This window comes from Nocardioides marinus (assembly GCF_013408145.1).
GTDB lineage: Bacteria > Actinomycetota > Actinomycetes > Propionibacteriales > Nocardioidaceae > Nocardioides > Nocardioides marinus.
The window spans coordinates 2,973,470-3,027,753 of the sequence record NZ_JACBZI010000001.1 but is presented as its reverse complement, the minus strand read 5'-3'; the positions used below and the strand labels follow the sequence as shown (position 1 = coordinate 3,027,753).

Here is a 54,284-nt window from a genome sequence, read left to right as displayed (position 1 = left end):
TTGACGTTGGCGCCCTTGATCGCGCCGTCCTGCGGGAGGTAGTTGCCGACGCCGGGAGCGACCATGCGGTACTTGCCGGGGTAGAGACCCTTGAAGCTGGCCTCGCCGCGCGTGGCCTTCACGGTCCAGAACTGGCCCGAGGCCTTGCTGATCGCGGTCACGAACACCGTCTCCTTGACCCGCTGGCCACCGGCGCGCAGGTCGACGAGGAGCTTGCCGGCCTTCTTGCGCAGCACGATGCCGACGTTGCGCTTCTGCGACGAGCGCAGGCCCTGGACGAAGGTGCTCTTGTCGACCCAGGTCTTCTTGCGGTCGTAGGTGAACACGGAGTAGCTGCCGTCGGGGAGCCCGCCGATGGCGAACTGGCCCTTGTCGTTGGCCTTGGTCGAGAACGACTGCTCGTTGGCGTTGGCGGCCACGACCTTGGCGCCGCCCAGCGGCCGACCGCCGGCTCGGATGGTGCCGGTGATCGCGGCTCCGCGCTTCATCCGGACGTTCTTCTGCACCTTCTTGCCGGCCTGCACCTTCACCCGGACGTCGGTGGGGGCGTACTTGTCGACGTTGTAGGCGGGCCGCTCGTCGGTGAACTGCAGGTAGTAGGTGCCGGGGGCCAGACGCAGGGAGTAGATCGTGCCGTTGACCTTGCGCGAGCCGAGGAAGTTCCAGTTCTTGTCGAACCAGCGCACCTTCAGCTTCACGTTGCCCGGCACCAGGACCTCGCCGACCACACGACCCTTCTCCGCCGCGTGCGCGCTCGGGGCGAGCACCGTCGAGGTGCCGACGCTGCTCAGCAGCCCGACGAGCAGGGCGAGCAGCAGGCCGACGGCGGTGCGACGGGCGGTGGAGGTGGTCCCCATGACGACTCCGGTGGACGGGCGGCGTCCTGGCTGACGACCGCGGTACGTCAAGCCTAGGTCCGCCTCCTTCAGGGAGCCTCAAGAAAGGCTCAAGGCTTCCCCAGTTCTGCCGGGAGCTCGTCGACGTGGAGCACCTGCAGGCTCGTCACGGCCCGGGTGAGGCAGACGTAGAGGCGCCGCAGGCCGGTGAGGCGGTCGTGCTCGCCCGCCACGACGGCGGCCGGCTCCAGCAGCAGCACGTGGTCGAACTCCAGGCCCTTGGCCAGGCCCGCCGGCACCACCTCGACGCGGGTGTCCCACTCCTCCTCCGCGTCGTCGGAGGCTCCGCCGAGCACCCGGTGCTCGACGTCTCCCAGGGCACGGGACACCGCGCCGACGAGGGCGTCGGGTACGACGACGCCGACCGAGCCCTCGCGCGCCAGCAGCCCCGTGAGCCGGTCGGCCGCCGCGGCGACCGGGTCTGGCACCCGGTCGACGCGCAGCTCGCCGCGCGTGCGCCGGACCGAGGTCGGGGGCTGGAGCGTGGGGGCGACGTGGGGCAGCAACCGGGCGGCGTACTCGATGACCTCGGAGGGGACCCGGAATCCGCGGGTGAGCTGCTCGACGTGGGCGTCGGGCTTGCCCAGGTGGGCCAGCGCGTCGGCCCAGGAGCGGGCGCCCCACGGGGTGGTGGCCTGGGCGAGGTCGCCGAGGACCGTGACCGAGCCGGTGCTGGAGCGGCGGGCCAGGGCGCGCAGCATCAGCGGGGAGAGGTCCTGGGCCTCGTCGGCGACCAGGTGCCCCACCGAGCCCGTGCGCTCGAGCAGGTCGCGCAGCTCGTCGAGCAGCACCGTGTCGGCCAGCGTCCACCGCGCCGTGCCGGCGCTGCGCGACGGGCTCGCCCACCGCAGCCGCCGCTGCTCGTCGGGGTCGAGGAGCCCCTCGGCGGCAGTCGCGAGCACGGCGGGGTCCGAGAGCAGCCGGTGCAGCAGCCTCGCGGGGTCGACCGTGGGCCACAGCGCCCTCACGCACGCCTTGACCGGGGCGCTGCGCGCCACGGCGTCCTGCACCCGGTCGTCGGGGGACTCGCCGCCCGCCTCCATGCGCAGCAGCACCCGGTGCGCCAGGGCCTGGGTCAGCATCGAGCCGGCGGCGGCGTACCGGACGCCCCGGGTGCGCAGCCCCTCGAGCACCTCCTCGACCTCGTGGGCGGGCACCCGCCAGCGCCGCGAGCCGCGGGGCACGACCAGGGCGTCGGTGGGGGTGCCCACGCCGGCCCAGACGGCACGGCGCAGCACCTCGGCCATCCGGGCGCCGCCCTTGAGGGTCGCCACGTCGTCGGGCTCCTCGGCGCGGACCCGGTGTCCCTCGGGCAGCGGCGCGGTGACCAGCTCCTCGATGGTCGCCTGGGTGGCCTCGACCTCGCCGAGGGCGGGCAGCACGTCGCGGATGTAGCGCAGGAACGAGTCGTTCGGCCCGACCACGAGCACGCCCTGGCGGGAGAGCTGCTCGCGGTGCGCGTAGAGCAGGTACGCCGCCCGGTGCAGGCCCACGGCGGTCTTGCCGGTGCCCGGGGCGCCCTGGACGCAGATGCTGCGCGCGAGGTCCGCGCGGACGATGACGTCCTGCTCGGGCTGGATCGTGGCCACGATGTCGCGCATCGGCCCCACGCGGGGCCGCTCGATCTCGGCCTCGAGGATCGCGCTGTGCTCGGTGCCCCCGCCACCGGTCAGCGGCTCGTCCTCGAAGCCGGTCAGCTCGCCGCGCGCGAAGCCGTAGCGACGGCGCAGGTCCACGCCCAGGGGCTCGGCGCTGCTGGCGCGGTAGAACGGCGTGCTCACCGGCGCGCGCCAGTCGACGACCAGCGCGTCTCCGTCGGGCCCGGTCACGTGGCGGCGGCCGACGTGGAAGGACTCGCCGCCGTGGTCGCTGCCGTCGCCGTAGTCCAGGCGCCCGAAGAACAGCGGGACCGTGGGGTCGTCGGCCAGCTGCTTCATCCGCAGCGCGAAGGTGGACTGGAGGAACTCCCGGCTCACCCAGTCCGCCGCGGCGCCGGCGTCCATCGACGCGGTGCGCTCGCGCATCCGGGCCAGCTGGCGCCGGGACTCGGCCAGGTGCTGCTGCTCGCGGAGCAGCTCGGGATCGGGCGGGTGGGCGGTCTCGGGCATGCGTGAGCACCTCGGGCAGTAGCGGGCCCGGGGTGGAAGCGGCCCCGGGCGAACCGCCCAGACTAGGACGCGGTCGCCTCGTCCTCCACCGGATTCCCGGCCGGCCGAGCCGCCCGGGGCCCCGGGCCCTGGGCACTCATCGCCCAGCGGATCGTGCCGGTCGCGGCGCCGCCGAGCGCGCGGACCACGGTGCGCTCGGCGACCGGCAGCAGCGGCAGCCGCAGCGGGAGCCGGCTCCACGCGGGCATCAGCCCGACGGCCGCGGCCACGAGGACGGCGTACGCGGGGCGGGCGAGCAGGGGGATCGGCGGTCGCAGCACGACGTAGCGCACGGCCTCGCGCGCCTCGGGGGTGCCGCGCAGCTCGGGACGGTAGGAGGCCAGCGCCTCCTCCAGCCCGGCCTCGGTCGTCGGCGGGTCGAGGACCCCGAGACGGCGCCCGATCTCGGCGATCTGGGCGACGTACTCGTCGCGCCCCGCCTGGTCGAGAGGCCGTGCGCCGTAGGTCTGGTGGGCCAGCAGGAACGAGTGCGCCTCGGCCACGTGCACCCACCGCAGCAGGTGCGGGTCGGAGGCGGCGTACGGAGTGCCGTCGGGCATCGTGCCCGTGACCCGCTCGTGGATCCGGCGTACGGCGGAGCAGGCCGCCTCCGCGTCCTCGGCGTGCCCGAAGGTCGTCACCGCCAAGAAGGTGCTGGTGCGTGCGAGGCGACCGAGCATGTCCCCGCGGAACCCGCTGTGCTCGGAGACCGCCCGCATCGCCGCCGGGTGCAGGGTCTGCAGCAGCAGGGCGCGGATGCCGCCCACGAACATGGCGGCGTCGCCGTGCACCCGCGCGATCGCGCTGTCGGGCGCGAACCACCGCGGCCCCGGGCGCCCGTGGATGCGCTCGCGCTGCCGCGGCCCCTCCGGGCCGGCCACCCGCGCGAACACCGCCGCGCCCAGCCGCTCCCGCGTGGTGTCGATCAGGCTCACGTCCCGAGACTAGGTCCCACCCTCAAGGCCGAACCGTCGCTCGCGCCCGGCCGAGGGGTCGATCAGGCCTCGAAGCCGCGCACCCACAGGCAGTGCTCGGAGCCGCCGAGCGTGGTGAGGACGTCCTGGGGGAGCGGGCCGTCGACGTCGGTGACGACGTAGCCCTGCTCGCCGGTGGTGGCGAGGTACTGCCCGGTGACGTTGACACCGGAGTCGGCGACCAGCTGGTTGACCTCGGCGAGGACGCCGGGGACGTTGTGGTGGAGGTAGCCGACCCGGGTGCCGGACTGCAGCTGCGGCGCGATGACGGCCGGCAGGTTCACCGACAGTTCGGTGCGGCCCTCGTGGGCGAAGCCGGCGAGCTTGTTGGCCACGAAGTGGCCGATCTCCTCCTGCGCCTCCTGGGTGGAGCCGCCGACGTGCGGGGTGAGGATGACGTTGTCGAGGCCGCGCAGCGGCGACTCGAACTCGTCGCCCTGCGCCTTCGGCTCGACCGGGAACACGTCGAGCGCGGCGCCGGCGATGTGGCCCGACAAGATGTGCTCGCGCAGCGACTCGGTGTCGACCACCATGCCGCGGGCGGCGTTGATGAACAACGAGCGCGGCTTCATCTTCGCGAACTGCTCGGCGCCGAAGAGGCCGGCGTTGCCCGGGCGCCCGTCGACGTGCAGCGACACGACGTCGGCGCGCTCGAGCAGCTCGTCGAGGGTCTTCATCCGCTGCGCGTTGCCGTGGGCGAGGCGGTCGGCGGTGTCGAAGAAGATCACCCGCAGGCCCATCGCCTCGGCGAGGTTGGACAGCTGGGTGCCGATGTTGCCGTAGCCCACGATGCCCAGCGTGCGGCCGCGGATCTCGTGGCTGCCCTTGGCCGACTTGTCCCAGACCCCGGCGTGCATCTTCTCGGTCTTCTCGGCCAGCCGGCGCGCGAGCATGATGATCTCGCCGATCACCAGCTCCACGACGCTGCGGGTGTTGGAGAACGGCGCGTTGAAGACGGCGATGCCGCGCGCGGCCGCGGCCGCCAGGTCGACCTGGTTGGTGCCGATGCAGAAGCAGCCGACGGCCAGCAGGTCCGGCGCCTCCTCCAGCACGCGCTCGGTGACGTTGGTGTTGGAGCGGATGCCCAGCAGGCTCACGCCGGGCAGCTTCTCCAGGAGCTCGGCCTCGGACAGGGAGCCGGGGAGCAGCTCGACCTCGAAGCCGCGGTCGGTGAGGACCTCGACGGCCAGCGGGTGGATGTTCTCGAGCAGCAGCGCCTTCACTCGTCCCAGGGTAGGGGCGTGGCCCGGCCCGACCGAACCGACGTCGTACGCCGGACAGCTGGTGTGGCTCAGCGCACGAGGTCGCGCGGGCGGCCCGGGACGTCATGCGCCACGCGGCAGCGGACGTCCCGTCCGTATGACGTCCCCGGGTTCAGGCCTCCAGGGTGGAGACGTCCTCGGCATCCACGATCCGGTAGGCGTAGCCCTGCTCGGCCAGGAAGCGTTGGCGGTTCTGGGCGAAGTCGGCGTCGACGGTGTCGCGGGAGACGATCGTGTAGAAGCGGGCGACCTTGCCGTCGTGCCCGGGGCGCAGCAGGCGGCCCAGGCGCTGGGCCTCCTCCTGGCGCGACCCGAAGGAGCCGGAGACCTGGATGGCGACCTCGGCGTCGGGCAGGTCGATGGAGAAGTTCGCGACCTTGGAGACCACGAGGGTGCGGACCTCCCCGGTGCGGAACGCCTCGAAGAGCCGCTGGCGCTCCTTCACGGTCGTCTCGCCCTTGATCACCGGGGCGTCGAGGGCATCGGCGAGCTCGTCGAGCTGGTCGATGTACTGCCCGATCACCAGGGTCGGCTGCCCCGCGTGCCGGGCCATCAGCGACTTCACGACGTCGACCTTGCGGTGCGTGCAGGACGCCAGGCGGTAGCGCTCCTCGGGCTCGGCGGTCGCGTAGGCCAGCCGCTCGCCCTCGGGCAGGGTCACCCGCACCTCGACGCAGTCGGCCGGGGCGATCCATCCCTGGGACTCGATGTCTTTCCAGGGGGCGTCGTACCTCTTGGGGCCGATCAGGGAGAACACGTCGCCCTCGCGGCCGTCTTCGCGCACCAGGGTCGCGGTGAGACCGATCCGGCGGCGCGCCTGCAGGTCGGCGGTCATCCGGAAGATCGGCGCCGGCAGCAGGTGCACCTCGTCGTAGACGATGAGGCCCCAGTCGCGGGCGTCGAGCAGCTCCAGGTGCGGGTAGACGCCCTTCCGCTTCATCGTCAGGACCTGGTACGTCGCGATGGTGACCGGCCGGATCTCCTTGACGGCCCCGGAGTACTCCCCGATCTCCTCCTCGGTCAGCGACGTCCGGCGCACCAGCTCGTCCTTCCACTGCCGGGCGCTGACGGTGTTGGTGACGAGGATCAGCGTGGTGGCCCGGGCGTGGGCCATCGCAGCCGCCCCGACCAGCGTCTTGCCGGCGCCGCAGGGCAGCACCACGACGCCCGACCCGCCGTGCCAGAACGAGTCGGCGGCGTCGCGCTGGTAGTCGCGCAGCTCCCACCCGGACTCGTCGAGGTCGATCGGGTGCGCCTCGCCGTCGACGTACCCGGCGTAGTCCTCGGCGGGCCAGCCGAGCTTCAGCAGCGCCTGCTTGAGGTTGCCGCGCTCGGAGGGGTGCACGGCGACGGTGTCGTCGTCGATGCGGGCGCCGAGCATCCCGGCGATCTTCTTGGCCCGCAGCACCTCCTCGAGGACCGGTCGGTCGCTGGAGGCCAGCGTCAGCCCGTGGGTGGGGTGCTTCTCCAGGCGCAGCCGCCCGTAGCGCGCCATCGTCTCCGCGACGTCGACGAGCAGGGAGTGGGGCACGGCGTAGCGGCTGTACTCCAGCAGCGTGTCCACCACCTGCTCCGCGTCGTGCCCGGCCGCGCGGGCGTTCCACAGCCCCAGCGGGGTCAGTCGGTAGGTGTGGACGTGCTCGGGGGAGCGCTCGAGCTCGGCGAACGGCGCAATCGCCTTGCGGCAGTCGGCAGCGCGGTCGTGGTCGATCTCGAGCAGGAGCGTCTTGTCCGACTGGACGATGAGGGGGCCGTCGGTCACCGGACAAGCGTACGGAGTGGGTGGGTGCCGGGCAGATTCACCACCCGGGTGGTGAAACTGCCCACTGGTCTCATGAAACTGGCGCTTGTCGACCGGAACTTCGGTCGCCAAGCGCCTGTTTCACCACCCGGGTGGTGAAACAGGTCTGGCTCACCCCACCGCCCGCACGCTCGTGATCCGGTGCACCGCGAACACCCTCGTGTCGTCGGCCCGGTGGTCGTGGGCGGTGAGCCGCCCGCCCTCGAGGCCGATCGGGTCGACGACGCGGTCGGAGCGGGAGCCGTGATTGTCGACGTACCCGATCACCACCGACGCCTGCTGCTCGATCGCCTCCCGCAGCGCCGCCAGCGAGCCCGAGGGGGTCAGGGAGGGGGCGTCGGCGGGACGGGTGGAGGCCACCCGGTCCCCGGCGCGTACGGCGGTGACGACCGCCGCGACCCCGGCCGTCTCCCGGGCCGACCGGGCCGCGGTCGGCCGCCGGTCGCGCGGGACCCGGGCCCGCAGCTGGTCGGGTCGGGCGACGCGGACCGTGCCGTCGGGCGCCTCGACCACCGGGGCTGCCCCGAGGTCGCGCAGCCGTGGCAGGAGCACGTCGAGGGGGGTGTCGGAGATCAGCACGGTGGGGGCGATGCGCCGCAGCCCCAGCGACCGGGCCTGCGGGTGGTGCAGGATCGCGGCGAGCGCGGACTCGTCGTCGGCGCGCAGGAACGCCTCCGCGTGACCGACGCGCACCGCACCGAAGGTCCGCGCGGTGTCGTCGACGAGGTAGGTCAGCGGCTGCGGCACGGGCGTGCGCGAGACCTCGTCGAGGAAGTCGTGGACCTCGACCGCCGTCCACCCCAGGTCGAGCGCGCGACGCACCGAGCCGGGGGTGAACCGGTAGACCGTCGCGCCGCCGCGCGACTCGACCTCGGCCAGCACCTGCAGCCGCCGCGCCAGCGAGGACTCCAGCGGCCCGGGTGCCACCGCGGTGAGGTCGGCCTGGACCAGCACGTGGTCGACGGGCGCGGGCAGCAGCGGCTCGAGCAGCGCGGCGGCGTCGTCGCCCGCCACCAGCGCCCGGGAGTACGACGCCAGCCCGCCGAGCCCGGTGACCCCGAGCGCCGCGGCCTCCTCGACCGCCCACAGCACCTGGTCGCCCCGCGTGCGTGGCCGGCGGGGCCGCAGCCAGCCCACGCGCGCGACCACGCCCGGGACACCCGTGCCGGTGGCCAGCACCTCGCCCGCGGGCAGCCCGCCGACCACCTCGAGCACGAGCCGGCGGGTCTCCACCTGGTGGATGCCGGTGAGCTCGGGGACCAGGGCGTTCCAGGTCTTGCCGGCCGGGTCGCGGCGGCCCACCAGGCCGGGGAGGCGGGGCGAGTCGAGCCAGGCCCGGGCCAGCACCTGCCAGCGCTCGGCGGCGGGCCGGGTCGCCCAGCGGTCCAGCTCGTCGGTGGGCAGCCAGGCCGGGTCGCCGTCCGGGCCGGCGCCGGTGGCGAGCAGCCCGGCGGCGTACGCGGTCTCGATGAGCAGTGCCGTCGCGGCCTCGTCCACCTGCAGCAGCGCGGAGGCGGCCTTGAGGTCGCGCACGCCCAGCCCACCGCTGCGCAGCACCCCGGGCGGTCGGGTGCCCCAGTGGTCCAGCAGCAGCTCCACCCGGCGTACCGCCTCGAACGCCGCGCCCGCCGCCACCTTGTCGACCAGCGCCGCGTCCCGCGGCGAGGTCGGGACCTCGGGAGCCACGTCGACGGGCTGGGTGGTGGTGCGGCCACCGCGCAGGACGAGCCCCACCTCGCCGGGCAGCACCACCGACCCGCCGCCGCGCGGCACCAGCAGCCGCCGGGCCAGCAGCTCCTCGGGCGGGGTACGGGCCTCCTCGGGCAGCACGGTGTGTCGCGAGGCGCCGGTCGTGGCCTCGCCACCGTGCTCCAGCACGTGCTCGAGGAGGGTGCGGGCCTCGGGGGAGACCTCCGAGAGCCGCTGCGCCACCTCGTCGGGCGGGGTCGGCTCGGCCGAGCGGGTCCGCAGCCCGCTGACGCCCGCGTCGGGCCCGCCGACGAGCAGGTCGGCGATGCCCGAGAGCGCCCGCAGCCCGGTCGGCGACTCCCACACCAGCGCCAGGTCGCGCAGCCGCGTCAGCGCGGCGTCGGTGCCGGCGGGTTCGGCGTGCACCAGCGTGGACAGCTCCCGTGGAGTGGTTTGGCCCGCGACGACCAGGGCATCTAGGACGGAGAGCTCGACCCGCGACAGCTGGTCGAGCGCACGCATGAGCGAAGCACGGGTGGCGGCCCGCGAGGCCAGCTGCCCCGAGTCCTGAGGGGCAGGAGTGGCCAGATCCGGACGCGCGAGCAGCAGGCGCGACAGCTGCTGGTCCGACCACGCACGCAGCTGGTCGGCCAACGAGCGGTATCCCTCCTGCGCCATCCCTCCCACGCTACCGGCCACCGGCCAGCGGCTCGGCGCATGACCGGGGTACGGCTGCAGCACGGTGCCCGCACCGACGTCGGTCGGGTGCGTGAGGTCAACGAGGACGCCTACCTCGCCGAGCCGCCGGTCTTCGTCGTCGCCGACGGGATGGGCGGGCACGAGGGAGGGGACGTCGCCAGCGCGATCGTGGTGGAGGAGTTCGCCGGGCTCGCCGCGCGCGGCTACGACCCGGTGCACGCCGCCGACGCGGTCGTGGAGGTGCTGGAGTCGTGCCGGCGCCGGATCGCGACGTACGCCGAGGAGCAGCGCGCCGCCGGCGTCGGGCCGCTCCAGGCCGGCACCACCGCGGTCGCCGCCGTCCTCGCCCAGCACGAGGGCGCACCGGCCTGGCTGCTGGCCAACCTCGGCGACTCCCGCGCCTACCGGGTCGAGGGCGGGTCGCTGGAGCAGGTGACGGTGGACCACTCGGTCGTCCAGGAGCTCGTCGACACCGGGCTCATCACCGAGGCCGCCGCCGCGGAGCACCCCGAGCGGCACGTGATCACCCGCTCCCTCGGCGGCAACCAGCGCTCCGAGCCCGACCTGTTCGTCCTGCCGCTCGCCGCGGCGCCCCGCCTCGTGCTCTGCAGCGACGGCATCTCGGGGATGCTCGACCACGAGCAGATGCGCGGGGTGCTCGCCGCCGCCGCAGACCCCGGCCGTGCCGCCGAGGCGCTGCTGGCCGCGGCCCTCGATGCCGGCGGGCGTGACAACGCCACGGTCGTCGTGGTCGACGCGCTCACCGACCCCGACCCCGACCCCGACACCGCTGCCGCTGCCGACACCGCTGCCGTGGGGGCCGAGACCCCCATCGACGTCGACCTCGAGCAGCGCCTGGGGGTGCTCCCGTGACCGACCACGCTCCGACGACCCGCTCCTACGTGCCGGGGGAGTGGTACGTCGTGCTGGGCGCCGACCTGGTCCTGGCCCTCCCCCCGGACCGCCGCGACCTCGCCGCGTCGGCCTGGGCGCTCGTCGACGCCGGCGCGGGGGCCGACGAGGTCCTCGACCTGGTGCTGGCCGCGGGGCTCTCCGACCTCGCCGGCCTGGCCCTGGTGAGCACCGAGGAGCGGCGTACCCGTGCCGTGGTGCGGGGTCGCGCGGTCTGCCTGCTCGATGCCGACGGCGAGGAGACGGTGGCCGACGGCCGCAGCGTCACCACGTGGGCGGAGGCCGGCGCCGACGACGTCCGGGCGATCAGCCTCGAGCTGGGCTCCGCGGCCACCGGCGCGACCCTGGAGGTCGGCGACGGGCTGGTTCGCGCCGCACGCATCCTCTGGCCCGCCGAGCCCGCCCTCGCGGCTGGTCCGGTGGCGGCCGCGGCCGGGCACGGGGTCCCCGTGCCGGTGGTCGACTCCTCGCCGCTGCTCCGGCACCTCGCGGCCGCCGAGGACCAGGGCGACGAGTCCCCGGCCGAGACGCCGGCCGAGACCCCTGCCTGGACCCCGGCCGAGACCCCTGCCGAGACCCCTGCCGAGACCCCGGCCGAGACCCCTGCCTGGACCCCCGCCGCCGACGACCACGACGGCCGCACGCAGGACGGTTCGTGGAGCGCCGAGGAGTTCCTGCGGGCGCCCGCGGGCATCCCGGGTCAGCCACCGGCCCCGGACGTGACGGCCGCCCCGGTGGCGGTGCTGCGGATCTCCGACGGCCAGCGCGTCGACGTCGACCGGGTCGTGATCCTCGGCCGGGCCCCCGAGGCGCGCCGGTTCACCGCGACCCAGCATCCCCGGCTGGTCGCCGTCCCCAGTCCGCAGCAGGAGATCTCCTCCACCCACCTCGAGGTCCGCCCCGGGTCCGGGGCCGACCACGGCAGCGCCGTCGTGACCGACCTCGGCTCCACCAACGGCACGCTCCTCACCCAGCCCGGGTTGCCGCAGGAGCCGCTGCGGCCCGGCATCCCGGTCCAGCTCCTCCCCGGTGCGGTGATCGACCTGGGCGACGGCCTCACGATCACGGTGGACCGCCCGTGAGCACCACCGCGCCACCGGTCCCGGGCTCCTCCCCGCCCGCCCGGGCCCCCCGCGGACCCGAGGGCCTGCGTCCCGCCGACCTCGAGCGGCGGCTGCACGCCTACGCACTGGACCGGGTCCTCGGCTGGGGGCTGCCCGTCGGCCTGGCCTGGCTGCTGGTCGCCTCCGATCAGGCTGCCTGGCTCGTCCTCTCGGCGCCCCTCGCCCTGGCCGTCGTCCTCGTCGCCGGCGGGGCCGCCCTCCTCGCGGCCCGGGGTGCCACGCCCGGCATGGCGGCGCTCGGGCTGCGCGTGGAGCCGGTCGACGGCGCGCTGTCGTTCGCCGCCGCCGTACGTCGTCAGGCCGTCCTCGCCCTCGCCGGGCCCCCGACCTTCGGGCTGGGCCTGGCCACCCTGGCCTGGACCGCTGCCGCCGACGGCTCGGGTCGTCGCCGGGGCTGGCACGACGAGGTCGCCGGGACCCAGGTCGTCGACGTCCGGCCCGTCGCTGCGCCCGAGACCGCCCCGGAGCGCCCGCAGCCGATGGTCAACCTCACCGCCATGCGGCTGGTGCCGCCGGAGCCGGCGCCCGCGACCCCGCGCCCCGCCACCGGCACCCCCGACGGCCAGTCGGGCGCTTCCGTCAGGCCGCAGGTACCCCAGGCACCCGAGGCACCCGCGCGTCCCGACGGGCCGGCGCCGGGTCGCCGCCGCGCCGACGTCCCGCCGGCCACCCGAGGCCCCGCCATCCCACCCGCCACCCCACCCGCCACCCCACCGACCGTCCCCCCGGCCACGCCGCCGACCGCGGCACCGCCCCCGCCGGCGGTCGCGACACCGCGCTGGCGTGCCACCGCGGACACCGGCGAGCGGGTCGTGGTGCGCGGAGTCACCCTCCTGGGCCGCGGACCGCAGGCCCGACCGGGGGAGCAGGTCGCCGACCTGGTCGCCCTCGCCTCGCCGGACATGTCGGTCTCCAAGACCCACGCCCAGCTGTCCCTCGGCGAGGACGGCTCGTTGGTCGTGATGGACCGGGGCTCGACCAACGGCTCGGTGCTCATCCGCCAAGGCGTCCCGCGGCACCTCTCGCCCGGCCGTCCCGTCACCCTGCTGGCTGGTGACGTGCTGCGGCTCGGCGACCGGGTCCTGGAGATCGAGCAGGTCGGCTGACCCCCGGAGCCGGCTCCGGGGGAGGGGGCCTGGTGGGCACGAGGCCGGCCGTGGGGACAGGTCAGCAGTCGGTCACGAAGAGGTAACGATGCCTGCTCGCCCTTCCCCTGGGGGTATTGCGTGTTGTCGTCTCTCCCCATCCCCCACGCGCTCGGAAACGGTGCGGGAGGGCTCGGGCTCCCGCACGTCGCGCGAGCCTGTTCTCGGTTAAGGGAGGAAGCAGTTGAGCAGGAAGAAGCTCGCCACCATCGCGAGCTCCTCGCTCGTCGCCGCCGCCCTGGCGATGCCGCTGACCGCGGCCCCGTCGGGTGCAGCACCCCAGGCGACCGGCGAGGGCACTCACGACGCCCCGCGTGTCAGCGACTCGTTGAGCATGCCGTGGCAGGACAAGTACGCCGACCTCCGTCGCCAGGCCGTGGAGCAGCGCCTGCGCAACGGCGGCAAGGGTGGGCCCGTCGAGCGGGTCAGCAAGGACGCCTACGCGCGGGTCACCCAGAAGGGCACGGACAAGATCTTCGTGGTGCTCGCCGAGTTCGGTGACACCGTGCACTCGGCGTACCCCGCCGGGGAGTCCGACGCCCAGCGTGACGACGGCCCGCTGCACAACGAGATCCCGAAGCCCGACCGCAGCGAGGACAACTCCACGCTGTGGGAGAAGGACTACGACCAGTCCTACTTCGAGAACATGTACTTCAACCGGATGAAGTCGTTCTACGAGGAGCAGTCCAGCGGCACCTACTCCATCGACGGCGACGTCACCGAGTGGGTCAAGGTCCCGTTCAACCAGGCGCGCTACGGCCGCGACCTGTGCGGCGACATCAGCTGCAACAACACCTGGTTCCTGATCCGCGACGCGCTGTCGGTCTGGACCCAGGAGAAGCTCGACGCCGGCTGGACGATGACCCAGGTCCGCGAGTACCTCAAGACCTTCGACGTCCAGGACCGCTACGACTTCGACGGCGACGGTGACTTCAACGAGCCCGACGGCTACATCGACCACTTCCAGGTCGTGCACGCCGGTGGCGACCAGGCCGACGGTGACCCGATCTACGGCGGCGACGCCATCTGGAGCCACCGCTGGTACGCCGGTGTCCAGCCCTACGGCACCGGCCCCGAGGGCGGCGCGCCGTTCGGCGGCGTCGACATCGGTGAGGGCGGCACGTCCGACGCCAACGGCTCGGCCGTGGAGCTGCCCGACAACCCGACCGGCGTGTGGGTCGGTGACTACACCATCCAGCCCGAGAACGGCGGCCTGTCGGTCTTCGCCCACGAGTTCGGCCACGACCTGGGTCTGCCCGACCTCTACGACACCTCCGGCAACACCGGCGGTGCGGAGAACTCCACCGGCTTCTGGTCGCTGATGTCGCAGTCGCGCGGCACCGCGAAGAAGGACAAGGGCATCGGCGACCGCCCGATGCCGTTCGGTGCCTGGGAGAAGTTCCAGCTCGGCTGGCTCGACTACGACGTGGCCCGAGCGGGCCGCTCCTCCAAGCACTGGATCCGCCCCGGCCAGTCCACCAAGGGCAAGGAGCACAACGCCCTGATGGTGCTGCTCCCGGACAAGGAGGTCACCACCGAGCTCGGCGACCCGTGCGCCACCTGCGGTGACTCCTACTACTTCTCCGGCTCGGGCAACGAGCTCGACAACACGATGTCCCGCGGGGTCGACGGCGGCGGCGAGCTGACCGCCAAGGCCCGGTGGAGCATCGAGGACGGCTGGGACTACGCCTTCCTCCAGGCCACCACCGACGGCCAGACCTGGGAGAACGTCCCGACCGACCGGTCCTACGAGGGCGCCGACGAGGGTGGGGCCAACCCCGACCAGACCGGTATCTCCGGCAGCAGTGGCGGCTGGGTCGACCTCACCGCCACCGTCCCGGCCGAGGCCGTGGGCATCCGCTTCCGCTACCTCACCGACGCCGCGGTCTCGCTGCCCGGCTTCCAGGTCGACGAGGTCGCCCTGGACGGCACCCCCATCGGCTCCGCCGAGGGCGGCGCGGACGGCTGGAGCCTCGACGGCTTCACCACCACGACCGGCACGATGGTCTCCGAGCACGTCAACGCCTACATCGTCGACAACCGGCAGTACGTCGGTCGCGACCGGCTCCTCAAGCACGTCTACCACTTCGGCAACATCGCCGAGGAGCCCGACCGGGTCGACTTCTACCAGCAGGGTGCGGGCGCGCTCATCAGCTACTGGGACACCTCCTACGACGACAACAACGTCGGGGACCACCCCGGTGGCGGCCTGATCCTGCCCGTCGACGCGCACCCGGAGTTCGTGCACACCCCGGACGGCAACCTCGCCCGGCCCCGCACGTCCTCCTTCGACGCCGCGTTCGGCCTGGACCGCAAGAAGAGCCAGGAGATCGACTGGCTGGGGGACCCCTTCGAGCTGCCGAAGATCCGACCGGTCAGCACCTTCGACGACACCCTCGACTGGTGGTACGCCGGCGACGAGCACGGCACCGACTCCCACCCGGGTCGCTACCAGCAGGGCTGGAGCTCGGTCGACGTCCCGAAGACCGGCACGACCATCACGGTCAAGAAGGTCAAGAAGAACGGCGTCATGGTCATCAAGGTCGGCACCTCCTCCTGAGGTCCGATCCACGCTGAGCCGCCCGCGGCCCAGCACCACGCGGAGCCCCGTCGACCCCCGGGTCGGCGGGGCTCCGTCGTACGTCGGAGGCGGCAGTGCCTCCGCCCGGGTGTGCCCGCTCGGGTGAGACCCCTGGCGCGGAGGCGGCCGAACGCATAGGTTCGCGCGCCATGGACGCTGCTCCCGCCTTCCGCCACGTCGAGACCCTCCAGACCACTGCGTCCCCCGAGCGCATCTGGGCCCTGTGGAGCAACACCGCGACCTGGCCCACCTGGGACCCGCCCGTGGAGAAGGTGGTCCTGGACGGGCCCTTCCGGGTCGGCACCACCGGGCACATGGTGATGGCGGGCGGCTTCGAGATGCCCTTCGAGCTCGAGGTCGTCCACCCCGACGAGCGCTACCTCGACGTGCTGCGGATGGGCGAGCTCGAGATCCGCGTCGACCACGTCGTCGAGGCGACCGACGGCGGGTCGCTGGTCACGGTCACCACCGAGGTCACCGGCCCCGGTGCCGACGGCGTGGGCGCCATGGTCACCGCGGACGCCCCCACCGCCCTGGCGGCGCTGGTCGCCCAGGCCGAGGCCGAGCCGGAGCCGCTCCCGGTCATCCCCTGACCCGACCCACCCGGGGCACCCGCGCTCGGCCGACCACCTCGAGGTGAGACCGGACCGGCGGCGGGAGACGCGCGGGGTGCGGTGACGCGGACGACGGAGCCCACCCCCGGCGGAGGGTGGATGGGCCTGGCCCCCCTGGAGCGACGAAGGAGCGGAAGGGGTGGTTCCCCTCCGCCGGGGGTGGGCTCTGGCGGGAGCGTCTCCGCACCCCACCCACCTGCCGCCGGTCCGTACCGTCAGCGAGTGACCAGCAGCGGCAGCCGGGTGCGGGTGCCGGCCCCGCCCCGCAGCAGCACCGCGCCGTCCTCCTGGGTGCCCTCGCCACGGGTGACGCGGACGGTGATCCGGGCGCTCTCCCCGGGGCCCAGCCGCACGGCGGCCGGGGTGACGCTCACGTCGTGCCGGTCGAAGCCGACGGCGGAGGTGGAGAAGTAGCGGGCCCGCCGTCCGACGTTGGTGACCGTGCGGGTCAGCGTGCCCTCCCCGCGCACCACGAGAGCGGGGGTGTTCAGGCCCAGTCGCTCGCCGTCGAGCCAGTCGCGGTAGTCGGTCGGGTCTACCCCCAGCACCAGCCCGGGGGAGTCGACGGCCTGCACGCGGACGCGTCCGGCGCCGGCGTCCAGCACGCCGGCCGGCAGCGGCTCGGCAGTGGTGACCATGGCGCTGCGGGTGGCCGCGGCGCTCCAGCCGCGCTCGGCGCGCAGCCGTGCGGCGGTGCCGCTCACCCAGGCCGCCGCGGCGGAGGTGCCCCCGAGGAACTGCCAGCCCTGGCCGCCGGGCACCGCCCCGAGGACGCCGTCGCCGGGGGCGACCACGTCCGGCTTGGGGTACGCCGCTGCCGGGCTGCCCGTGCTGGACCACTCCAGCACGCGGGGGACCGCGCGGGTCACGGGGCGGGCCGAGAGGATCACCCGGCCGCGCGGGTGGCTCGCGGCCCACGACATCAGGCGACGACCGTCGTCGGCTCCCAGGTGGACGGTGGGCACCGCGTGCAGGTCGGCGGAGAGGTCGCCGGCGCCGGTGTTGACCAGGACCATGCCGACGCCGTCGGCCTCGGCGACGGTCTGGGACTTGTCGACGCGACCGACACCTCCGCGCTCGCACAGCACGACCCGCTCGGCGACGACGGAGGTGTCCAGGGAGCCGGGCTCGCAGCGGCGGGCGGCGGCCCGGGAGGCACCGCGGGCGGCGGCGTCCGCGGCGCGGACGACCCGGGCACGCACGGGCTCGCCGGGGGAGCTCATCGCGCCGAGGAGCCGGGTGCCGCCGCCGAGGCGGACCTCGCCCCGTCGGACCGTGCCGGTGCCGGCCCCGACGGTCGTGACCCAGGGCGAGGAGTGGGCGGTGCCGCCCACGGCGTCCCCGCCGGCGGCGGCCACGACCACGACGTCGGCCTCGGCGGCGCCGAGCAGGGCCAGCTCGACGGTGTCGAGGGTCGGCGGGCCGGCCACGGACAGGTTGAGGACGTCGACGCCGTCGGCGACGGCGCGGTCGATCGCGGCGACGAGGTCGGCGGTCGAGCAGCCGTCGTCGGCGGGGTCGGGCGCGGTCCAGCAGGCCTTGTAGACCGCCACCTGGGCGTCGGGGGCGATCCCGGCGTACCGGCCGATCTCGTTGCCGCGCACCCGGACGGGGACGTCGGCGTTGCCGGCGGCGATGGAGGCGACCTGGGTGCCGTGGCCGACGTCGTCGACGGGGGCGAGCGTGGCGCGGCTGGCGAGTCGGTCGACGCCGAAGCCGGCGACGAACCAGTGGCCGGCGACGACCTTGTCGGTGCACCAGCCGGGGCCCCACGCGGGCTCGGGCATGCAGGAGGGGGCGCGGTCCCGGGCTCCACGGCTGACGCGCGCGGTGGCCGAGAAGAGCGGGGTGTCGGGGTCCAGCCCGGTGTCGACCAGCCCGACCACGACCCCCTGGCCGCCGCGGCGGGCGCCGCCGGGGCTCAGCCTGGCCGGGTCGTCCGCGAGGTCGCGACCGGCCAGCCGGCGGACCTGCGCCTCCTCGACGAGGGCGACACCCGGCGCGGTGACCAGGTCGCGGGCCTCGGCGGCGGTCAGCCGCAGCGCGAGGCCGTTGAGCGCGGTGGAGTAGCGGTAGACCGGCTGCGTCGCTCCGACGCGGGCCAGCAGCGCCTCCTGCTCGGCGCGGATCCGCCAGCGCGCGATCTCGGTGGCCGGCCCGGGAGGGGCGGCGGCCAGGCCGGGGCCGTCCATCGTCACGAGGTAGAGCTCGGTCGCCCCGGCGGCGCTCGCCTGCGGCGCGGTGAGCGCGACGGGGAGGGCCAACGACGCCACGGCGGTGGCCAGCCCCATGGACGCGGCCGTGAGGGCAGCACGCAGCCGTCGGTGGCGGCTGCGGCTGGTGGACACGGTGGACCTCGTCGTACGTCGGGCGCGGTGGGGTCGGCGGCGTCGCGCGGACGCCGGACTCACCATTGTGACCGATGTGGCGGACGAGGGCAGCCGGACGGGGGAAGGCGGCGGTCCCGGGGCAGCCGGAGCGCCCCTAGGCTCGGCGCGTGAGCCAGCAGCCGCCCCGCCCGACCGGTCCCGTCGTGGGCTTCGACCTCGACATGACGCTGATCGACACCGCCCCCGGCTTCGGCGAGGTCCTGCGGGTCCTGGGCCGCGAGCTGGGGGTCGACTTCCCGGTGGAGCAGATGACCGAGCGGCTGGGTCCTCCGCTGGAGCACCTGCTGGCCGACCACCTGCGGGCCGAGGAGATCGGTCCGGCGGGGGACCGGTTCCGGGCGCTCTACCCCGCGCACGCCATCGTCCCGGTGCCGACGCTGCCGGGGGCGCACGAGGCGGTGGGTGCCGTGCGGCGCCACGGGGGGAGGGTCCTGGTCGTCACCGGCAAGTACGCCCCGAACGCCAGGCTGCACCTGGACCACCTCGGCCTCGAGGTGGACCGGCTGGAGGGTTGGGTCTGGGGCACCGGCAAGGCCGAGGTGCTGCGCGAGGAGGGAGCCGGCGTCTACGTCGGCGACCACGTGCACGACGTCGAGGGCGCCCGTGCGGCCGGGGCGCTGAGCGTCTCGGTGCTGACCGGCGGCTGCGGGCGCGCGGAGCTGCTCGACGCCGGCACCGACGTCGTGCTGACCTCGCTGCACGAGTTCCCCGACTGGCTCGACGACCACCTCGCCGAGCGACCCGCCTCGTGAGGACGCTCGCGGCGGGGCTGGAGAGCGGCTGGGACCGCGTGTGGTCCGACCTCACCTCCCGCCAGGCGCTGCCGGACCCCGCGGTCGTGCTGGGTGCCGGGGCCGTCGCGCTGGCCCTGGTCCTGTGGCCGGGGACCTGGCCGCGGGTGCGGCTGCTCGTCACGGTGGTGCACGAGGCCGGTCACGCGCTGGTGGCGCTGGGGGTGGGGCGCCGGCTGCAGGGCATCCGGCTGCACTCCGACACCAGCGGCGTGACGGTCTCCCGCGGCCGGCCCAGCGGCCCGGGCATGGTGGCGATGCTCGCGGCCGGCTACCTCGCGCCGGCGCTGGTGGGACTGGGGGCGGCCCTGCTGCTCGCCGACGGCCGGGCCCTGCTGCTGCTGTGGTCGCTGTCCGTGCTGCTCCTGCTGGTCCTGCTGTGGATCCGCAACGGCTTCGGCCTGCTGGTGGTCGTGGTCGTGCTCGCCGGGACCGTCGCCGTCACCTGGTACGCCGATGCCCGCGCGCAGTCCGCGCTGGCACTGCTGCTCGCGTGGCTGCTCCTGCTCGCCGCGCCCCGGCCGCTTCTCGAGCTGCTGGTGGCCGGCCGCGCCGGACGCCGCGGCTCCGACCCCGACCAGCTGGCGCGGCTGACGCGGGTCCCGTCGGTGCTGTGGACCCTGGTGCTGCTTGCGGCCAACGTCAGCGGGCTGGTCGTCGGGGTCTCGACGCTGGCGCCCGACCTGCTCTCCGGGTGACCCTCCGCTGACCGTCCGGCGGATCCCGATGGCCCCGCGCTTGCCGGGCTGCATATCCTTGCCCGGCTCCGGCACACGCCGGTGGCTCCCGACCCCGACCGAGGAACGAGTGCAGTGCCGACTGGCAAGGTGAAGTGGTACGACGCCGAGAAGGGCTTCGGCTTCCTGTCCCAGGAGTCCGGGCCCGACGTCTACGTGCGCGCCGAGGCGCTGCCCGAGGGCACGACCGCGCTGAAGCCGGGGACCAAGGTCGAGTTCGGCATCGCCCAGGGCCGCCGCGGCGACCAGGCGCTGCAGGTGCGCATCCTCGACGCCCCCGCCTCGGTGAGCCGCAACCGCGCCGAGGCGAAGCGGAAGTCGCCCGACGCGATGGTCACCATCGTCGAGGACGTCATCCGCCTCCTCGACTCGACCTCCGAGGCCTACCGCCACGGCCGGCACCCCGACAAGGCGGCCGGCAAGCAGACCGCCAAGGTGCTCCGCGCCCTCGCCGACGAGCTCGACTCCTAGTCCGGCGCCCCCGCGCGCTGCAGTCCGACCGCGGGCTGGTCTCGTGGAGCTGCCGCTGGTCGACCGGAGTTCCGTGAGGCAGGGGCCGGTTCCACCACCAGGGTGGTGACACCGGACAGCCCGCTCAGCTGGCGACCGGCACCGGCATCGACCGCCTGCTGGCCAGCACGAACACCGACCACGCGGCGAGCACGGCGAAGGCGACCCCGAGCCCGAGCCGGGGCGGGTCCAGGGGCAGCGCGATGCCCACGAAGCCGCCGATGACCCACGCCAGCTGCAGGGTCGTGTCCGAGCGCGCGAACGCCGAGGCCTGGACCCCGGTCGGCACGTCACGCTGGATGGTGGCGTCGAGGCAGAACTTCGCCAGGGACTGCGACAGCCCGGCCACCAGGCCGAGCAGCACCAGCGGCAGCACGCCGTAGAAGAGCGTCGCGACGAGCGCCAGGGCGGCGTCGGCGAGCAGCGCGAGCACGACCGTCACCGACGGGTTGATCCGGCGCAGCAGCGAGGCCATGGCGACACCGAGCCCGTTGCCGGCACCGGCGGCACCGACGACGAGCGCGATCAGCACCTCGGGGGAGAGCCCCGACTCGGGCGGGTTCTCGCGGAGCAGGAAGGCCATGAACATCAGCAGGAACCCGCTCATCCACCGCGGCCCGCAGTTGGCCCGCAGGGCGAACGCGACGGCCCGCGGGATCCGGGTCCGCGGGCGGCGGCCCGGGCGCCGCAGGGTCTCGCCCATCAGCACGAGCTCGCCCTCACCCACCGACGAGTCGACCTTCTCCGGCAGCCGGATCGCGCAGACGACGGCGACGACGAACAGCAGGAACGCGTAGCGCAGCGACCACTCCGACCCGGCCAGCGAGGCCAGCCCGGCGATCGGTGCGGACACCGACGCCCCCACGATGCCGGCCAGGGAGACGCGCCCGTTGGCCTTGACCAGGGTGAACCCCTCGGGCAGCAGACGCGGCACCGCCGCGGCCCGGGTCACGCCGTAGGCCTTCGAGGAGACCAGCACCCCGAGGGCGGCGGCGAACAGCCACGGCGAGTCGCCCTCCGCGATGGCGCCGGCCAGCGCCCACACCAGGAACGCCCGCAGGGCCATCGTCGCCCCGATCGCCCAGCGGCGACCGTGGGAGAAGCGGTCGAGGAACGGCCCGATCAGCGGCGCGACGATCGCGAACGGCAGCATCGTCAGGCCCAGGAACAGCGCCACCTGGCCGCGCGCCTCGCCCGAGGGCACCTGGAAGAACAGGCTGCCCGCCAGCGAGATCGCGACGGCCGCGTCGCCGGCGGTGTTGAAGAAGTGCAGGTAGATCAGCCGGTTCAGCCCGGAGTCCTCGGCGCCCTGGGCGCCGGCGGCGCGCCGCGCCTGGCTGCCGACGTACGCCGTCGCCCGGCCCGTCGCCCGGGCGAACCCGGCCGCACCGCGCCCGGTCGCCCGCGCACCCGTGCCCAGCCCGCGCCCGACCGCCCTGGCGCGGCTGCCCGAGCCGGCACCCGATCCTGCCCCTGATCCGGCCCCGGGGGTGCCTCCCGGGGCACCTCCCCGGGTGCCCGTGGAGGTGCCACCTCCGCCGCCCGCGGAGGACGCGGCGCCGGGCTGGTCCTCGGACGGCGTCGTCATGCGCCCCATCCTGCCTGGTGACCCCGAGCAGGTCGGGTGAGGGACACGAGGTCCGGGGCCGTGCCGGCGGCGACGGCGACCCGATGCGCGGGGCGACCTGACACGGGCACGGCCGAGGAGGCATGATTGCCCGCCGTGACGACCATCGCCCGTGCCAAGCCCGACCGTGCCACGGTCGCGGCCGTCGACGTCGCACGCGACGCCCTGATCGCCGACGTCGACGACCCGCGTGACGTCGGCGAGCACCTCGGCCACGACGTCGAGGGCGAGCGGGTGGTCACCCACCGCTTCGCCTGCACCCGCAAGGGCTACGTCGGCTGGCACTGGTGCGTGACCCTGGTGCGCGCGCCTCGGCAGAAGCACGTGACCGTCGCCGAGACGGTGCTGCTGCCCGGCGAGGAGGCGATCGTCGCCCCCGAGTGGGTGCCCTACCGCGAGCGCATCCGCCCCGGCGACCTCTCCCCGGGGGACCTGCTGCCGGTCGCCGACGACGACCCTCGCCTGGTGCCCACCTACTCCTTCGGCGACGACCCGCTCGACGCCGACGACAAGGCGCAGATCCGCCAGGTCGCCAAGGACCTCGGCCTCGGCCGCTCGCGCACGCTCTCCCCGGAGGGCCGCGACCTCGCCGCCCAGCGGTGGTACGACGGCGACGGCGGCCCCGGTGCGCCGATCGCCCAGTCGGCGCCCGACCAGTGCACGTCGTGCGGCTTCCTCATGCGCATCGCCGGCCCGCTGGCCGAGACCTTCGGCGTGTGCGCCAACGGCGACGCCAACGACGACGGCCGGATCGTCTCCTTCGACCACGGCTGCGGTGCCCACTCCGAGGTCCGGCTGGCCAAGAAGCACGAGCCGCAGCCGCTCCCGGAGCCGGTGGTCGACGACCTCGACGCCAGCCTCATCGAGACGTTCTGACGCGGACGCGCCAGCGGACGCGTCGATGGTGGTCGAGCGCGCGACCCGCGTGTCGAGACCCGGCGACCTCGGTCGCCGACCTGGACCCACCGCTGGTCGAGCAGCGAGCGCCAGCGAGCGGGCGTCGAGACCCGGCGACCTCGGTCGCCGACCTGGACCCACCGCTGGTCGAGCAGCGAGCGCCAGCGAGCGGGCGTCGAGACCCGGCGACCTCGGTCGCCGGCCTCAGCTGAAGGCGTGCCCGAAGTCGGTCGGCGGGGGACCTGCGTGGGAGGCCGACAGCACCCACACGGCGTACTCCTCGTTCGCGGGGTGCAGCTCGTAGGACCCGAACCGCGCGTCGACCCGCAGCCCGGACGCCTCGGCGTCGGCGACGAACTCCTCGGCGGGGTAGGACCGCGCGTGCGCCGGTGCCCCGACGAGGTGGAAGCCGAGCAGCACCCGCCCGCCGGGGGCCAGGCGCGAGCGCAGCAGCGAGAGCACGCGGCGCTCGGTGCCCTCGGCGAGGAACACCATGACGTTCCCGACGACGACGACCAGGTCGAACTGCGCGGGCCGGTCCCCGAGCAGCGCGTCGTCGAGCCCGAGCACGTCGCTGTGCAGGACGTCGATGCCCGGGTAGGTGGCCCGTGCCTGCTCGACCAGCGCGAGGTCGGGCTCGACGCCGACCACCGTGTGGCCGCGCGCGGACAAAGCGGCGGTGACCCGGCCCATGCCGGCGCCGACGTCCAGCACCCGGGCGCCGCGCGGCAGCAGCGTGTCGGCGAGGCGGGCCTCGCCGTCGACGTCCTGGCCGCTGGCCACGAGCTCGCCGAACTTGCGGCCGAAGCCCTGCGCCGCGGCGGGTCCGGCCTGCTCCCACCGGGTGGGCGGCAGGGTGCTCACACGCCGTCCTCGCGCATCCGGTCGCGGGCGCGCCGGCGCCGCCGGCAGTACTCCACGCCGAACAGGCCGAGGGCGAAGCCGGTCAGGCACATCCATAGCCACCAGGTGCGCCCGTTCTCCTGCAGCGAGCCGTAGAACGGGAGCAGCGCCAAGAAGCCCAGCAGGAACAGCCCCGACCCCACCGAGACGGTGCGCACGCCGTCGACGTCGAGCGGGTCGACGTCGGCCACCAGGAAGGTGCGGTTGCCGATCTCGTGCTGGGTCGGCTGCTCGTCGCGCAGGTCCACGAGCGCGACTGTAGCCGCCCGGGCGGGACCCCCTCGACGCCCGGCGCGGCGGTCTGGTTGGGTGTGCCTCCGTGAGCAGCACCGCGACCCCGAGCGCCACCAGCACCCTCGACCGCTACTTCGAGATCACCGCCCGCGGCTCGACCGTGGGCCGCGAGGTCCGCGGCGGGGTCGTCACCTTCTTGACGATGGCCTACATCATCGTGCTCAACCCGCTGATTCTCGGCTTCGTGCCCGACTCCACCGGCGCCTACCTCGGGGGCGGTCCCGGCGACGGCTCCAACCTGCCGGCCATCGCGGCGGGCACCGCGCTGGTCGCCGGCGTCCTCACGATCCTCATGGGCACGGTGGCCAAGTTCCCCCTGGCGCTGGCCACCGGTCTGGGCCTCAACGCGTTCGTCGCGGTCGCCATCGCCACCCAGGCGACCTGGGCCGACGCGATGGGCCTGGTGGTCCTGGAGGGCCTGGTCATCCTCGTGCTGGTCCTCACCGGGTTCCGTACGGCGGTCTTCCACGCCGTCCCCACCCAGCTGAAGGTGGCGATCTCTGTCGGGATCGGGCTGTTCATCGCCCTGATCGGCTTCGTCGACGCCGGCTTCGTGACCCGCATCCCCGACGCCGCGCAGACGACCGTGCCGGTGCAGCTCGGCGCCGGGGGCACGCTGGCCGGCTGGCCGGTTCTCGTCTTCGCGCTCGGCCTGGTGCTGCTCGTGGCGCTGTGGGTGCGCAAGGTCCGCGGCGCCATCCTGATCGCCATCCTGGTCGCCACCGTCGCGGCCGCGGTGCTGGAGGGCGTGCTCGACCTGGGTGGCCGCTCCGCGGACAACCCGGGCGGCTGGTCGCTGAGCGTCCCGACCGTCGACGGCTTCGTGGACGTCCCCGACCTGGCGACGCTGGGGGAGTTCTCGCTGTTCGGTGCCTTCGAGACGATCGGGATCATCGCCGCCCTGCTGCTGGTCTTCTCGCTGCTGCTGGCCGACTTCTTCGACACGATGGGCACGATGACCGCCATCGGTGCCGAGGCCGGTCTCAACGACGAGGAGGGCGTGCCGCCGCACACCCAGCGCATCCTCGTGGTCGACTCGGTCGCCGCGATCGCCGGTGGCGCCGCCGGGGTCTCCTCCAACACCTCCTACATCGAGTCCGCCTCGGGCGTGGGGGAGGGTGCTCGCACCGGGCTGGCCTCGGTCGTGACCGGGCTGCTCTTCCTGGCCGCGATGTTCTTCACCCCGGTCGTGCGCGCCATCCCCTCGGAGGCCGCCGTCCCGGCCCTGGTGCTGGTGGGCTTCTTGATGATGCAGCAGGTCACCGAGATCGACTGGTCCGACGTCGAGGTGGCGCTGCCGGCGTTCCTCACGATCGTGCTGATGCCGTTCACCTACTCCATCACCGTGGGCATCGGCGCCGGGTTCGTCTCCTACGTCCTCATCAAGGTCGTCCTGGGCAAGGTCCGCACCATCCACCCGCTGCTCGCCGTGGTCGCCGGGCTGTTCGTCGTCTACTTCGCGATCGACCCGATCACCTCCTGGCTCACCTGACGCCCGCGGACTGGTCGACCGGAACTGCCGCTTGGCTCACGGAGTTCCAGCAGGCAAGCGCCGGTTTCACCACCCGGGTGGTGAAACCGCCCGCCGGGAATGGTTGACGCCGACACGTTGTTGACCGGTCGACATCCCTTCCAGCCACTCCCGGAGGCGACGACCTGAGTCCCACGTTCCGCGCCCTGTCCAACGCCAACTACCGGCGCTACGCCGGCGGTGCCCTGGTGTCCAACGTCGGCACCTGGATGCAGCGCGTGGCCCAGGACTGGCTGGTCCTGGTGCTCACCGGCTCGGGTGCGGCGCTCGGCGTCGTGACGGGGCTGCAGTTCCTGCCGTTCCTGCTGCTCTCGCCGGTCGCGGGCGTCATCGCCGACCGCGTGCCCAAGCGCTGGCTGCTGCAGGTCACCAACGTGGCGATGGCGGTCCCGGCGGTGGTGCTCGGGCTGCTGGCGGTGACCGACCAGGTGCAGATCTGGCACGTCTACGTCCTGGCGCTCGTCCTCGGCGTGGCCTCGGCCTTCGACGCGCCGGCGCGCCAGTCCTTCGTCTCCGAGATCGTCGGCCCCGACGACCTCACCAACGCCGTGGGCCTGAACTCCGCCAGCTTCAACACCGCCCGCATCATCGGCCCGGCGCTGGCCGGGCTGCTGATCGCCGCGTTCGGCGCCGGCGTCGTCGGCACCGGATGGGTCATCCTCCTCAACGGCCTCTCGTACGCCGCTCCCGTGCTCACCCTGCGCGCCCTGGACGGGGCGGCCCTGCGCACGCCCGACCGGGTCCCGCGACGGCCCGGCCAGGTGCGCGAGGGCGTGGCCTACGTCCGGGGCCGGCCCGACCTGCTGCTGATCCTGGGCATCGTGTTCTTCGCGGGCACCTTCGGGCTGAACTTCCAGATGACCAGCGCCCTGATGGCCACCGAGGTCTTCGGGCGCGGTCCCACCGAGTACGGCCTGCTCGGCACCTTCCTGGCCGTCGGATCCTTGGCCGGGTCGCTGATGGCCGCCCGCCGACCGCACGTGCGGCACCGGCTGGTCGTGGGGGCGGCGGTGGCCTTCGGCGCGCTCGAGGTCGTGGCCGGGCTGGCACCGTCGTACCTCGTCTTCGCCCTGCTGTGCCCGCTGCTGGGGCTGGCGGCGCTGACGATGATCACCAGCGCCAACGCCCACCTGCAGCTGCACACCGACCCCGTGATGCGGGGGCGGGTGATGGCGCTGTACATGATGATCTTCATCGGCGGGACGCCGCTGGGGGCGCCGTTCATCGGCTGGGTGGGGGAGACGTACGGTGCTCGCTGGACCCTCCTGGTCGGAGGGGCGGCGACGGTGCTCGGCACGGTCCTCTGCGCGGCCCTGTTCCTGGGCCTCCGTCGGGTTTTGACCGCCCTGCGGGCGCCGGGTAGCCTCATTCCTCGTGTCTGGGACGACCAGGCCGTTGCGCGTGCGCGGAAGTAGCTGTCGGAAACAGGCCCGGTAGCAGCCGTCACGCACAGTCCATCGCCTCCCCGAGCCGGGGCGGCACCGTGCTGAGGGCGACACGCCCGACCTCGGGGGCGAGCAACGCGGGTTGAGCAGCACCACCCGGCCACGCACGGCGGAGCAGGTCAGGCCGCCGTCACACCCTGCGGAGCAGAGCGCTGCGCAGTGAGATGAGAAACAGAAGGGGAACCACCAGGTGCCCACCATCAACCAGCTGGTCCGCAAGGGCCGCCAGGACAAGGTGTCGAAGAACAAGACGCCTGCCCTGAAGGGATCGCCGCAGCGCCGAGGCGTCTGCACCCGCGTCTACACCACCACCCCGAAGAAGCCGAACTCCGCCCTGCGCAAGGTCGCCCGTGTGCGCCTGTCCAGCGGCGTCGAGGTCACCGCCTACATCCCGGGCGTGGGTCACAACCTGCAGGAGCACTCGATCGTGCTCGTCCGCGGCGGCCGGGTGAAGGACCTTCCCGGTGTCCGCTACAAGATCATCCGCGGCACGCTCGACACCCAGGGCGTGAAGAACCGCAAGCAGGCTCGCAGCCGCTACGGCGCGAAGAAGGAGAAGAGCTGACATGCCGCGCAAGGGCCCCGCTCCGAAGCGCCCCATCGACGTCGACCCGGTCTACGGGTCGCAGCTGGTCTCCCAGCTCGTCTCCAAGGTGCTGCAGGACGGCAAGAAGCAGGTCGCTCAGCGCATCGTCTACGGCGCCCTGGAGGGCTGCCGCGAGAAGACCGGCACCGACCCGGTCGTGACGCTGAAGCGCGCCATGGACAACGTCAAGCCCGCGATCGAGGTCAAGTCCCGTCGCGTCGGCGGTGCGACCTACCAGGTCCCGATCGAGGTCAAGGGCACGCGCGGCACCACGCTCGCGCTGCGCTGGCTGGTCGGCTACGCCCAGGACCGTCGTGAGAAGACGATGTCCGAGCGCCTGATGAACGAGATCCTCGACGCCTCCAACGGCCTCGGTGCCGCGGTGAAGAAGCGCGAGGACACCCACAAGATGGCCGAGTCCAACAAGGCCTTCGCCCACTACCGCTGGTGACCTCGGGCGGGGTGGCCGCCCACCGGCGCGCCGCCCCGCTCACACCCCGCACCCCCTCGACCTAAGGAACGCGACTAAACGTGGCTGTCGACATCACCACCGACCTCAAGCAGGTCCGCAACATCGGCATCATGGCGCACATCGACGCCGGCAAGACGACCACCACCGAGCGCATCCTGTTCTACACCGGTATCTCCTACAAGATCGGTGAGGTCCACGACGGCGCTGCCACGATGGACTGGATGGAGCAGGAGCAGGAGCGTGGCATCACGATCACCTCTGCTGCGACCACCTGCTGGTGGAAGAAGCACCAGATCAACATCATCGACACCCCCGGTCACGTCGACTTCACCGTCGAGGTCGAGCGCTCGCTGCGCGTCCTCGACGGCGCCGTCGCCGTCTTCGACGGTGTGGCCGGCGTGGAGCCGCAGTCGCAGACCGTGTGGCGTCAGGCCAACAAGTACGCCGTCCCGCGGATGTGCTTCGTCAACAAGCTCGACCGCACCGGCGCGGACTTCTACCGCGTCGTCGACTCGATCGTGAACAAGCTGAACTCGACCCCGCTGGTCCTCCAGCTGCCGATCGGCGCCGAGGGCGACTTCATCGGTGTCGTGGACCTGGTCGAGATGAACGCCAAGGTCTGGCGCGGCGAGACCGCCCAGGGCGAGGACTACGTCGTCGAGGAGATCCCGGCCGACATGGCCGACAAGGTCGAGGAGTACCGCGAGAAGCTGCTCGAGACCCTCTCCGAGGCCGACGACGAGGTCATGGAGAAGTACCTCGAGGGCGAGGAGTTCACCGTCGAGGAGCTCAAGGCCGCGATCCGTCGCGCGACCCTGGCCGACAAGCTGAACCCGATCCTCACCGGCACCGCGTTCAAGAACAAGGGCGTCCAGCCCCTGCTCGACGCGATCGTCGACTACCTCCCCTCCCCGATCGACGTCGAGGGCATCACCGGCCACAAGCCGAACGCCGAGGAGACCCCGGAGAACGAGGTCACCCGCAAGCCCTCGACCGAGGAGCCGCTGGCGGCGCTGGCGTTCAAGATCGCCTCCGACCCGCACCTGGGCAAGCTCACCTTCGTCCGCGTCTACTCCGGCATCATGGAGGCCGGCGGCACCGTGCTGAACTCCAGCAACGGCCGCAAGGAGCGGATCGGCAAGGTCTACCAGATGCACGCCAACAAGCGTGAGGAGATCGCCTCGGTCGGCGCCGGCCAGATCGTCGCCGTCATGGGCCTGAAGGACACCAAGACCGGTCACACGCTCTCGGACTCCTCCAAGCCCGTGGTCCTGGAGTCGATGACCTTCCCGGCCCCGGTGATCGAGGTCGCCATCGAGCCGAAGACCAAGTCGGACCAGGAGAAGCTGGGTGTCGCCATCCAGCGCCTGGCCGAGGAGGACCCGACCTTCGTCGTCAAGACCGACGAGGAGACCGGCCAGACCATCATCGCCGGCATGGGCGAGCTGCACCTGGAGATCCTGGTCGACCGCATGAAGCGGGAGTTCAAGGTCGAGGCGACCGTCGGCAAGCCGCAGGTCGCCTACCGCGAGACCATCCGTCGCGAGGTCAAGGGTCACTCCTACACCCACAAGAAGCAGACCGGTGGCTCGGGTCAGTTCGCGAAGGTCGTCATGTCGATCGGGCCGAACATCGACCCCGAGACCGGTACGGGCGCGGGCTACGAGTTCGTCAACAACGTCACCGGTGGTCGTGTCCCGAAGGAGTACATCCCCTCGGTCGACCAGGGTGCCCAGGACGCGCTGCAGTTCGGCGTCCTCGCCGGATACCCGATGGTGGACGTCAAGGTCTCCCTCGAGGACGGCGCCTACCACGACGTGGACTCCTCGGAGCTCGCGTTCAAGATCGCCGGCAACCAGGCCTTCAAGGAGGCCGCCCGCATGGCCAAGCCCGTGCTGCTGGAGCCGATGTTCGCCGTCGAGGTGACCACCCCGGAGTCCTTCCTGGGTACCGTCATCGGCGACATCAACTCCCGTCGCGGTCAGGTCCGGGCGCAGGAGGAGTCCCACGGCGACCTCGTCGTGTCGGCCCTCGTGCCGCTGTCGGAGATGTTCGGGTACGTCGGTGACCTGCGGTCGAAGACCTCGGGCCAGGCGTCGTACTCGATGGAGTTCGACTCGTACGCCGAGGTTCCTTCGAACATCGCCGACGAGATCGTCAAGAAGGCACGGGGCGAGTAGTCCCAGCCCTCGGCACCACTAGTACCACCCACGAGTCAAGTAACAACCACACCAGGAGGAGCCCCCAGTGGCTAAGGCGAAGTTCGAGCGGAACAAGCCGCACGTCAACATCGGCACCATCGGTCACATCGACCACGGCAAGACCACGCTGACCGCGGCGATCTCGAAGGTGCTGCACGACAAGCACCCGGACCTCAACGAGGAGTCGCCCTTCGACTCCATCGACAAGGCCCCCGAGGAGCGCCAGCGCGGCATCACCATCTCGATCGCCCACATCGAGTACCAGACCGAGGCGCGTCACTACGCCCACGTCGACTGCCCCGGTCACGCCGACTACATCAAGAACATGATCACCGGCGCGGCCCAGATGGACGGCGCGATCCTCGTGGTCGCCGCCACCGACGGCCCGATGCCGCAGACCCGTGAGCACGTGCTGCTCGCCCGCCAGGTCGGCGTGCCCGCCCTGGTCGTCGCCCTGAACAAGTGCGACATGGTCGACGACGAGGAGCTCATCGAGCTCGTCGAGATGGAGGTGCGCGAGCTCCTCTCCGAGTACGAGTTCCCGGGCGACGACGTCCCCGTCGTGCGCGTGGCGGCCTTCCCGGCCCTCAACGGCGACGCCAAGTGGGCCGACTCGATCGGCGAGCTCATGGACGCGGTGGACTCCTACATCCCGCAGCCCGAGCGCGACACCGACAAGCCGTTCCTCATGCCCGTCGAGGACGTCTTCACGATCACCGGTCGTGGCACCGTCGTCACCGGTCGTATCGAGCGCGGCATCGTCAAGGTCGGCGAGGAGATCGAGATCCTCGGTATCCGCGAGACCTCGGCCAAGACCACCGTCACCGGTGTCGAGATGTTCCGCAAGCTGCTCGACGAGGGCCAGGCCGGTGAGAACGTCGGTCTGCTCCTGCGTGGCACCAAGCGCGAGGACGTCGAGCGCGGCATGGTCCTGGCCAAGCCGGGCACCACGACCCCGCACACCAACTTCGAGGCCTCGGTCTACATCCTCTCGAAGGACGAGGGCGGCCGTCACACGCCGTTCTTCAACAACTACCGCCCGCAGTTCTACTTCCGCACCACGGACGTGACCGGCGTCGTGACCCTCCCCGAGGGCACCGAGATGGTCATGCCGGGTGACAACACGGAGATGGAGGTCGAGCTGATCCAGCCGATCGCCATGGACGAGGGTCTGCGGTTCGCGATCCGCGAGGGCGGCCGCACCGTCGGCGCCGGCCGCGTCACCAAGATCACCAAGTGATCCGCGCCGGTCGCTGACCGGCTGAACCACCAGGACGGCCCCGGACCTCTCGAGGTCCGGGGCCGCTCTGCGTCCCGACCCCATCGCCCCGTCGAGGAGCCCCGTGAACCACCAGGCCGACAAGGTCCCGCCCGCGCGGCCGCACCAGAAGCTCACCGAGGACGGCCGTCGCATGCGAGAGGTGCTGAGCTACTCCCGCCGGGGCAGCCGGTTCACCCCGACCCAGCAGGAGGCCTGGGACGCCCACGCGTCGCGCTGGGTGATCCCGGACGAGGACGTCGACCAGCCCGGTTTCGACCTCGCCGAGCGGTTCGGACGCACCGCCCCGCTGGTCGTGGAGATCGGCTGCGGCGTGGGGGAGGCGACCGGAGTCCTGGCCGCCGCGCGGCCGGAGCAGAACGTGCTGGCCCTGGAGGTCTGGCGCCCCGGCGTGGCCGCCTCGCTCGCCGAGGTCGCCACCGCAGGCGCCGAGAACGTCCGGTTCTGCTCGGTCGACGCCGTCTGGTCCCTGGAGCACCTGGTGGCACCCGGCGGGCTCGAGGAGCTGTGGACCTTCTTCCCCGACCCGTGGCCCAAGGCGCGCCACCACAAGCGTCGTCTCGTCCAGCCCGACTTCGCCGCGCTGGTGGCCTCGCGGCTGCGACCCGGCGGTGTCTGGCGCCTGGCGACCGACTGGGCGCCGTACGCCGAGCACATGGTCGCGACGCTCGACGCCGAGCCCGCGCTCGAGGGTGGACGTGTGGAGCGGTGGGCCGACCGCCCGGTGACGAAGTTCGAGCGCAAGGGCCTCGCGGTGGACCGGGAGATCACCGACCTGCTCTACCGCCGGGTCTGACCCCGACGCTCAGTCGTCGGCGGGCCCCGCCCCCGGTGGGTCGTCGAGATCGTCGATGGTGGCCATCAGCGACTCCAGGAGCGCCAGCTCCTCCTCCACGTAGGGGTCCTCGAGCCCGAGCTCGTCGAGGTCCCCCTTGAGCATCTGCTGCACGTCGAGGGCGGCCTCGACGTGGCCGAGGTGGCGCAGCGCCCAGCCGACCATCCACCGCGCGACCCGGGTCCGCTCGTCCTCGCCGATGCGCACCCGGGCGTTCATGGCGGCCTCGAAGGCGGCCAGGGCGGCCCTCCAGTCGCCGCGCTCGACGTGGGCCATGCCGAGGTTGTTGAGCAGGGAGGCGTCCCAGTCCCGGGCCCGCGGGTCGCGGCACTGGCGCGCACGGACCAGGGCGCGCTGCGTGGCGGGCACCTGCTCCTCGAGCGGGGCGACGAGCGCGGCCATGTGCATCGCGTCGACCTCGAGCGCCTCCAGACCCGTGTCCCGGGCGACCTCGACGGCCTCGGCGAACGCGGGACGCGCGGCCTCGGGCTCGCCGCCCGAGCGCAGGAGGCGCCCGCGCTCCAGCAGCCGGCGTGCCACGACCTCCGGCCCTGCGTCCTCGAGGGCGTCGAGCACGGCGTGCCCCTCGTCGTAGCGCTGCTGGAGCCCCAGGGCCCGCGCCACGTGGGTCAGGAGGACCTCACGGGCGGGGGAGGGGGCCGCGGCCGCCGCCTCGCGCAGGCGCTCCTCGGACCCGACCGGGTCCTCGAAGTCCCACAGGTCGTGGGCGGCGTCGGGGCTGCTCATCGCCCCAGGCTAGGCGCGGGCGGCGACACCGCTGCCTCCCCGCGCCTCAGCGCGAGGCGCCCGGGACGTGGGCGGGCAGGCTGCACACCTCGTCCAGCCCGGTCACCCGGTTGAGACGGCCGAAGGCGATCCACGACCCCAGGCACATCGTGAGCTCCACCAGCTCCCGGTCGGAGTACGCCGCCTTGAACCGCCCCCAGAACTCCTCGTCCAACCCGTGGTGCTCGGTGGCGAACCGCTCGGCGTACTCCGCCGCGAGGCGCACGCGAGGCTCCAGCGCCGTGCTCGTGCGCCAGTCGGAGACCTCGTCGAAGAAGCCCGCGTCGACGCGCTCGCCGTCGCGCTCGGTGCGGTAGTCCAGGCAGAACAGGCATCCGTTGACCCGGGCGATGGTCAGCCGCGCGGCCTCGAACTCACGCAGGGCGAGGGTCGAGTGGGCGTAGACCGCCGCCGAGAACCCGGCCGCGGCCGGTCCGATGCCCGGCACGAGCTCGCCCCACACGTAGGTGAGCGGGTCCTTGCCGGTGGGGACGTCGATGATCATGGGCTCTCCTGGGAGGATCGGGGCGGTGCCCGGAGCCGGTCGGGGACCGGACGCGTCCTCGAATTTGTTCGAGGCGGGGGTGTCTGCCAAGATAGTCCGGTTGCTCCGGCGGGTCGCCGGGGTGTGCCACACCTTGACTTCTGAATCGTGTCTCCCGCACCAGCTGGTGCAGATGCCTCAGTCGTCGCGCGTGCGGCCACATCCACTCGCAGCGATGCGAGGAGCCTCGCAGAGATGTGAGGGGAGACCCGATCAGCCCGATGAACCATCGGGTGCCACCACAGCACACAGCAGCAGGATCCCGGTCCTCAGCGTGCGCGGACGTCTTTTTCAGGATGTACGACACGCCCGACCGCGGGGGTCGGCCGCTGGGTGGGGGTGGAGCCAGGGCGGGACCGACTCAAGCCCGAGGACGTCCCGGGACACGCACGCGGCAGGACTGACGAAGAAGGACGAGAGAGACCTATGGCGGGACAGAAGATCCGCATCAGGCTCAAGGCCTATGACCACGAGGTGATCGACACCTCGGCGCGCAAGATCGTGGACACCGTCACCCGCACGGGTGCCAAGGTCGCCGGCCCGGTGCCGCTGCCGACCGAGAAGAACGTGTACTGCGTCATCCGCTCGCCCCACAAGTACAAGGACTCCCGCGAGCACTTCGAGATGCGCACCCACAAGCGCCTCATCGACATCATCGACCCCACGCCGAAGACCGTCGACTCGCTCATGCGCCTGGACCTCCCGGCGGGCGTCGACATCGAGATCAAGCTCTGAGGTCAGACGACATGACTTTCGAACGCAACGTGAAGGGCCTGCTGGGCACCAAGCTCGGCATGACCCAGCTCTGGGACGAGAACAACAAGGTCGTCCCCGTGACCGTCGTCGCCGCGGCGACCAACGTGGTCACCCAGGTCCGCACCCCCGAGGTCGACGGCTACAACGCCGTGCAGATCGGGTACGGCGAGATCGAGGGCCGCAAGGTCACCAAGCCGACCGCCGGGCACTTCGCCAAGGCCGGCACGACCCCGCGCCGCCACATGGTCGAGATCCGCACCACGACCGCCGGTGAGTACACCGTCGGCCAGGAGCTGGCCGTCGACACCTTCGCCGCCGGCGAGGAGATCGACGTCACCGGCACCAGCAAGGGCAAGGGGTTCGCCGGCACGATGAAGCGTCACGGCTTCGCCGGTGTCTCCGCCTCGCACGGTGCCCACCGCAACCACCGCAAGCCCGGCTCGATCGGCGCCTGCGCGACCCCCGGTCGCGTGTTCAAGGGTGTCCGGATGGCCGGCCGCATGGGTAACGACACCGTCACCACCCAGAACATCACCGTGCACGCGGTCGACGTCGAGAAGGGCCTGATCCTGCTCAAGGGTGCCGTCCCCGGCCCCAAGGGCGGTCTCGTGGTCCTCCGCTCCGCCGCCAAGAAGACCCAGGAGGCCTGAGCATGTCTGTCAAGACCGTCAAGGTCGACCTGCCCGCCGAGATCTTCGACGTCGCGGTCAACGTGCCGCTGATCCACCAGGTCGTCGTCGCGCAGCAGGCCGCCGCCCGCCAGGGCACGCACGCCACCAAGACCCGCGGCGAGGTCCGCGGCGGTGGCCGCAAGCCCTACAAGCAGAAGGGCACCGGCCGCGCCCGCCAGGGCTCGACCCGCGCCCCGCAGTTCGCCGGTGGTGGCACCGTGCACGGCCCGCAGCCGCGCAGCTACGACCAGCGGACCCCCAAGAAGATGAAGGCCGCCGCGCTGCGCGGTGCCCTCTCGGACCGGGCCCAGAACGGTCGCATCCACGTCGTGGAGGCGCTCGTCGAGGGTGACAAGCCCTCCACCAAGGCCGGCCTCGCCGCCCTGGCCGGGCTGAGCGAGCGGACGAAGTTCCTCGTCGTCCTCGAGCGCACCGACTCCGTCACCTGGCTCTCGCTGCGCAACGCGCCCGAGGTGCACATCGTGGCCGTCGACCAGATCAACACCTACGACGTGCTCGCCTCCGACGACGTGGTCTTCACCAAGGGCGCGTACGACGCGTTCGTGGGCACCGGCACGACCGAGAAGGAGGCCAGCAAGTGAGCACCCTGCACAAGGACCACCGCGACGTCCTGATCGCGCCGGTCGTGTCCGAGAAGAGCTACGGCCTGCTCGACGCGAACAAGTACACCTTCATCGTGCGGCCCGACGCCAACAAGACCGAGATCAAGATCGCGGTCGAGAAGATCTTCAACGTCAAGGTCACCTCGGTGAACACCCTGAACCGCAACGGCAAGACCCGTCGCACCCGCAACGGTCTGGGCAAGCGCAAGGACACCAAGCGCGCGATCGTCAGCCTGGCTGAGGGGCACCGCATCGACATCTTCGGCCAGGTCGGCTGACCGGGCGAGGACTGAGGAAAAAGACAATGGCTATCCGCAAGTACAAGCCGACCACCCCGGGCCGTCGTGGCTCGTCGGTCGCCGACTTCGTCGAGATCACCCGGACCACGCCGGAGAAGTCCCTGACGGTGCCGCTGCCCAAGAAGGGCGGCCGCAACAACCAGGGCCGGATCACCACCCGTCACCAGGGTGGTGGCCACAAGCGTGCCTACCGGATCATCGACTTCCGCCGCTACGACAAGGACGGCGTGCCGGCCAAGGTCGCTCACATCGAGTACGACCCCAACCGCACCGCCCGTATCGCGCTGCTGCACTACGCCGACGGCGAGAAGCGCTACATCATCGCGCCGAAGGACCTGGCCCAGGGCACCCGCGTGGAGTCCGGCGTCGGGGCCGACATCAAGCCCGGCAACAACCTGCCGCTGCGCAACATCCCGGTCGGTACCACCATCCACTGCGTGGAGCTGCGTCCGGGCGGCGGCGCCAAGCTGGCCCGCTCGGCCGGCAACAGCGCCCAGCTGGTGGCCCGTGAGGGTTCGCGCGCCACGCTGCGCCTGCCCTCGGGCGAGATGCGCTTCGTCGACGTGCGCTGCCGCGCCACCGTCGGCGAGGTGGGCAACGCCGAGCAGTCCAACATCAACTGGGGCAAGGCCGGCCGCATGCGCTGGAAGGGCAAGCGCCCGACCGTCCGTGGTGTGGTCATGAACCCGGTGGACCACCCGCACGGTGGTGGTGAGGGCAAGACCTCCGGTGGTCGTCACCCGGTCTCCCCGTGGGGCAAGCCCGAGGGCCGTACGCGCAAGCGCAAGGCCTCCGACGCCCAGATCATCCGTCGCCGCAAGACCGGTAAGGGTAGGAAGTAACCAGAATGCCTCGCAGCCTGAAGAAGGGCCCCTTCGTCGACGACCACCTCATGAAGAAGGTGGACGCCGAGAACGAGAAGGGCTCGCACAACGTCATCAAGACCTGGTCGCGCCGCTCGATGATCGTGCCGGCGATGATCGGTCACACGATCGCGGTGCACGACGGTCGCAAGCACGTCCCGGTGTTCGTGTCCGACTCCATGGTCGGTCACAAGCTGGGCGAGTTCGCTCCCACCCGCACCTACAAGGGTCACGTCAAGGAAGACCGGAAGGGACGCCGTCGATGAGCACCACCGAGCGCACGCGCACGAGCGCCCGCCGCGAGTCGCTGCTGGGTGACCAGCCCGGCGCCTTCGCGACCGCGCGGTTCACCCGCATCACCCCGATGAAGGCTCGCCGGGTCGTCGACCTGGTCCGCGGCCTTCCCGTGGGCGAGGCGCACGCCACGCTGTCCTTCGCGCCGCAGGCTGCGGCCGCGACCGTCCTCAAGGTCCTGGAGTCGGCTGTCGCCAACGCCGAGACCACCGAGGGCCTCGACGCGGACGACCTCGTCATCTCGGTGGCGATGGTCGACGAGGGCCCGACCATGAAGCGCTGGCGCCCCCGCGCCCAGGGTCGCGCCACCCGCATCAACAAGCGGACCAGCCACATCACGCTGGCCGTCCAGCCGGCCGATGTCGTCGCCGCGAAGAAGAAGAACGGGAAGGGTGCCTGATGGGCCAGAAGATCAACCCGAACGGCTTCCGTCTGGGCGTGTCCACGGACCACAAGTCCCGTTGGTACGCCGACAAGCTGTACAAGTCCTACGTCGGTGAGGACGTGGCGATCCGCAAGCTGCTCAGCAAGGGCATGGAGCGGGCCGGCATCTCCAAGGTCGAGATCGAGCGGACCCGGGACCGCGTGCGGGTGGACATCCACACCGCGCGTCCGGGCATCGTCATCGGCCGCCGCGGCGCCGAGGCCGACCGCATCCGCGGTGAGCTCGAGAAGCTCACCGGCAAGCAGGTCCAGCTGAACATCCTCGAGGTCAAGAACCCCGAGGTCGACGCTCAGCTGGTCGCCCAGGGTGTGGCCGAGCAGCTCTCGGGCCGCGTGCAGTTCCGTCGTGCGATGCGCAAGGCGATGCAGACCACCATGCGCTCGGGTGCCAAGGGCATCCGGATCCAGTGCTCGGGCCGCCTCAACGGCGCCGAGATGTCGCGCACGGAGTTCTACCGCGAGGGCCGCGTGCCCCTGCACACGCTGCGCGCCGACATCGACTACGGCTTCTACGAGGCCCGCACGACCTTCGGCCGCATCGGCGTGAAGGTCTGGATTTACAAGGGTGAGGTGTCCGGCTCGCGTGCCGAGCGCCAGGCGCAGGCCGCCGCCCGCGCCGGGGTCCCCGGTCGCAGCGGCCGTCCCTCGCGCGGTGGCGACCGGCCGAGCCGTGGCTCGCGCGGCGACCGCCCCACCCGTGCCGACCGTGAGCAGCAGACCGAGGCCCCGGCCCAGGCCGCTGCTCCCGCCGAGACCCCTTCGGAGGCCTGAGTCATGCTGATGCCCCGTCGCGTCAAGCACCGCAAGCAGCACCACCCCAAGCGGACCGGGATGGCCAAGGGCGGCACCTCGCTCGCCTTCGGCGAGTTCGGTATCCAGGCCGTGGAGGGTCACTACGTGACCAACCGCCAGATCGAGTCGGCCCGTATCGCCATGACCCGCCACATCAAGCGTGGCGGCAAGGTGTGGATCAACATCTACCCCGACCGCCCGCTGACCAAGAAGCCCGCCGAGACCCGCATGGGTTCCGGTAAGGGCTCGCCCGAGTGGTGGGTGGCCAATGTCAAGCCCGGCCGCGTCATGTTCGAGCTCTCCGGTGTTCCGGAGGACGTCGCCCGCGAGGCCATGCGCCGCGCGATGCACAAGCTCCCCATGAAGTGCCGGTTCGTGTCCCGAGAGGCGGGTGAATTCTGATGGCCAACGGTGTGAAGGCCCACGAGCTCGACGACCTGAACGACGTCGACCTGGAGTCCCGCCTGCGCGAGGCCAAGGAGGAGCTGTTCAACCTCCGTTTCCAGGCGGCCACCGGCCAGCTGGAGAGCCACGGCCGGCTGCGCACGGTCAAGAAGGACATCGCCCGGATCTACACCGTGGTGCGTGAGCGCGAGCTCGGCATCCGGACCGCCCCGGGCACGAGCAGCGAGGACGAGAAGTGAGCGAGAGCCAGACCCAGGAGCGGAACAGCCGCAAGGTCCGCGAGGGCCTCGTGGTCAGCGACAAGATGGACAAGACCGTCGTCGTGTCCGTCGAGGACCGCGTCAAGCACGCGCTGTACGGCAAGGTCATGCGCCGCACCAGCAAGCTGAAGGCCCACGACGAGCAGAACGAGTGCGGTATCGGTGACCGCGTCCTCCTCATGGAGACTCGTCCGCTGTCGGCCACCAAGCGCTGGCGCGTCGTCGAGATCCTCGAGCGCGCCAAGTGACTCCTCGCCGCTAGGCGAGACCGACCCATGTAGTTCGGCCAGGCTCACCGACCACCGCGTCGCTGAGAACCGGCACGACGACCAGGAGAGAAAATGATTCAGCAGGAGTCGCGGCTCAAGGTCGCCGACAACACCGGTGCGAAGGAGATCCTCTGCATCCGTGTTCTCGGCGGCTCGGGCCGTCGCTACGCCGGGATCGGTGACACCATCGTCGCCACCGTCAAGGACGCCATCCCGGGTGGCAACGTCAAGAAGGGCGACGTCGTCAAGGCCGTCGTCGTGCGCACCGTCAAGGAGCGCCGCCGTCCCGACGGGTCCTACATCCGCTTCGACGAGAACGCCGCGGTGATCCTCAAGAACGACGGGGAGCCGCGAGGCACCCGCATCTTCGGCCCCGTGGGCCGCGAGCTGCGCGACAAGAAGTTCATGAAGATCATCTCGCTCGCCCCGGAGGTGCTCTGAGCCATGGGGAAGAACAGCGTGAACATCAAGAAGGGTGACACCGTCAAGGTGATCGCCGGCAAGGACAAGGGTGCCGAGGGCAAGGTCATCCAGGTGCTCCGCGAGGAGCAGCGGGTGATCGTCGAGGGCGTCAACCGGATCAAGAAGCACACCAAGGTCGTCAACCAGGGCGGTCGTGCGGGCACCACCGGCGGGATCATCACCGCCGAGGCGCCGATCCACGTGTCCAACGTGATGCTCGTCGAGGGCGACGGCGTGACCCGCATCGGCTTCAAGCGCGAGCAGGTCACCAAGCGGCGCCCCGACGGCTCGACGTACGAGGCCGAGCGCAGCGTGCGCATCTCGCGCAAGACCGGCAAGGAGATCTGAGATGACCGAGACCACCGAGAACCCGGTGATCTCCGCCAAGGTGCCGCCGCGTCTGAAGACCCGGTACCGCGAGGAGATCCTCCCGGCGCTCCAGTCCGAGTTCGACATCAAGAACGTCATGCAGGTGCCCGGCCTGACCAAGATCGTGGTCAACATGGGTGTCGGCGAGGCGGCTCGCGACTCGAAGCTGATCGAGGGCGCCGTGCGCGACCTGACCGCGATCACCGGCCAGAAGCCGACCGTGACCAAGGCCCGCAAGTCCATCGCGCAGTTCAAGCTGCGTGAGGGCATGCCGATCGGCGCGCACGTCACGCTGCGCGGCGACCGCATGTGGGAGTTCGCCGACCGGCTGCTCTCGCTCGCGCTGCCCCGCATCCGCGACTTCCGTGGCCTCTCGCCCAAGCAGTTCGACGGCCGCGGCAACTACACCTTCGGTCTCACCGAGCAGGTCATGTTCCACGAGATCGACCAGGACAAGATCGACCGGTCGCGCGGCATGGACATCACCGTCGTGACCACCGCGACCACCGACGACCAGGGCCGCGCGCTGCTCAAGCAGCTCGGCTTCCCCTTCAAGGAGAACTGACATGGCGAAGACCGCTCTGAAGGTCAAGGCCGCGCGCAAGCCCAAGTTCGCGGTCCGTGGCTACACCCGCTGCCAGCGCTGCGGCCGGCCCAAGGCCGTCTACCGCAAGTTCGGCCTGTGCCGGATCTGCCTGCGCGAGATGGCCCACCGCGGGGAGCTCCCCGGCGTGACCAAGTCCTCCTGGTAACACCTCACCCACGTTGAAGGTCGCCGGCGCCCCGGCGCGGCGAAACCACTTCGAGAAAGAACCCACATCATGACGATGACTGACCCGATCGCAGACATGCTGACCCGTCTGCGCAACGCCAACCAGGCGTACCACGACTCGGTGTCGATGCCCTACAGCAAGCTCAAGCAGGGCGTGGCCGACATCCTCCAGCAGGAGGGCTACATCACCTCCTACACCGTGGCCGACCCGGCCGAGGGCGAGGTCGGCAAGACGCTGACCATCACGCTCAAGTACGGCCGCAACCGCGAGCGTTCCATCGCTGGCGTGCGCCGCATCAGCAAGCCCGGCCTGCGTGTGTACGCCAAGCACACCGGCCTCCCCAAGGTCCTCGGTGGCCTGGGCGTCGCGATCATCTCGACGAGCCAGGGTCTGCTGACCGACCGCCAGGCCAACCAGAAGGGCGTGGGTGGGGAAGTCCTCGCCTACGTCTGGTGACGAGAGAGACGAGAGGAGAAGAACGCATGTCGCGCATTGGCAAGCTCCCCGTCCCGGTCCCGTCCGGAGTCGACGTCTCGATCGACGGCGCTGTCGTGACCGTCAAGGGCCCCAAGGGCACCCTGAGCCACTCGGTCGCCGCACCGATCGTGGTCGAGAAGGGCGAGGGCGTCCTCGACGTCAAGCGCCCCGACGACGAGCGTGAGTCCAGGTCGCTGCACGGCCTGACCCGCACGCTGGTCAACAACATGGTCGTGGGCGTCACCGAGGGCTACGAGAAGAAGCTCGAGATCGTCGGCGTCGGCTACCGGGTCCTGTCCAAGGGCCCCACCCAGCTGGAGTTCCAGCTCGGGTACAGCCACTCGATCATCTTCGACGCCCCGGAGGGCATCACCTTCGCGGTCGAGGGTCCGACCAAGCTCGGTGTCCAGGGCATCGACAAGCAGCTGGTCGGCGAGGTCGCTGCGAACATCCGCAAGCTCCGCAAGCCCGAGCCCTACAAGGGCAAGGGCGTGCGCTACGCCGGCGAGCACATCCGCCGCAAGGTCGGAAAGGCTGGTAAGTGACCATGGGTATCGCACTGTCGAACCACAAGCACACCGCTACGAAGACCCGGGCGCGCCTGCGCCGTCAGGTCCGTGGTCGCAAGAAGATCCAGGGCACCGCCGAGCGTCCGCGCCTGGTCGTCACCCGCTCGTCCAAGCACATCTCCGTCCAGGTCGTCGACGACCTGGTCGGCAAGACGCTGGCCAGCGCCTCCACCATGGAGGCCGACGTGCGCTCCACGAGCGGTGACAAGACCGCCAAGGCGAAGAAGGTCGGCGAGCTCGTCGCCGAGCGCGCCAAGGCTGCTGGGGTCGACGGGGTCGTCTTCGACCGCGCCGGCAACAAGTACCACGGTCGCGTCGCGGCCCTGGCCGACGCCGCCCGTGAGGGCGGCCTGACCTTCTGATCGCAGACAGAGCAAGAGAGAAGAGGAAAGTCTCATGAGCGGAGCCCAGCGCGGACAGCGCGGTGGCGAGCGCCGTGGACGCGACGACCGTCGCGGCAACCAGGGTGCTGACAAGACCGCCTACATCGAGCGCGTCGTTGCGATCAACCGTGTCGCCAAGGTCGTGAAGGGTGGTCGTCGCTTCAGCTTCACCGCCCTCGTGGTCGTCGGCGACGGTGAGGGTCTGGTCGGCGTCGGCTACGGCAAGGCCAAGGAGGTGCCCGCGGCGATCGCCAAGGGTGTCGAGGAGGCGAAGAAGAACTTCTTCCGCGTCCCCCGCATCCAGGGCACGATCCCGCACCCCGTCCAGGGCGAGAAGGCGGCCGGTGTCGTCATGCTGCGTCCTGCCGCCCCCGGTACCGGTGTCATCGCCGGTGGTCCGGTGCGTGCGGTCCTGGAGTGCGCCGGCATCCACGACATCCTGAGCAAGTCGCTCGGGTCGTCGAACCAGATCAACATCGTCCACGCGACCGTCGAGGCGCTGCGGATGCTCGAGCAGCCCGAGGCCGTCGCGGCCCGCCGTGGCCTCACCGTCGAGGAGGTCACCCCGGCTGCGCTGCTCAAGGCGCGGATCGAGGTCCCCGCCGGTGTGTCGCAGGAGGTGACCTCCTGATGGCTCAGCTGAAGATCCAGCAGATGAAGTCCACGATCGGCTGCAAGGCCAACCAGCGCGAGACCGTGCGTACGCTCGGTCTCAAGCGGATCGGCGATGTCGTCGTCAAGGAGGACCGCCCGGAGATCCGGGGCATGGTCCAGGCCGTCCGTCACCTCGTGACGGTCGAGGAGGTCGAGTGACATGACGCTCAAGCTGCACAACCTCAAGCCGGCACCCGGCTCCAGGACCGCCAAGACCCGTGTGGGTCGTGGTGAGGCGTCCAAGGGCAAGACCGCCGGTCGCGGTACCAAGGGCACCAAGGCCCGCTACCAGGTCCCGGTCGCCTTCGAGGGTGGCCAGATGCCGATCCACATGCGGCTCCCCAAGCTGAAGGGCTTCAAGAACCCCTTCAAGGTGGAGTTCCAGGTCGTCAACCTCGACAAGCTGAGCGCGCTGTTCCCCGAGGGTGGCGCGGTCACGGTCGAGGACCTCGTCGCCAAGGGTGCGGTCCGCCGCAACCAGCCGGTCAAGGTGCTGGGCCAGGGCGAGATCACGGTCAAGGTCGACGTGACCGCGAACGCGTTCTCCGCCTCCGCCGTCACCAAGATCGAGGCTGCGGGCGGGTCGACCACCACGGTCTGACCTGACCATCCGGCACAGGGCGCGGGTGCACCGCCTACCAGGCAGAGCACCCGCGCCCTTGCCGTACCCCCGCTCGACGACCTGCCGGGGAGCCTGCTGTTAGGCTTCCGAAGGCTTTCCGGGCCCGCCCGGGGAGCCGTCACTGTGTGGAGAAAGAGGATCTCGTGCTCGGCGCCTTCGCCAACGCTTTCAGGACGCCCGACCTGCGTCGCAAGCTGCTGTTCGTCCTGATGATCATCGTGATCTTCCGGGCCGGCTCGCAGCTGCCGGCCCCGGGTGTCAACGTCGCCAACGTCCAGCAGTGCATCGACCTGGCTGCCAGCGGCGAGAACGCCAGCCTGTACAGCCTGGTGAACCTCTTCTCCGGCGGGGCCCTGCTCCAGCTGACGGTGTTCGCGCTGGGGATCATGCCCTACATCACCGCGAGCATCATCCTGCAGCTGCTCGTCGTGGTGATCCCCCGGCTGGAGGCCCTCAAGAAGGAGGGCCAGGCCGGTCAGACCAAGATCACCCAGTACACCCGCTACCTCACCCTGGGCCTGGCGCTCCTGCAGGCCACCGGGATCGTGGCACTGGCCCGCTCGGGCAGCCTGCTGCAGTGCAACCTGGACCTGCTGCACTCCGACAGCACCACGACCTTCCTGGTGATGGTCGTGACCATGACCGCGGGCACCGCGGTGATCATGTGGCTCGGTGAGCTCATCACCGAGCGCGGCGTCGGCAACGGCATGTCCATCCTGATCTTCTGCCAGGTCGTCGCGACCTTCCCCGCCGCGCTGTGGGAGGTCGGCAAGAGCCAGGGCTGGTGGACCTTCGGCGTGGTCCTGGCCATCGGCCTGGTCATCGTCGCCGCGGTCATCTTCATCGAGCAGGCGCAGCGCCGGATCCCGGTCCAGTACGCGCGCCGCATGGTCGGCCGCAAGATGTTCGGCGGCTCCTCGACCTACATCCCCCTCAAGGTCAACCAGGCCGGCATCATCCCGGTGATCTTCGCCAGCTCGCTGCTCTACCTGCCGGCGATGGCGGTGCAGTTCAACCAGAACAGCACCTCGGGCTGGGTCACCTGGGTCAGCCGCTACTTCGTCTCCGGCGACCACCCGCTGTACATGGCGGCGTACTTCGGCCTCATCGTCTTCTTCACCTACTTCTACGTGTCGATCACCTTCAACCCCCACGAGGTGGCCGACAACATGAAGAAGTACGGCGGCTTCATCCCCGGGATCCGGGCGGGCAAGCCGACCGAGGACTACCTGTCCTACGTCCTGTCCCGCATCACGCTGCCGGGCGCTCTCTACCTGGGTCTGATCGCCCTCATCCCGCTGATCGCCCTGGTCCTGATCAACGCGAACCAGAACTTCCCGTTCGGTGGCACGTCCATCCTCATCATGGTCGGCGTCGCCCTCGACACCGTGAAGCAGATCGAGAGCCAGCTCCAGCAGCGCAACTACGAAGGATTCCTTCGCTGATGAGAATGATCTTCATGGGGCCTCCGGGGGCCGGCAAGGGCACCCAGGCCGCAGTGGTCGCGGAGCGGTTCGGCATCCCGGCCATCTCGACCGGTGACATCTTCCGGGCCAACGTGGGCGAGGGGACCCCCCTGGGCCTGGAGGCCAAGCGCTACATGGACGCGGGGGAGTACGTCCCCGACTCGGTCACCAACAACATGGTCCGCGACCGCCTCGCGCAGCCCGACGCCGAGCCGGGCTTCCTGCTCGACGGGTACCCGCGCACGCTGGCCCAGGTGGAGGAGCTCGACGGCATGCTCGCCGCCTCCGGCACCGCCCTGGACGCGGTCGTCGTGCTGACCGTGGACTCCGAGGAGCTGGTCCAGCGCCTGCTCAAGCGCGCCGAGACCAGCGGTCGCTCCGATGACACCGAAGAGGTCATCCGCCACCGCCAGGACGTCTACACCGAGCAGACCGCACCGCTCATCGACGTCTACCGCGAGCGCGGTCTGCTGCTCGAGGTCGACGGCCTCGGTGAGGTCCCCGAGGTCTCCGAGCGCATCTTCGCCGTCCTCGACGGCCTCCAGCGCGGCTGAGCCGCGCCCCCTCCACGATGGGACTCCTCGACCGCGGCCTGGAGATCAAGGACCGCGACCAGATCAGGCTGATGCGCCGCGCCGGCCTGGTCGTCGGGGAGACCCTGGAGCTGCTGCGCTCCTCGGTGCGCGCCGGCATCACGACCGGGGAGCTCGACGCCATCGCCGAGGACCACATCCGCTCCTCGGGCGCCGTGCCCTCCTTCAAGGGCTACCACGGGTTCCCGGGGTCGATCTGCGCGTCGGTCAACGACGAGGTGGTCCACGGCATCCCCGGTGAGCGCACCCTCGCCGACGGCGACGTGATCTCGATCGACTGCGGTGCGATCGTGGAGGGCTGGCACGGAGACGCCGCCACCACGGTGGCCGTGGGCCAGGTGCCGGACGAGGTCACCGACCTCTCCGAGGTGACCCGCCAGGCGATGTGGCGCGGCATCGCCGCCGCCCGGCTCGGGGGTCGGGTCACCGACATCTCGCACGCCGTCGAGACCCACGTCCGCGCCAGCGGCTCCTACGGCATCCTCGAGGACTACGTCGGCCACGGCATCGGCTCGGCGATGCACCAGCCGCCCAACGTGCCCAACTACGGCCGACCCGGCCGGGGGCCCCGCCTGGTCGAGGGACTGGCCCTGGCGGTGGAGCCGATGATCACCCTCGGCGGCAAAGACACCGACGTGCTGGAGGACGACTGGACGGTCGTCACCAGCGACGGGTCCTGGGCCGCGCACCACGAGCACACCTTCACCCTGACCCCGCAGGGGGCCTGGGTGCTGACCGCCCTCGACGGCGGTGAGGCCGAGCTGACCGCGCTCGGCGTGCCCTTCGGGCCCCTGGCCGACTGAACACCCCGCGGCTCGGGCTGCGTCGGGGCGTCCCGCCGCAGAGCGTCGATGCCGAGCGGGTGAGGGCCGCGTGCCACACTTGCTCCCGGAGGGGAGTATTCCCGTCACGGTGGTGTCGTCACCACGGTCGGCTCGGTCCGGCCCGGTGCCACCGGCTCGCGTCGCGGGCGGAAGAGACCTCCGGCCCCTCGCCGTACCCTCCACCCCCTCAGGAGAAATCTGTGGACGTCTCTGCCCTCGAGTGGAGCATCACCGTCGGTGTCACCGTCGCCGTGCTGCTCTTCGACGTGCTCATCGTCGCCCGCCGCCCCCACGAGCCCACGATGCGTGAGTGCTCGGCCTACCTCGCGGTGTACGTCGGGGCCGCCATCGCCTTCGGGGCCTGGACCTGGGGCTTCCACGGCCAGGACTACGGCATCGAGTTCTACACCGGGTGGCTGGTGGAGTACTCGCTCTCGGTGGACAACCTGTTCGTCTTCATCGTGCTGATGGCGGCGCTCAACGTGCCGCGGAAGTACCAGCAGGAGGCCCTCATGGTGGGCATCATCCTGGCGCTGGTGTTCCGGGCGATCTTCATCGCCGTCGGCTACACCCTGGTCGAGAACTTCTCCTGGGTCTTCTACGTCTTCGGTGCCTTCCTGGTCTACACGGCCGTCAACCTCGTGCGCTCCTACCGCAACCACGAGGAGGAGCACCCCGAGGACAACCGGCTGGTGCGCTTCGCGCAGAGCCACCTGAACGTGGGTCAGGAGTACCGCGGGCTGACGCTGTGGTGGAAGGAGAACGGCGTGCGCGTCGTCTCCCCGATGCTGATCGTCATCGTGGCGCTCGGTGCGACCGACATCATGTTCGCCCTCGACTCCATCCCGGCGATCTTCGGCATCACCCAGGAGCCCTACCTGGTCTTCACCGCGAACGTCTTCGCGCTGATGGGGCTGCGCCAGCTCTACTTCCTGCTCGGCGGCCTGCTCAAGCGGCTGGTCTACCTGTCGCTCGGACTGGCCTTCATCCTGGCCTGGATCGGCGGCAAGCTGATCATCCACGCGATGTACAAGGGCGGCGTGATCGACTGGGAGGTCCCGACGCTGCTCAGCCTCGCCGTCATCCTCGTCACCCTCGCGGTGACCGCGGTGGCCAGCCTGGTGAAGTCCTCCAAGGACGACGTCGAGGTCGTCGCGACGGACTCGGTGCCTCCGGCCCCGGCGCCCAAGGACTGATCCTCGGGCCCGGCGCCCCGAGCCGGAACACACGGGCGGGCGGCGGCGTTCACCACTCGATGAGTGCCGCTGCCCCTGCCCTGTCCGTGCTCGACCTGGTGCCCGTGCGCACCGACCAGACCACCGCCGACGCCCTGGCCGCCAGCCTGTCGCTGGCGCGGGTCGCCGACCACCTCGGCTACCGCCGCTACTGGGTGGCCGAGCACCACAACATGCCGGCCGTGGCGGCGACCAACCCGCCGGTGCTGATGGGTCTGATCGCCTCGGTGACCTCCCGCATCCGGGTCGGCTCGGGTGGGGTGATGCTGCCCAACCACGCGCCGTTGGTCGTCGCCGAGCAGGTGGCGCTGCTCGAGGCCGCCTTCCCCGGGCGGGTCGACCTCGGCATCGGTCGTGCTCCCGGCACCGACCCGATCACCTCCTACGCGCTGCGCCACGGCGGGGGAGGGGTCTCCGACGACGCGGTGGCCCACTTCCCGCAGTACGTCGACGACGTGCTGGCCATGATGTCGCCGGCCGGGGTCTCGGTGTCGGTCGCGGGCCGCACGCAGCCGCTGCGCGCCACCCCCGGCGCGGCCGGCAGCGCGCAGGCCTGGCTGCTCGGGTCGTCGGACTACTCCGCCCGGCTCGCGGCGGCCAAGGGGCTGCCCTACGTCTTCGCCCACCACTTCTCCGGCCAGGGCACCGCGGAGGCGCTGGAGACCTACCGGCGCGAGTTCCGGCCCTCCGAGCACCTCGAGGCGCCGCGGACCTTCCTCACCGTCAACGCCGTGGTGGCCGGGACCGAGGCCGAGGCCCGGCGCCTGGCGCTGCCGAACCAGCTGATGATGCTGGCGCTGCGCACCGGCCAGCCGCTGGGGCCCCAGCTCATGGTCGAGGAGGCCGAGGCCGTCGAGCTGCCGGCCCAGCACCGTGAGCTGGTCGAGAAGATGGCCGGCCGCTGGGTCGTCGGCGACCCCGGGCAGGCGGCCGGGGCCCTGTCGCGGCTGGCGGCGTCGTACGACGTGGACGAGGTGATGCTGCACCCGGTGGCCGGCGCCTACGCCGGCACCGACCCGCGCAGCGCCCCGACCCGGGAGGCCACGGTGCGCCTGGCGGCCGATTGGGTTTTCGCGGCGTCATCGGACTAGACTCGCCTGTCGGCCCAACGTGGGTCTGTCTCGTGGTGCCTCGCGGCTGCCCGAGCCACCTGGTGGAGCTCCCTCGCGGAGCATCGCCACGTGCGCGGGTGAGGCTCCCGGACGACTGCACGAGGTCCACCCCGCACCGGTCGCGATCGGTCGGGGAGGTTCCCGGGCCACCCGCACGACACCCGTCGAGCGGTGCTGTCAAAAGGTAGACCGACCAAACACGGATTGTGGAGGACATGCCGAAGAAAGAAGGCGTGATCGAGATCGAGGGCACCGTCGTGGAGGCCCTGCCGAATGCCATGTTCCGCGTCGAGCTGAGCAACGGGCACAAGGTTCTCGCCCACATCAGCGGCAAGATGCGTCAGCACTACATCCGGATCCTCCCCGAGGACCGCGTGGTGGTGGAGCTCTCGCCGTACGACCTCACCCGGGGTCGGATCGTCTACCGGTACAAGTAAGCCGATACCGGAAAGGGCCTCACATGAAGGTCAAGCCCAGCGTCAAGAAGATCTGCGACAAGTGCCAGGTGATCCGTCGCCACGGCCGCGTCATGGTGATCTGCGACAACCCGCGTCACAAGCAGCGCCAGGGCTGAGCCCAGCTCACCTGCGCGACGCGCCACAACTGAACACCGAAATCAACGTGATCGCTTAGCCACTGCCCGAGCACCTCGGGCGCGGCGAACCACCTCCGGAGCAGACGGCCGGAGCCGGCGTGAGACACCGGACGCGACACGACCGACACCCCTGCGAACCACTGAAAGGCCATCGACATGGCACGCCTCGTCGGTGTCGACCTCCCGCGCGACAAGCGCATCGAGATCGCACTCACCTACATCTACGGCATCGGCCGTACCACCGCCCAGAAGCTGCTCGCCGAGACCGGCGTGAGCCCCGACCTGCGGGTTCACGAGCTCGGCGACGAGGAGCTGGTCAAGCTCCGCGACGCGATCGAGGCCTCGTACAAGATCGAGGGTGACCTCCGCCGTGAGGTCCAGGCCGACATCCGTCGCAAGATCGAGATCGGCAGCTACCAGGGTCGCCGCCACCGCATGGGTCTGCCCGTGCGTGGCCAGCGGACCAAGACCAACGCGCGTACCCGCAAGGGCCCCAAGCGCACGGTTGCCGGCAAGAAGAAGGCGAAGTGACGCTGCGCTGACGCGCGCGTCCTCGACTTCCACGAGCTTCCTAGACCAGAGACCTCAGGAGTAACTGCATGCCTCCCAAGAGCCGCAGCGCGGCCGGCGCCAAGAAGGTGCGCCGCAAGGAGAAGAAGAACGTCGCCCAGGGCGAAGCCCACATCAAGAGCACGTTCAACAACACCATCGTCACGATCACCGACCCGACCGGTGCGGTGATCTCGTGGGCGTCCGCCGGCACCGTCGGCTTCAAGGGCTCCCGCAAGTCCACCCCGTTCGCCGCGCAGATGGCCGCCGAGGCCGCTGGTCGCCGCGCGATGGAGCACGGCATGAAGAAGATCGACGTCTTCGTCAAGGGCCCCGGTTCGGGCCGCGAGACGGCGATCCGGTCCCTGGGTGCGATCGGCCTCGAGGTCGGCACCATCCAGGACGTCACGCCCACGCCCCACAACGGCTGCCGCCCGCCCAAGCGCCGCCGCGTCTGATCCACGCCTGAAGCGAACAGGAGAACTTGAGAGATGGCCCGTTACACCGGCCCCATGACCCGCAAGTCCCGCCGCCTCGGCGTGGACCTCGTCGGTGGGGACGCCGCGTTCGAGCGTCGTCCCTACGCGCCCGGCCAGCACGGCCGTGCCCGCGTGAAGGAGAGCGAGTACCGCTCGCAGCTGCAGGAGAAGCAGAAGGCCCGCTTCACCTACGGCGTGATGGAGAAGCAGTTCCACAACTACTACGTCGAGGCCTCGCGCCGCAGCGGCAAGACGGGTGACAACCTGCTCCAGCTGCTCGAGTGCCGCCTGGACAACGTGGTCTACCGCGCCGGGTTCGCCCGCACGCGTCGCCAGGCCCGCCAGCTCGTGGTCCACGGCCACTTCCTGGTCAACGGCAAGAAGGTCGACATCCCGTCCTACCAGGTCTCCGCCCACGACATCATCGACGTGCGCGAGAAGTCCCTGGAGATGACCCCGTTCATCGTGGCTCGCGAGACCCACGGCGAGCGCGTCGTCCCGGCCTGGCTGCAGGTCCTGCCGAACCGCATGCGCGTCCTCGTGCACTCGCTCCCGATCCGTGCCCAGATCGACATCCCGGTCCAGGAGCAGCTGATCGTGGAGTTCTACTCCAAGAAGTGACCCCGTCGGTGCCGCCCCGGTCCAGGCCGGGGCGGCACCGCCAGCACTGCCACCTGCTCCACCTTCCTTCCACCTCGCAGTTCGGGCCCGTCAAATAGCGGTCGAGCCCGGAAAGGAAAGAACAAGTGCTCATCGCACAGCGCCCCACCCTGTCGGAAGAGACCGTCGACGAGTACCGCTCGCGGTTCGTCATCGAGCCTCTGGAGCCCGGCTTCGGCTACACCCTCGGCAACTCGCTCCGCCGCACGCTGCTGTCCTCGATCCCCGGTGCCTCGGTCACGAGCATCAAGATCGACAACGTCCTGCACGAGTTCTCCACCGTGGAGGGTGTCAAGGAGGACGTCACCGAGGTCATCCTCAACCTCAAGGCCCTGGTCGTCTCCTCCGAGCACGACGAGCCCGTCACGATGTACCTGCGCAAGTCCGGTGCCGGTGACGTCACCGCCGCCGACATCGCGCCCCCGGCCGGCGTCGAGGTGCACAACCCCGACCTGAAGATCGCCACCCTGTCCGACAAGGGCAAGCTGGAGATGGAGCTCGTCGTCGAGCGCGGCCGTGGCTACGTCTCGGCGGTCCAGAACAAGGGTGCCGACAACGAGATCGGCCGGATGCCAGTCGACTCGATCTACAGCCCCGTGCTGAAGGTGACCTACAAGGTCGAGGCCACCCGAGTCGAGCAGCGCACCGACTTCGACAAGCTGGTCATCGACGTCGAGACCAAGCCCTCGATCCGTCCCCGCGACGCGCTGGCCTCGGCCGGCAAGACCCTGGTCGAGCTCTTCGGCCTGGCCCGTGAGCTCAACGTCGAGGCCGAGGGCATCGACATCGGCCCCTCGCCGGTCGACGAGCAGCTGGCCGCCGACCTCGCCCTCCCGGTCGAGGACCTGCAGCTGACCGTCCGGTCCTACAACTGCCTCAAGCGCGAGGGCATCCACACCGTGGGTGAGCTCATCGGTCGCTCGGAGCAGGACCTCCTCGACATCCGCAACTTCGGTGCGAAGTCGATCGACGAGGTCAAGGCCAAGCTGGTCGAGATGGGTCTGTCCCTCAAGGACAGCGCCCCCGGCTTCGACCCGCACGCCGCGCTCGCCGCCTACGGCGACGACGACGATGACGCCTTCGTCGAGGACGAGCAGTACTGAGCACCACCTGATCGATCCGCCGGGGCCGCGACCGCGGCCCCGGCCAAATCGACCGGCACCCGCCGGTCGTCTACCCCGGTACCTGACACGGCCGGAGAGAAGAGAGAGACATGCCCAAGCCCACCAAGGGTCCCCGCCTCGGCGGCAGCCCCGCCCACCAGCGCCTGATCCTGTCGAACCTGGCCACCGCCCTGTTCGAGAACGGCCGGATCACCACCACCGAGTCGCGCGCCCGTGCGCTGCGTCCGCTGGCGGAGAAGCTGATCACCAAGGCCAAGAAGGGCGACCTGCACAACCGTCGCGAGGTCCTCAAGACCATCCGTGACAAGGGTGTCGTGCACGTCCTGTTCACCGAGATCGCTCCGACCTTCTCCGAGCGCCCCGGCGGCTACACCCGCATCACCAAGATCGGCCCCCGCAAGGGTGACAACGCCCCCATGGCCGTCATCGAGCTGGTGACCGAGGCCTACTCCCCGAAGGCGCCCAAGGCTGCCCCGGCCGCCCCCGCCGCCCCGGTGGAGGAGGCCGTGGCCGAGGAGACCACCGAGGAGACCCCGGTCGAGGAGACCGGGGCCCCCGAGGCTGCTGCCGAGGAGACCGAGGCCCCCGAGGCCGAGGCGACCGAGGAGCCGGCCGAGGAGTCCGCTGAGGAGTCCGACAAGGCCTGAGCCACGTCGCGTCGTACGAGCGCCCCATCCGCACGTCGGGTGGGGCGTTCGTCGTCTCCGGGCGGCCTGGGCGGGTCGAGCCGGCGTATCAATACGCCGGTTCGGCGGGTGTGGGGGGTCGAGCCGGCGTATCAATACGCCGGTTCGGCGTGTTGGGACGGGGTGGAACGGGTGGCATGTGGCGGGGGTCGCACGGGGGGTGTGGGCGGCGTCTCGCCTCACCTTCTGGGTGCACGAGCGTTGACTGAGCATGACCTACTCGCTGCGTTCCCTGCTCGTCGCCATCGCCGTCGCCGTGCTCCTGGGCACCTCGTCGGCCACCGCGGCCACTGCGTCCACGACCTCGCTGGACGGCACGATCCTGACCGCCATCGCCGGCTCGGAGAGCGCCGAGGTGCCGACCGCGTCGGCCAAGGCCTCCGACGGCACCCTCAAGCGCGGGTGCCGCGACTACCCGGTGCGCTACAAGGTCAAGCACGCGGGTGAGGACTGGCTGCTGGACCTCATCGTGCGTGACCGCTCGGGCGCCGACGTCGCCTCGGTCTCCGTGCACGGCGTGACGTCGCCCCGCAAGGGCCGGACCACCTTCTCGGTGTGCCGCAGCGCCGTGGAGGCCGGGAAGTTCACGGTCCGCGGGGTGCTGACGAACCGCGACGGCTACGACCAGACGGAGTACGCCGTCGGGAAGCACCGGTTCTGGCTCAAGCGCCGCTGATCGTCCCGCACCGCCGGGCAGTCGTGCCCCTGAGCGGGCGCCATGGCGCCCGCTCAGGGGCACGACCCGGTCAGTGGGTCGGTGACCAGACGTCGGCCAGCAGCCGCGTCGCCTCGTCCAGGCCCAGCCCGAGTCGACGGGCCTCGGCGGCGTACGTCGCTGCGGCGGCCGCGGCGCCGGGCGACGACGCCGCGCCGCTGCTGCGGACGAACGTGCCGCGCCGGCCCTCGGTGACGACGACCCCGTCGGCCTCGAGCTCCTTGTAGGCCCGCGCGACCGTGCCCGCGGAGAGCCCCAGCTCCGTGGCGAGGCCCCGCACCGTGGGGAGCTTCGTCCCTGCGGGGAGGTCGCCGCGCGCGACGCGGGAGGCCACCTGGCGGCGCAGCTGCTCGAAGGGCGGCTCGGTCGAGGACGGGTCGAGGGGCAGGACGCTCACCGCCCCAGGGTAGGCAACGTGCTAGACACCGGGCATGGAACCGGACGTGCTGGTGGTGGGTGAGGCGCTGGTCGACGTGGTGCACGCGGGCGACGGGTCGGTGAACGAGCGCGCCGGTGGCAGCGCGGCCAACGTCGCGGTCGCGCTGGCCCGGCTGGGACGGCCCGTGCGCTTCTCGACGGCCTTCGCCGA

64 protein-coding genes (2 of these 64 running past the window's edge) are annotated in these 54,284 nt (G+C 71.6%); 51 read left to right on the top strand and 13 right to left on the bottom strand.

Going from position 1 to position 54,284, the window contains the following annotated elements; all coding sequences use genetic code 11:
• The 6 genes from BKA05_RS14370 to BKA05_RS14345 all read right to left on the bottom strand — a co-directional run.
• On the bottom strand, window positions 1-857 hold the 5' portion of the coding sequence (locus BKA05_RS14370) for an MSCRAMM family protein (RefSeq protein ID WP_179532033.1). The gene continues 427 nt to the left of window position 1, outside the view; 857 of the gene's 1,284 nt are visible here — the first part of the coding sequence; the start codon lies at window positions 855-857; its stop codon lies beyond the left edge, outside the window.
• 89 nt (window positions 858-946) lie between these two features.
• Complete coding sequence (locus tag BKA05_RS14365; protein ID WP_179532032.1) at window positions 947-3,004, bottom strand: HelD family protein; 2,058 nt, start codon at window positions 3,002-3,004, stop codon at window positions 947-949.
• Window positions 3,005-3,066: 62 nt separating this feature from the next.
• The gene (locus BKA05_RS14360) at window positions 3,067-3,978 is read right to left on the bottom strand and encodes an oxygenase MpaB family protein (protein WP_343045690.1); all 912 of its coding nucleotides are present in this window, start codon (window positions 3,976-3,978) and stop codon (window positions 3,067-3,069) included.
• A 62-nt stretch (window positions 3,979-4,040) separates the two neighbouring features.
• Complete coding sequence (gene serA, locus BKA05_RS14355; protein ID WP_179532031.1) at window positions 4,041-5,240, bottom strand: phosphoglycerate dehydrogenase; 1,200 nt, start codon at window positions 5,238-5,240, stop codon at window positions 4,041-4,043.
• Window positions 5,241-5,391: 151 nt separating this feature from the next.
• Complete coding sequence (locus BKA05_RS14350) at window positions 5,392-7,041, bottom strand: DNA repair helicase XPB (RefSeq protein ID WP_179532030.1); 1,650 nt, start codon at window positions 7,039-7,041, stop codon at window positions 5,392-5,394.
• Between the two features lie 150 nt (window positions 7,042-7,191).
• Entirely contained in the window at window positions 7,192-9,447 is a 2,256-nt protein-coding gene (locus tag BKA05_RS14345; protein ID WP_179532029.1) for a helicase-associated domain-containing protein, read from the bottom strand.
• Between the two features lie 39 nt (window positions 9,448-9,486).
• Between BKA05_RS14345 and BKA05_RS14340 the strand changes: the two genes are divergently transcribed.
• The 5 genes from BKA05_RS14340 to BKA05_RS14320 all read left to right on the top strand — a co-directional run bounded on the left by BKA05_RS14340 (window position 9,487) and on the right by BKA05_RS14320 (window position 15,823).
• Entirely contained in the window at window positions 9,487-10,341 is an 855-nt protein-coding gene (locus tag BKA05_RS14340) for a PP2C family protein-serine/threonine phosphatase (protein ID WP_179532028.1), read from the top strand.
• The gene (locus BKA05_RS20365; protein WP_179532027.1) at window positions 10,338-11,462 is read left to right on the top strand and encodes an FHA domain-containing protein; all 1,125 of its coding nucleotides are present in this window, start codon (window positions 10,338-10,340) and stop codon (window positions 11,460-11,462) included. The genes BKA05_RS14340 and BKA05_RS20365 overlap by 4 nt, the downstream gene beginning before the upstream one ends.
• On the top strand, window positions 11,459-12,610 hold the full coding sequence (locus BKA05_RS14330; RefSeq protein ID WP_179532026.1) for an RDD family protein: 1,152 nt from the start codon (window positions 11,459-11,461) through the stop codon (window positions 12,608-12,610). Before BKA05_RS20365 ends, BKA05_RS14330 begins: the two co-directional genes overlap by 4 nt.
• Window positions 12,611-12,833: 223 nt before the next feature.
• Entirely contained in the window at window positions 12,834-15,209 is a 2,376-nt protein-coding gene (locus BKA05_RS14325) for an immune inhibitor A domain-containing protein (RefSeq protein ID WP_218842419.1), read from the top strand.
• A gap of 170 nt (window positions 15,210-15,379) precedes the next feature.
• Window positions 15,380-15,823 carry an SRPBCC family protein gene (locus BKA05_RS14320; protein ID WP_179532025.1) on the top strand — a complete coding sequence of 148 codons (444 nt, stop codon included), beginning with the start codon at window positions 15,380-15,382 and terminating at the stop codon, window positions 15,821-15,823.
• A gap of 236 nt (window positions 15,824-16,059) precedes the next feature.
• On the opposite strand, the gene BKA05_RS14315 is transcribed toward BKA05_RS14320, so the two are convergent.
• Window positions 16,060-18,192, bottom strand: coding sequence for a S8 family serine peptidase (locus BKA05_RS14315; protein WP_179532024.1), 2,133 nt, complete (start codon window positions 18,190-18,192; stop codon window positions 16,060-16,062).
• A 149-nt stretch (window positions 18,193-18,341) separates the two neighbouring features.
• On the opposite strand from BKA05_RS14315, the gene BKA05_RS14310 reads away from it, so the two are divergent.
• From BKA05_RS14310 to BKA05_RS14300, 3 genes are all read left to right on the top strand, one after another.
• Window positions 18,342-18,986 (top strand): HAD family hydrolase, encoded by a 645-nt coding sequence (locus BKA05_RS14310; RefSeq protein WP_343045689.1) that lies wholly within the window; start codon window positions 18,342-18,344, stop codon window positions 18,984-18,986.
• Entirely contained in the window at window positions 18,983-19,723 is a 741-nt protein-coding gene (locus BKA05_RS14305; RefSeq protein ID WP_343045688.1) for a M50 family metallopeptidase, read from the top strand. Before BKA05_RS14310 ends, BKA05_RS14305 begins: the two co-directional genes overlap by 4 nt.
• Before the next feature lie 114 nt (window positions 19,724-19,837).
• The gene (locus tag BKA05_RS14300) at window positions 19,838-20,233 is read left to right on the top strand and encodes a cold shock domain-containing protein (protein WP_179532023.1); all 396 of its coding nucleotides are present in this window, start codon (window positions 19,838-19,840) and stop codon (window positions 20,231-20,233) included.
• Window positions 20,234-20,357: 124 nt separating this feature from the next.
• Here the strand turns inward: BKA05_RS14300 and BKA05_RS14295 are convergent, their stop codons facing one another.
• Entirely contained in the window at window positions 20,358-21,860 is a 1,503-nt protein-coding gene (locus tag BKA05_RS14295) for an MFS transporter (protein ID WP_179532022.1), read from the bottom strand.
• Window positions 21,861-21,995: 135 nt separating this feature from the next.
• On the opposite strand from BKA05_RS14295, the gene BKA05_RS14290 reads away from it, so the two are divergent.
• Window positions 21,996-22,775 (top strand): DUF3027 domain-containing protein, encoded by a 780-nt coding sequence (locus BKA05_RS14290; RefSeq protein WP_179532021.1) that lies wholly within the window; start codon window positions 21,996-21,998, stop codon window positions 22,773-22,775.
• A 225-nt stretch (window positions 22,776-23,000) separates the two neighbouring features.
• Here the strand turns inward: BKA05_RS14290 and BKA05_RS14285 are convergent, their stop codons facing one another.
• Both BKA05_RS14285 and BKA05_RS14280 read right to left on the bottom strand, forming a co-directional pair.
• Window positions 23,001-23,660, bottom strand: coding sequence for a methyltransferase domain-containing protein (locus tag BKA05_RS14285; protein WP_218842417.1), 660 nt, complete (start codon window positions 23,658-23,660; stop codon window positions 23,001-23,003).
• Window positions 23,657-23,947: a DUF2530 domain-containing protein gene (locus BKA05_RS14280; protein ID WP_343045687.1), complete on the bottom strand. Its 291-nt coding sequence runs from the start codon at window positions 23,945-23,947 to the stop codon at window positions 23,657-23,659. Before BKA05_RS14280 ends, BKA05_RS14285 begins: the two co-directional genes overlap by 4 nt.
• 71 nt (window positions 23,948-24,018) lie before the next feature.
• On the opposite strand from BKA05_RS14280, the gene BKA05_RS14275 reads away from it, so the two are divergent.
• The 7 genes from BKA05_RS14275 to trmB all read left to right on the top strand — a co-directional run bounded on the left by BKA05_RS14275 (window position 24,019) and on the right by trmB (window position 32,303).
• Window positions 24,019-25,485 (top strand): solute carrier family 23 protein, encoded by a 1,467-nt coding sequence (locus BKA05_RS14275; RefSeq protein ID WP_179532019.1) that lies wholly within the window; start codon window positions 24,019-24,021, stop codon window positions 25,483-25,485.
• Window positions 25,486-25,649: 164 nt separating this feature from the next.
• The gene (locus tag BKA05_RS14270) at window positions 25,650-26,939 is read left to right on the top strand and encodes an MFS transporter (protein WP_179533225.1); all 1,290 of its coding nucleotides are present in this window, start codon (window positions 25,650-25,652) and stop codon (window positions 26,937-26,939) included.
• 220 nt (window positions 26,940-27,159) lie between these two features.
• On the top strand, window positions 27,160-27,534 hold the full coding sequence (gene rpsL / locus BKA05_RS14265; RefSeq protein ID WP_028636428.1) for a 30S ribosomal protein S12: 375 nt from the start codon (window positions 27,160-27,162) through the stop codon (window positions 27,532-27,534).
• Window position 27,535: 1 nt separating this feature from the next.
• The gene (rpsG, locus tag BKA05_RS14260) at window positions 27,536-28,006 is read left to right on the top strand and encodes a 30S ribosomal protein S7 (RefSeq protein WP_179532018.1); all 471 of its coding nucleotides are present in this window, start codon (window positions 27,536-27,538) and stop codon (window positions 28,004-28,006) included.
• A gap of 131 nt (window positions 28,007-28,137) precedes the next feature.
• Window positions 28,138-30,207, top strand: coding sequence for an elongation factor G (gene fusA, locus BKA05_RS14255; RefSeq protein ID WP_218842983.1), 2,070 nt, complete (start codon window positions 28,138-28,140; stop codon window positions 30,205-30,207).
• A 67-nt stretch (window positions 30,208-30,274) separates the two neighbouring features.
• On the top strand, window positions 30,275-31,468 hold the full coding sequence (tuf, locus tag BKA05_RS14250) for an elongation factor Tu (protein ID WP_179532016.1): 1,194 nt from the start codon (window positions 30,275-30,277) through the stop codon (window positions 31,466-31,468).
• Window positions 31,469-31,571: 103 nt separating this feature from the next.
• On the top strand, window positions 31,572-32,303 hold the full coding sequence (trmB, locus tag BKA05_RS14245) for a tRNA (guanosine(46)-N7)-methyltransferase TrmB (RefSeq protein ID WP_343045686.1): 732 nt from the start codon (window positions 31,572-31,574) through the stop codon (window positions 32,301-32,303).
• A gap of 9 nt (window positions 32,304-32,312) precedes the next feature.
• Here trmB and BKA05_RS14240 read toward each other — a convergent pair whose 3' ends face one another.
• Together BKA05_RS14240 and BKA05_RS14235 are read right to left on the bottom strand one after the other, a co-directional pair.
• Window positions 32,313-33,089, bottom strand: a complete 777-nt coding sequence (locus BKA05_RS14240) for a tetratricopeptide repeat protein (protein WP_179532015.1) — start codon at window positions 33,087-33,089, stop codon at window positions 32,313-32,315.
• 46 nt (window positions 33,090-33,135) lie between these two features.
• Window positions 33,136-33,633, bottom strand: coding sequence for a carboxymuconolactone decarboxylase family protein (locus BKA05_RS14235; protein WP_179532014.1), 498 nt, complete (start codon window positions 33,631-33,633; stop codon window positions 33,136-33,138).
• Between the two features lie 465 nt (window positions 33,634-34,098).
• Here BKA05_RS14235 and rpsJ point away from each other — a divergent pair, with 465 nt between their 5' ends.
• The 34 genes from rpsJ to BKA05_RS14065 all read left to right on the top strand — a co-directional run bounded on the left by rpsJ (window position 34,099) and on the right by BKA05_RS14065 (window position 53,656).
• Complete coding sequence (gene rpsJ / locus BKA05_RS14230; protein ID WP_008360994.1) at window positions 34,099-34,407, top strand: 30S ribosomal protein S10; 309 nt, start codon at window positions 34,099-34,101, stop codon at window positions 34,405-34,407.
• 11 nt (window positions 34,408-34,418) lie between these two features.
• Window positions 34,419-35,078 carry a 50S ribosomal protein L3 gene (gene rplC, locus BKA05_RS14225; RefSeq protein ID WP_179532013.1) on the top strand — a complete coding sequence of 220 codons (660 nt, stop codon included), beginning with the start codon at window positions 34,419-34,421 and terminating at the stop codon, window positions 35,076-35,078.
• A 2-nt stretch (window positions 35,079-35,080) separates the two neighbouring features.
• Complete coding sequence (gene rplD, locus BKA05_RS14220; RefSeq protein ID WP_179532012.1) at window positions 35,081-35,701, top strand: 50S ribosomal protein L4; 621 nt, start codon at window positions 35,081-35,083, stop codon at window positions 35,699-35,701.
• Complete coding sequence (rplW, locus tag BKA05_RS14215) at window positions 35,698-36,000, top strand: 50S ribosomal protein L23 (protein WP_179532011.1); 303 nt, start codon at window positions 35,698-35,700, stop codon at window positions 35,998-36,000. The genes rplD and rplW overlap by 4 nt, the downstream gene beginning before the upstream one ends.
• A 26-nt stretch (window positions 36,001-36,026) precedes the next feature.
• A complete protein-coding gene (gene rplB / locus BKA05_RS14210) occupies window positions 36,027-36,863 on the top strand; it encodes a 50S ribosomal protein L2 (protein WP_179532010.1) in 837 nt (278 codons plus the stop codon).
• Window positions 36,864-36,868: 5 nt separating this feature from the next.
• Window positions 36,869-37,150 carry a 30S ribosomal protein S19 gene (gene rpsS / locus BKA05_RS14205; protein WP_179532009.1) on the top strand — a complete coding sequence of 94 codons (282 nt, stop codon included), beginning with the start codon at window positions 36,869-36,871 and terminating at the stop codon, window positions 37,148-37,150.
• Window positions 37,147-37,578 (top strand): 50S ribosomal protein L22, encoded by a 432-nt coding sequence (gene rplV, locus BKA05_RS14200; protein ID WP_179532008.1) that lies wholly within the window; start codon window positions 37,147-37,149, stop codon window positions 37,576-37,578. Before rpsS ends, rplV begins: the two co-directional genes overlap by 4 nt.
• Window positions 37,578-38,393: a 30S ribosomal protein S3 gene (rpsC, locus tag BKA05_RS14195; RefSeq protein ID WP_179532007.1), complete on the top strand. Its 816-nt coding sequence runs from the start codon at window positions 37,578-37,580 to the stop codon at window positions 38,391-38,393. The genes rplV and rpsC overlap by 1 nt, the downstream gene beginning before the upstream one ends.
• Window positions 38,394-38,396: 3 nt before the next feature.
• Complete coding sequence (gene rplP / locus BKA05_RS14190; RefSeq protein ID WP_179532006.1) at window positions 38,397-38,816, top strand: 50S ribosomal protein L16; 420 nt, start codon at window positions 38,397-38,399, stop codon at window positions 38,814-38,816.
• On the top strand, window positions 38,816-39,058 hold the full coding sequence (rpmC, locus tag BKA05_RS14185; RefSeq protein ID WP_179532005.1) for a 50S ribosomal protein L29: 243 nt from the start codon (window positions 38,816-38,818) through the stop codon (window positions 39,056-39,058). The genes rplP and rpmC overlap by 1 nt, the downstream gene beginning before the upstream one ends.
• The gene (gene rpsQ / locus BKA05_RS14180) at window positions 39,055-39,327 is read left to right on the top strand and encodes a 30S ribosomal protein S17 (protein ID WP_179532004.1); all 273 of its coding nucleotides are present in this window, start codon (window positions 39,055-39,057) and stop codon (window positions 39,325-39,327) included. The genes rpmC and rpsQ overlap by 4 nt, the downstream gene beginning before the upstream one ends.
• Window positions 39,328-39,420: 93 nt before the next feature.
• Window positions 39,421-39,789, top strand: coding sequence for a 50S ribosomal protein L14 (gene rplN / locus BKA05_RS14175; protein ID WP_136569994.1), 369 nt, complete (start codon window positions 39,421-39,423; stop codon window positions 39,787-39,789).
• 3 nt (window positions 39,790-39,792) lie between these two features.
• A complete protein-coding gene (gene rplX / locus BKA05_RS14170) occupies window positions 39,793-40,158 on the top strand; it encodes a 50S ribosomal protein L24 (RefSeq protein WP_218842416.1) in 366 nt (121 codons plus the stop codon).
• 1 nt (window position 40,159) lies between these two features.
• Complete coding sequence (gene rplE, locus BKA05_RS14165) at window positions 40,160-40,744, top strand: 50S ribosomal protein L5 (RefSeq protein ID WP_218842415.1); 585 nt, start codon at window positions 40,160-40,162, stop codon at window positions 40,742-40,744.
• A 1-nt stretch (window position 40,745) separates the two neighbouring features.
• Complete coding sequence (locus tag BKA05_RS14160) at window positions 40,746-40,931, top strand: type Z 30S ribosomal protein S14 (protein WP_011757321.1); 186 nt, start codon at window positions 40,746-40,748, stop codon at window positions 40,929-40,931.
• Between the two features lie 69 nt (window positions 40,932-41,000).
• Window positions 41,001-41,408, top strand: a complete 408-nt coding sequence (gene rpsH, locus BKA05_RS14155; protein WP_179532003.1) for a 30S ribosomal protein S8 — start codon at window positions 41,001-41,003, stop codon at window positions 41,406-41,408.
• 26 nt (window positions 41,409-41,434) lie between these two features.
• Window positions 41,435-41,974, top strand: a complete 540-nt coding sequence (rplF, locus tag BKA05_RS14150) for a 50S ribosomal protein L6 (RefSeq protein WP_179532002.1) — start codon at window positions 41,435-41,437, stop codon at window positions 41,972-41,974.
• Window positions 41,975-41,976: 2 nt separating this feature from the next.
• Complete coding sequence (rplR, locus tag BKA05_RS14145) at window positions 41,977-42,360, top strand: 50S ribosomal protein L18 (protein ID WP_179532001.1); 384 nt, start codon at window positions 41,977-41,979, stop codon at window positions 42,358-42,360.
• 34 nt (window positions 42,361-42,394) lie between these two features.
• Window positions 42,395-43,012, top strand: coding sequence for a 30S ribosomal protein S5 (gene rpsE / locus BKA05_RS14140; RefSeq protein WP_179532000.1), 618 nt, complete (start codon window positions 42,395-42,397; stop codon window positions 43,010-43,012).
• On the top strand, window positions 43,012-43,194 hold the full coding sequence (gene rpmD / locus BKA05_RS14135; RefSeq protein WP_179531999.1) for a 50S ribosomal protein L30: 183 nt from the start codon (window positions 43,012-43,014) through the stop codon (window positions 43,192-43,194). The genes rpsE and rpmD overlap by 1 nt, the downstream gene beginning before the upstream one ends.
• A gap of 1 nt (window position 43,195) precedes the next feature.
• Window positions 43,196-43,636 (top strand): 50S ribosomal protein L15, encoded by a 441-nt coding sequence (rplO, locus tag BKA05_RS14130; protein WP_179531998.1) that lies wholly within the window; start codon window positions 43,196-43,198, stop codon window positions 43,634-43,636.
• Between the two features lie 164 nt (window positions 43,637-43,800).
• Window positions 43,801-45,102, top strand: a complete 1,302-nt coding sequence (secY, locus tag BKA05_RS14125; RefSeq protein WP_179533221.1) for a preprotein translocase subunit SecY — start codon at window positions 43,801-43,803, stop codon at window positions 45,100-45,102.
• The gene (locus BKA05_RS14120) at window positions 45,102-45,677 is read left to right on the top strand and encodes an adenylate kinase (RefSeq protein ID WP_179531997.1); all 576 of its coding nucleotides are present in this window, start codon (window positions 45,102-45,104) and stop codon (window positions 45,675-45,677) included. The genes secY and BKA05_RS14120 overlap by 1 nt, the downstream gene beginning before the upstream one ends.
• A 17-nt stretch (window positions 45,678-45,694) precedes the next feature.
• Window positions 45,695-46,519: a type I methionyl aminopeptidase gene (gene map / locus BKA05_RS14115; protein WP_179531996.1), complete on the top strand. Its 825-nt coding sequence runs from the start codon at window positions 45,695-45,697 to the stop codon at window positions 46,517-46,519.
• Window positions 46,520-46,740: 221 nt separating this feature from the next.
• Window positions 46,741-47,736 (top strand): TerC/Alx family metal homeostasis membrane protein, encoded by a 996-nt coding sequence (locus BKA05_RS14110; RefSeq protein WP_179531995.1) that lies wholly within the window; start codon window positions 46,741-46,743, stop codon window positions 47,734-47,736.
• Window positions 47,737-47,795: 59 nt separating this feature from the next.
• Window positions 47,796-48,866, top strand: a complete 1,071-nt coding sequence (locus BKA05_RS14105) for an LLM class flavin-dependent oxidoreductase (RefSeq protein ID WP_179531994.1) — start codon at window positions 47,796-47,798, stop codon at window positions 48,864-48,866.
• Between the two features lie 236 nt (window positions 48,867-49,102).
• Entirely contained in the window at window positions 49,103-49,324 is a 222-nt protein-coding gene (infA, locus tag BKA05_RS14100) for a translation initiation factor IF-1 (protein WP_011757309.1), read from the top strand.
• Between the two features lie 23 nt (window positions 49,325-49,347).
• Window positions 49,348-49,461 carry a 50S ribosomal protein L36 gene (rpmJ, locus tag BKA05_RS14095; protein WP_179531993.1) on the top strand — a complete coding sequence of 38 codons (114 nt, stop codon included), beginning with the start codon at window positions 49,348-49,350 and terminating at the stop codon, window positions 49,459-49,461.
• Between the two features lie 177 nt (window positions 49,462-49,638).
• The gene (gene rpsM, locus BKA05_RS14090; protein ID WP_179531992.1) at window positions 49,639-50,013 is read left to right on the top strand and encodes a 30S ribosomal protein S13; all 375 of its coding nucleotides are present in this window, start codon (window positions 49,639-49,641) and stop codon (window positions 50,011-50,013) included.
• 68 nt (window positions 50,014-50,081) lie between these two features.
• Window positions 50,082-50,489, top strand: a complete 408-nt coding sequence (gene rpsK / locus BKA05_RS14085) for a 30S ribosomal protein S11 (RefSeq protein WP_179531991.1) — start codon at window positions 50,082-50,084, stop codon at window positions 50,487-50,489.
• 33 nt (window positions 50,490-50,522) lie between these two features.
• Complete coding sequence (rpsD, locus tag BKA05_RS14080; RefSeq protein WP_179531990.1) at window positions 50,523-51,131, top strand: 30S ribosomal protein S4; 609 nt, start codon at window positions 50,523-50,525, stop codon at window positions 51,129-51,131.
• A gap of 125 nt (window positions 51,132-51,256) precedes the next feature.
• Window positions 51,257-52,273, top strand: coding sequence for a DNA-directed RNA polymerase subunit alpha (locus tag BKA05_RS14075; RefSeq protein ID WP_179531989.1), 1,017 nt, complete (start codon window positions 51,257-51,259; stop codon window positions 52,271-52,273).
• Between the two features lie 110 nt (window positions 52,274-52,383).
• Window positions 52,384-52,941, top strand: coding sequence for a 50S ribosomal protein L17 (rplQ, locus tag BKA05_RS14070; RefSeq protein WP_179531988.1), 558 nt, complete (start codon window positions 52,384-52,386; stop codon window positions 52,939-52,941).
• A 250-nt stretch (window positions 52,942-53,191) separates the two neighbouring features.
• A complete protein-coding gene (locus BKA05_RS14065) occupies window positions 53,192-53,656 on the top strand; it encodes a hypothetical protein (RefSeq protein WP_179531987.1) in 465 nt (154 codons plus the stop codon).
• Window positions 53,657-53,726: 70 nt separating this feature from the next.
• Here the strand turns inward: BKA05_RS14065 and BKA05_RS14060 are convergent, their stop codons facing one another.
• The gene (locus BKA05_RS14060) at window positions 53,727-54,092 is read right to left on the bottom strand and encodes a GntR family transcriptional regulator (RefSeq protein ID WP_179531986.1); all 366 of its coding nucleotides are present in this window, start codon (window positions 54,090-54,092) and stop codon (window positions 53,727-53,729) included.
• Window positions 54,093-54,126: 34 nt separating this feature from the next.
• Between BKA05_RS14060 and BKA05_RS14055 the strand changes: the two genes are divergently transcribed.
• A protein-coding gene (locus BKA05_RS14055; RefSeq protein ID WP_179531985.1) for a carbohydrate kinase family protein crosses the window boundary here: on the top strand, window positions 54,127-54,284 show its 5' end (the start). It continues 739 nt past the right edge of the window; 158 of the gene's 897 nt are visible here — the first part of the coding sequence; it begins with the start codon at window positions 54,127-54,129; its stop codon lies off the right edge, out of view.

What these genes read in the sequence shown, in the direction of transcription:
- BKA05_RS14365 (WP_179532032.1), bottom strand. Translation starts at nt 3,004, where the DNA reads ATGCCCGAGACCGCCCACCCGCCCGATCCCGAGCTGCTCCGCGAGCAG.
- BKA05_RS14345 (WP_179532029.1), bottom strand. Translation starts at nt 9,447, where the DNA reads ATGGCGCAGGAGGGATACCGCTCGTTGGCCGACCAGCTGCGTGCGTGG.
- BKA05_RS14340 (WP_179532028.1), top strand. Translation starts at nt 9,487, where the DNA reads ATGACCGGGGTACGGCTGCAGCACGGTGCCCGCACCGACGTCGGTCGG.
- BKA05_RS14320 (WP_179532025.1), top strand. Translation starts at nt 15,380, where the DNA reads ATGGACGCTGCTCCCGCCTTCCGCCACGTCGAGACCCTCCAGACCACT.
- BKA05_RS14295 (WP_179532022.1), bottom strand. Translation starts at nt 21,860, where the DNA reads ATGACGACGCCGTCCGAGGACCAGCCCGGCGCCGCGTCCTCCGCGGGC.
- rpsG (WP_179532018.1), top strand. Translation starts at nt 27,536, where the DNA reads ATGCCGCGCAAGGGCCCCGCTCCGAAGCGCCCCATCGACGTCGACCCG.
- fusA (WP_218842983.1), top strand. Translation starts at nt 28,138, where the DNA reads ATGGCGCACATCGACGCCGGCAAGACGACCACCACCGAGCGCATCCTG.
- BKA05_RS14240 (WP_179532015.1), bottom strand. Translation starts at nt 33,089, where the DNA reads ATGAGCAGCCCCGACGCCGCCCACGACCTGTGGGACTTCGAGGACCCG.
- BKA05_RS14235 (WP_179532014.1), bottom strand. Translation starts at nt 33,633, where the DNA reads ATGATCATCGACGTCCCCACCGGCAAGGACCCGCTCACCTACGTGTGG.
- rpsJ (WP_008360994.1), top strand. Translation starts at nt 34,099, where the DNA reads ATGGCGGGACAGAAGATCCGCATCAGGCTCAAGGCCTATGACCACGAG.
- rplC (WP_179532013.1), top strand. Translation starts at nt 34,419, where the DNA reads ATGACTTTCGAACGCAACGTGAAGGGCCTGCTGGGCACCAAGCTCGGC.
- rplD (WP_179532012.1), top strand. Translation starts at nt 35,081, where the DNA reads ATGTCTGTCAAGACCGTCAAGGTCGACCTGCCCGCCGAGATCTTCGAC.
- rplB (WP_179532010.1), top strand. Translation starts at nt 36,027, where the DNA reads ATGGCTATCCGCAAGTACAAGCCGACCACCCCGGGCCGTCGTGGCTCG.
- rpsS (WP_179532009.1), top strand. Translation starts at nt 36,869, where the DNA reads ATGCCTCGCAGCCTGAAGAAGGGCCCCTTCGTCGACGACCACCTCATG.
- rplV (WP_179532008.1), top strand. Translation starts at nt 37,147, where the DNA reads ATGAGCACCACCGAGCGCACGCGCACGAGCGCCCGCCGCGAGTCGCTG.
- rpsC (WP_179532007.1), top strand. Translation starts at nt 37,578, where the DNA reads ATGGGCCAGAAGATCAACCCGAACGGCTTCCGTCTGGGCGTGTCCACG.
- rplP (WP_179532006.1), top strand. Translation starts at nt 38,397, where the DNA reads ATGCTGATGCCCCGTCGCGTCAAGCACCGCAAGCAGCACCACCCCAAG.
- rpmC (WP_179532005.1), top strand. Translation starts at nt 38,816, where the DNA reads ATGGCCAACGGTGTGAAGGCCCACGAGCTCGACGACCTGAACGACGTC.
- rplN (WP_136569994.1), top strand. Translation starts at nt 39,421, where the DNA reads ATGATTCAGCAGGAGTCGCGGCTCAAGGTCGCCGACAACACCGGTGCG.
- rplX (WP_218842416.1), top strand. Translation starts at nt 39,793, where the DNA reads ATGGGGAAGAACAGCGTGAACATCAAGAAGGGTGACACCGTCAAGGTG.
- rplE (WP_218842415.1), top strand. Translation starts at nt 40,160, where the DNA reads ATGACCGAGACCACCGAGAACCCGGTGATCTCCGCCAAGGTGCCGCCG.
- BKA05_RS14160 (WP_011757321.1), top strand. Translation starts at nt 40,746, where the DNA reads ATGGCGAAGACCGCTCTGAAGGTCAAGGCCGCGCGCAAGCCCAAGTTC.
- rpsH (WP_179532003.1), top strand. Translation starts at nt 41,001, where the DNA reads ATGACGATGACTGACCCGATCGCAGACATGCTGACCCGTCTGCGCAAC.
- rplF (WP_179532002.1), top strand. Translation starts at nt 41,435, where the DNA reads ATGTCGCGCATTGGCAAGCTCCCCGTCCCGGTCCCGTCCGGAGTCGAC.
- rplR (WP_179532001.1), top strand. Translation starts at nt 41,977, where the DNA reads ATGGGTATCGCACTGTCGAACCACAAGCACACCGCTACGAAGACCCGG.
- rpsE (WP_179532000.1), top strand. Translation starts at nt 42,395, where the DNA reads ATGAGCGGAGCCCAGCGCGGACAGCGCGGTGGCGAGCGCCGTGGACGC.
- rpmD (WP_179531999.1), top strand. Translation starts at nt 43,012, where the DNA reads ATGGCTCAGCTGAAGATCCAGCAGATGAAGTCCACGATCGGCTGCAAG.
- rplO (WP_179531998.1), top strand. Translation starts at nt 43,196, where the DNA reads ATGACGCTCAAGCTGCACAACCTCAAGCCGGCACCCGGCTCCAGGACC.
- BKA05_RS14120 (WP_179531997.1), top strand. Translation starts at nt 45,102, where the DNA reads ATGAGAATGATCTTCATGGGGCCTCCGGGGGCCGGCAAGGGCACCCAG.
- map (WP_179531996.1), top strand. Translation starts at nt 45,695, where the DNA reads ATGGGACTCCTCGACCGCGGCCTGGAGATCAAGGACCGCGACCAGATC.
- BKA05_RS14105 (WP_179531994.1), top strand. Translation starts at nt 47,796, where the DNA reads ATGAGTGCCGCTGCCCCTGCCCTGTCCGTGCTCGACCTGGTGCCCGTG.
- infA (WP_011757309.1), top strand. Translation starts at nt 49,103, where the DNA reads ATGCCGAAGAAAGAAGGCGTGATCGAGATCGAGGGCACCGTCGTGGAG.
- rpmJ (WP_179531993.1), top strand. Translation starts at nt 49,348, where the DNA reads ATGAAGGTCAAGCCCAGCGTCAAGAAGATCTGCGACAAGTGCCAGGTG.
- rpsM (WP_179531992.1), top strand. Translation starts at nt 49,639, where the DNA reads ATGGCACGCCTCGTCGGTGTCGACCTCCCGCGCGACAAGCGCATCGAG.
- rpsK (WP_179531991.1), top strand. Translation starts at nt 50,082, where the DNA reads ATGCCTCCCAAGAGCCGCAGCGCGGCCGGCGCCAAGAAGGTGCGCCGC.
- rpsD (WP_179531990.1), top strand. Translation starts at nt 50,523, where the DNA reads ATGGCCCGTTACACCGGCCCCATGACCCGCAAGTCCCGCCGCCTCGGC.
- rplQ (WP_179531988.1), top strand. Translation starts at nt 52,384, where the DNA reads ATGCCCAAGCCCACCAAGGGTCCCCGCCTCGGCGGCAGCCCCGCCCAC.
- BKA05_RS14065 (WP_179531987.1), top strand. Translation starts at nt 53,192, where the DNA reads ATGACCTACTCGCTGCGTTCCCTGCTCGTCGCCATCGCCGTCGCCGTG.